At 67.1% G+C, this 53,829-nt stretch carries 60 protein-coding genes, 1 tRNA gene and 1 pseudogene (1 of these 62 only partly in view); 30 read left to right on the top strand and 32 right to left on the bottom strand.

Going from position 1 to position 53,829, the window contains the following annotated elements; genetic code table 11:
• Positions 1-43 precede the first annotated feature (43 nt).
• On the bottom strand, positions 44-709 hold the full coding sequence (locus tag ACFXIV_RS09685; protein ID WP_379397549.1) for a lysophospholipid acyltransferase family protein: 666 nt from the start codon (positions 707-709) through the stop codon (positions 44-46).
• A 98-nt stretch (positions 710-807) separates the two neighbouring features.
• On the opposite strand from ACFXIV_RS09685, the gene ACFXIV_RS09680 reads away from it, so the two are divergent.
• Entirely contained in the window at positions 808-1,377 is a 570-nt protein-coding gene (locus tag ACFXIV_RS09680; RefSeq protein WP_379397551.1) for a TetR/AcrR family transcriptional regulator, read from the top strand.
• 98 nt (positions 1,378-1,475) lie between these two features.
• Complete coding sequence (locus tag ACFXIV_RS09675) at positions 1,476-3,095, top strand: peptide chain release factor 3 (RefSeq protein ID WP_379397553.1); 1,620 nt, start codon at positions 1,476-1,478, stop codon at positions 3,093-3,095.
• A 29-nt stretch (positions 3,096-3,124) separates the two neighbouring features.
• Here the strand turns inward: ACFXIV_RS09675 and ACFXIV_RS09670 are convergent, their stop codons facing one another.
• The 3 genes from ACFXIV_RS09670 to ACFXIV_RS09660 form a co-directional block, all read right to left on the bottom strand.
• Entirely contained in the window at positions 3,125-4,771 is a 1,647-nt protein-coding gene (locus ACFXIV_RS09670; RefSeq protein WP_379397554.1) for a fatty acyl-AMP ligase, read from the bottom strand.
• 87 nt (positions 4,772-4,858) lie between these two features.
• The gene (locus ACFXIV_RS09665; RefSeq protein WP_379397556.1) at positions 4,859-6,046 is read right to left on the bottom strand and encodes an aminotransferase class V-fold PLP-dependent enzyme; all 1,188 of its coding nucleotides are present in this window, start codon (positions 6,044-6,046) and stop codon (positions 4,859-4,861) included.
• 46 nt (positions 6,047-6,092) lie between these two features.
• Entirely contained in the window at positions 6,093-6,641 is a 549-nt protein-coding gene (locus tag ACFXIV_RS09660; protein ID WP_379397558.1) for a TetR-like C-terminal domain-containing protein, read from the bottom strand.
• Here ACFXIV_RS09660 and ACFXIV_RS09655 point away from each other — a divergent pair.
• The 5 genes from ACFXIV_RS09655 (at position 6,552) to egtD (ending at position 11,878) form a co-directional block, all read left to right on the top strand.
• Entirely contained in the window at positions 6,552-7,064 is a 513-nt protein-coding gene (locus ACFXIV_RS09655; protein WP_379421237.1) for a zinc-binding dehydrogenase, read from the top strand. The genes ACFXIV_RS09660 and ACFXIV_RS09655 overlap by 90 nt on opposite strands.
• Before the next feature lie 134 nt (positions 7,065-7,198).
• Entirely contained in the window at positions 7,199-8,491 is a 1,293-nt protein-coding gene (gene egtA, locus ACFXIV_RS09650) for an ergothioneine biosynthesis glutamate--cysteine ligase EgtA (protein WP_379397562.1), read from the top strand.
• On the top strand, positions 8,488-9,831 hold the full coding sequence (gene egtB, locus ACFXIV_RS09645) for an ergothioneine biosynthesis protein EgtB (RefSeq protein WP_379397563.1): 1,344 nt from the start codon (positions 8,488-8,490) through the stop codon (positions 9,829-9,831). The genes egtA and egtB overlap by 4 nt, the downstream gene beginning before the upstream one ends.
• Positions 9,831-10,910, top strand: coding sequence for an ergothioneine biosynthesis protein EgtC (locus ACFXIV_RS09640; protein ID WP_379397564.1), 1,080 nt, complete (start codon positions 9,831-9,833; stop codon positions 10,908-10,910). The genes egtB and ACFXIV_RS09640 overlap by 1 nt, the downstream gene beginning before the upstream one ends.
• Positions 10,907-11,878, top strand: coding sequence for an L-histidine N(alpha)-methyltransferase (gene egtD / locus ACFXIV_RS09635; RefSeq protein WP_379397566.1), 972 nt, complete (start codon positions 10,907-10,909; stop codon positions 11,876-11,878). The genes ACFXIV_RS09640 and egtD overlap by 4 nt, the downstream gene beginning before the upstream one ends.
• 41 nt (positions 11,879-11,919) lie before the next feature.
• On the opposite strand, the gene ACFXIV_RS09630 is transcribed toward egtD, so the two are convergent.
• From ACFXIV_RS09630 to ACFXIV_RS09605, 6 genes are all read right to left on the bottom strand, one after another.
• Positions 11,920-12,558 (bottom strand): DUF2461 domain-containing protein, encoded by a 639-nt coding sequence (locus tag ACFXIV_RS09630; RefSeq protein WP_379397568.1) that lies wholly within the window; start codon positions 12,556-12,558, stop codon positions 11,920-11,922.
• Between the two features lies 1 nt (position 12,559).
• On the bottom strand, positions 12,560-13,297 hold the full coding sequence (locus tag ACFXIV_RS09625; protein WP_379397570.1) for a hypothetical protein: 738 nt from the start codon (positions 13,295-13,297) through the stop codon (positions 12,560-12,562).
• Between the two features lie 68 nt (positions 13,298-13,365).
• Positions 13,366-13,698: a hypothetical protein gene (locus ACFXIV_RS09620; RefSeq protein ID WP_379397572.1), complete on the bottom strand. Its 333-nt coding sequence runs from the start codon at positions 13,696-13,698 to the stop codon at positions 13,366-13,368.
• A gap of 179 nt (positions 13,699-13,877) precedes the next feature.
• Positions 13,878-14,858, bottom strand: coding sequence for a ribose-phosphate diphosphokinase (locus ACFXIV_RS09615; RefSeq protein ID WP_379397574.1), 981 nt, complete (start codon positions 14,856-14,858; stop codon positions 13,878-13,880).
• The gene (glmU, locus tag ACFXIV_RS09610; RefSeq protein WP_379397576.1) at positions 14,855-16,357 is read right to left on the bottom strand and encodes a bifunctional UDP-N-acetylglucosamine diphosphorylase/glucosamine-1-phosphate N-acetyltransferase GlmU; all 1,503 of its coding nucleotides are present in this window, start codon (positions 16,355-16,357) and stop codon (positions 14,855-14,857) included. Before glmU ends, ACFXIV_RS09615 begins: the two co-directional genes overlap by 4 nt.
• 123 nt (positions 16,358-16,480) lie before the next feature.
• Positions 16,481-16,551, bottom strand: a tRNA-Gln gene (locus ACFXIV_RS09605).
• A 206-nt stretch (positions 16,552-16,757) separates the two neighbouring features.
• Here ACFXIV_RS09605 and ACFXIV_RS09600 point away from each other — a divergent pair.
• Both ACFXIV_RS09600 and ACFXIV_RS09595 read left to right on the top strand, forming a co-directional pair.
• Positions 16,758-17,372, top strand: coding sequence for a TetR/AcrR family transcriptional regulator (locus tag ACFXIV_RS09600; RefSeq protein WP_354836545.1), 615 nt, complete (start codon positions 16,758-16,760; stop codon positions 17,370-17,372).
• Positions 17,373-17,601: 229 nt separating this feature from the next.
• Positions 17,602-18,249 carry a TetR family transcriptional regulator gene (locus ACFXIV_RS09595; RefSeq protein WP_379421236.1) on the top strand — a complete coding sequence of 216 codons (648 nt, stop codon included), beginning with the start codon at positions 17,602-17,604 and terminating at the stop codon, positions 18,247-18,249.
• A 90-nt stretch (positions 18,250-18,339) separates the two neighbouring features.
• On the opposite strand, the gene ACFXIV_RS09590 is transcribed toward ACFXIV_RS09595, so the two are convergent.
• Together ACFXIV_RS09590 and ACFXIV_RS09585 are read right to left on the bottom strand one after the other, a co-directional pair.
• Complete coding sequence (locus ACFXIV_RS09590; protein WP_379397578.1) at positions 18,340-19,467, bottom strand: hypothetical protein; 1,128 nt, start codon at positions 19,465-19,467, stop codon at positions 18,340-18,342.
• 131 nt (positions 19,468-19,598) lie between these two features.
• Positions 19,599-19,991: a DUF1801 domain-containing protein gene (locus ACFXIV_RS09585; RefSeq protein WP_379397580.1), complete on the bottom strand. Its 393-nt coding sequence runs from the start codon at positions 19,989-19,991 to the stop codon at positions 19,599-19,601.
• 126 nt (positions 19,992-20,117) lie between these two features.
• Between ACFXIV_RS09585 and mfd the strand changes: the two genes are divergently transcribed.
• The 3 genes from mfd to ACFXIV_RS09570 all read left to right on the top strand — a co-directional run bounded on the left by mfd (position 20,118) and on the right by ACFXIV_RS09570 (position 25,751).
• The gene (gene mfd, locus ACFXIV_RS09580) at positions 20,118-23,735 is read left to right on the top strand and encodes a transcription-repair coupling factor (protein ID WP_379397582.1); all 3,618 of its coding nucleotides are present in this window, start codon (positions 20,118-20,120) and stop codon (positions 23,733-23,735) included.
• Positions 23,736-23,949: 214 nt separating this feature from the next.
• The gene (locus ACFXIV_RS09575; RefSeq protein WP_379397744.1) at positions 23,950-24,669 is read left to right on the top strand and encodes a MazG family protein; all 720 of its coding nucleotides are present in this window, start codon (positions 23,950-23,952) and stop codon (positions 24,667-24,669) included.
• A 98-nt stretch (positions 24,670-24,767) separates the two neighbouring features.
• On the top strand, positions 24,768-25,751 hold the full coding sequence (locus ACFXIV_RS09570; RefSeq protein ID WP_379397584.1) for a hypothetical protein: 984 nt from the start codon (positions 24,768-24,770) through the stop codon (positions 25,749-25,751).
• Positions 25,752-25,764: 13 nt separating this feature from the next.
• Here the strand turns inward: ACFXIV_RS09570 and ACFXIV_RS09565 are convergent, their stop codons facing one another.
• The 5 genes from ACFXIV_RS09565 to ACFXIV_RS09545 all read right to left on the bottom strand — a co-directional run bounded on the left by ACFXIV_RS09565 (position 25,765) and on the right by ACFXIV_RS09545 (position 28,256).
• Positions 25,765-26,079 (bottom strand): antibiotic biosynthesis monooxygenase family protein, encoded by a 315-nt coding sequence (locus ACFXIV_RS09565; protein ID WP_379397585.1) that lies wholly within the window; start codon positions 26,077-26,079, stop codon positions 25,765-25,767.
• Between the two features lie 2 nt (positions 26,080-26,081).
• Positions 26,082-26,663: a TetR/AcrR family transcriptional regulator gene (locus tag ACFXIV_RS09560; protein ID WP_379397587.1), complete on the bottom strand. Its 582-nt coding sequence runs from the start codon at positions 26,661-26,663 to the stop codon at positions 26,082-26,084.
• 188 nt (positions 26,664-26,851) lie between these two features.
• Positions 26,852-27,148, bottom strand: a complete 297-nt coding sequence (locus tag ACFXIV_RS09555; RefSeq protein WP_364623083.1) for an MTH1187 family thiamine-binding protein — start codon at positions 27,146-27,148, stop codon at positions 26,852-26,854.
• On the bottom strand, positions 27,145-27,720 hold the full coding sequence (locus tag ACFXIV_RS09550; protein WP_354833161.1) for a TerD family protein: 576 nt from the start codon (positions 27,718-27,720) through the stop codon (positions 27,145-27,147). Before ACFXIV_RS09550 ends, ACFXIV_RS09555 begins: the two co-directional genes overlap by 4 nt.
• Before the next feature lie 17 nt (positions 27,721-27,737).
• The gene (locus ACFXIV_RS09545) at positions 27,738-28,256 is read right to left on the bottom strand and encodes a hypothetical protein (RefSeq protein ID WP_379421235.1); all 519 of its coding nucleotides are present in this window, start codon (positions 28,254-28,256) and stop codon (positions 27,738-27,740) included.
• Positions 28,257-28,822: 566 nt separating this feature from the next.
• Here ACFXIV_RS09545 and ACFXIV_RS09540 point away from each other — a divergent pair.
• A complete protein-coding gene (locus ACFXIV_RS09540) occupies positions 28,823-30,253 on the top strand; it encodes a stealth family protein (RefSeq protein ID WP_379397746.1) in 1,431 nt (476 codons plus the stop codon).
• Positions 30,254-30,347: 94 nt separating this feature from the next.
• Here ACFXIV_RS09540 and ACFXIV_RS09535 read toward each other — a convergent pair whose 3' ends face one another.
• On the bottom strand, positions 30,348-31,439 hold the full coding sequence (locus tag ACFXIV_RS09535; protein ID WP_379397591.1) for an esterase/lipase family protein: 1,092 nt from the start codon (positions 31,437-31,439) through the stop codon (positions 30,348-30,350).
• 279 nt (positions 31,440-31,718) lie between these two features.
• On the opposite strand from ACFXIV_RS09535, the gene ACFXIV_RS09530 reads away from it, so the two are divergent.
• Positions 31,719-32,099, top strand: coding sequence for a hypothetical protein (locus ACFXIV_RS09530; RefSeq protein ID WP_379397593.1), 381 nt, complete (start codon positions 31,719-31,721; stop codon positions 32,097-32,099).
• Between the two features lie 208 nt (positions 32,100-32,307).
• Here ACFXIV_RS09530 and ACFXIV_RS09525 read toward each other — a convergent pair whose 3' ends face one another.
• Both ACFXIV_RS09525 and ACFXIV_RS09520 read right to left on the bottom strand, forming a co-directional pair.
• Entirely contained in the window at positions 32,308-32,541 is a 234-nt protein-coding gene (locus ACFXIV_RS09525) for a hypothetical protein (protein WP_379397594.1), read from the bottom strand.
• Positions 32,538-32,771, bottom strand: a complete 234-nt coding sequence (locus ACFXIV_RS09520; protein ID WP_379397596.1) for a hypothetical protein — start codon at positions 32,769-32,771, stop codon at positions 32,538-32,540. Before ACFXIV_RS09520 ends, ACFXIV_RS09525 begins: the two co-directional genes overlap by 4 nt.
• A 411-nt stretch (positions 32,772-33,182) precedes the next feature.
• On the opposite strand from ACFXIV_RS09520, the gene ACFXIV_RS09515 reads away from it, so the two are divergent.
• Together ACFXIV_RS09515 and ACFXIV_RS09510 are read left to right on the top strand one after the other, a co-directional pair.
• Complete coding sequence (locus tag ACFXIV_RS09515; protein WP_379397598.1) at positions 33,183-34,046, top strand: helix-turn-helix domain-containing protein; 864 nt, start codon at positions 33,183-33,185, stop codon at positions 34,044-34,046.
• Between the two features lie 10 nt (positions 34,047-34,056).
• Complete coding sequence (locus ACFXIV_RS09510) at positions 34,057-34,392, top strand: DUF397 domain-containing protein (protein WP_379397600.1); 336 nt, start codon at positions 34,057-34,059, stop codon at positions 34,390-34,392.
• Positions 34,393-34,585: 193 nt separating this feature from the next.
• Here the strand turns inward: ACFXIV_RS09510 and ACFXIV_RS09505 are convergent, their stop codons facing one another.
• Positions 34,586-35,308, bottom strand: coding sequence for a MerR family transcriptional regulator (locus ACFXIV_RS09505; protein ID WP_379421244.1), 723 nt, complete (start codon positions 35,306-35,308; stop codon positions 34,586-34,588).
• Between the two features lie 102 nt (positions 35,309-35,410).
• Between ACFXIV_RS09505 and ACFXIV_RS09500 the strand changes: the two genes are divergently transcribed.
• Together ACFXIV_RS09500 and ACFXIV_RS09495 are read left to right on the top strand one after the other, a co-directional pair.
• On the top strand, positions 35,411-35,875 hold the full coding sequence (locus ACFXIV_RS09500) for a DUF6194 family protein (RefSeq protein ID WP_379397602.1): 465 nt from the start codon (positions 35,411-35,413) through the stop codon (positions 35,873-35,875).
• Between the two features lie 184 nt (positions 35,876-36,059).
• On the top strand, positions 36,060-36,911 hold the full coding sequence (locus ACFXIV_RS09495; protein ID WP_379397604.1) for an alpha/beta fold hydrolase: 852 nt from the start codon (positions 36,060-36,062) through the stop codon (positions 36,909-36,911).
• A 362-nt stretch (positions 36,912-37,273) separates the two neighbouring features.
• Here the strand turns inward: ACFXIV_RS09495 and ACFXIV_RS09490 are convergent, their stop codons facing one another.
• Positions 37,274-38,167: an NADP-dependent oxidoreductase gene (locus tag ACFXIV_RS09490; RefSeq protein WP_379397606.1), complete on the bottom strand. Its 894-nt coding sequence runs from the start codon at positions 38,165-38,167 to the stop codon at positions 37,274-37,276.
• A 129-nt stretch (positions 38,168-38,296) separates the two neighbouring features.
• Between ACFXIV_RS09490 and ACFXIV_RS09485 the strand changes: the two genes are divergently transcribed.
• Both ACFXIV_RS09485 and ACFXIV_RS09480 read left to right on the top strand, forming a co-directional pair.
• A complete protein-coding gene (locus ACFXIV_RS09485; RefSeq protein ID WP_379397608.1) occupies positions 38,297-38,875 on the top strand; it encodes a TetR/AcrR family transcriptional regulator in 579 nt (192 codons plus the stop codon).
• Positions 38,876-39,213: 338 nt separating this feature from the next.
• A complete protein-coding gene (locus ACFXIV_RS09480) occupies positions 39,214-39,681 on the top strand; it encodes a hypothetical protein (RefSeq protein WP_379397610.1) in 468 nt (155 codons plus the stop codon).
• Between the two features lie 360 nt (positions 39,682-40,041).
• On the opposite strand, the gene ACFXIV_RS09475 is transcribed toward ACFXIV_RS09480, so the two are convergent.
• Positions 40,042-40,518, bottom strand: coding sequence for a hypothetical protein (locus ACFXIV_RS09475; RefSeq protein WP_379397612.1), 477 nt, complete (start codon positions 40,516-40,518; stop codon positions 40,042-40,044).
• A 363-nt stretch (positions 40,519-40,881) separates the two neighbouring features.
• On the opposite strand from ACFXIV_RS09475, the gene ACFXIV_RS09470 reads away from it, so the two are divergent.
• The 4 genes from ACFXIV_RS09470 to ACFXIV_RS09455 all read left to right on the top strand — a co-directional run bounded on the left by ACFXIV_RS09470 (position 40,882) and on the right by ACFXIV_RS09455 (position 44,587).
• Positions 40,882-41,190 carry a TipAS antibiotic-recognition domain-containing protein gene (locus ACFXIV_RS09470; protein WP_379397614.1) on the top strand — a complete coding sequence of 103 codons (309 nt, stop codon included), beginning with the start codon at positions 40,882-40,884 and terminating at the stop codon, positions 41,188-41,190.
• Positions 41,191-41,670: 480 nt separating this feature from the next.
• A complete protein-coding gene (locus tag ACFXIV_RS09465) occupies positions 41,671-41,913 on the top strand; it encodes a ferredoxin (protein ID WP_379397616.1) in 243 nt (80 codons plus the stop codon).
• Positions 41,910-43,301, top strand: a complete 1,392-nt coding sequence (locus tag ACFXIV_RS09460) for an NAD(P)/FAD-dependent oxidoreductase (protein WP_379397618.1) — start codon at positions 41,910-41,912, stop codon at positions 43,299-43,301. The genes ACFXIV_RS09465 and ACFXIV_RS09460 overlap by 4 nt, the downstream gene beginning before the upstream one ends.
• 14 nt (positions 43,302-43,315) lie before the next feature.
• Complete coding sequence (locus tag ACFXIV_RS09455) at positions 43,316-44,587, top strand: cytochrome P450 (protein WP_379397619.1); 1,272 nt, start codon at positions 43,316-43,318, stop codon at positions 44,585-44,587.
• 204 nt (positions 44,588-44,791) lie between these two features.
• Here the strand turns inward: ACFXIV_RS09455 and ACFXIV_RS09450 are convergent, their stop codons facing one another.
• Both ACFXIV_RS09450 and ACFXIV_RS09445 read right to left on the bottom strand, forming a co-directional pair.
• The gene (locus ACFXIV_RS09450) at positions 44,792-44,995 is read right to left on the bottom strand and encodes a DUF5988 family protein (protein ID WP_379386484.1); all 204 of its coding nucleotides are present in this window, start codon (positions 44,993-44,995) and stop codon (positions 44,792-44,794) included.
• Between the two features lie 416 nt (positions 44,996-45,411).
• Positions 45,412-46,383: a zinc-binding dehydrogenase gene (locus tag ACFXIV_RS09445; RefSeq protein ID WP_379397621.1), complete on the bottom strand. Its 972-nt coding sequence runs from the start codon at positions 46,381-46,383 to the stop codon at positions 45,412-45,414.
• Positions 46,384-46,464: 81 nt separating this feature from the next.
• Here ACFXIV_RS09445 and ACFXIV_RS09440 point away from each other — a divergent pair, with 81 nt between their 5' ends.
• Together ACFXIV_RS09440 and ACFXIV_RS09435 are read left to right on the top strand one after the other, a co-directional pair.
• On the top strand, positions 46,465-47,106 hold the full coding sequence (locus ACFXIV_RS09440) for a TetR/AcrR family transcriptional regulator (protein WP_379397623.1): 642 nt from the start codon (positions 46,465-46,467) through the stop codon (positions 47,104-47,106).
• A gap of 12 nt (positions 47,107-47,118) precedes the next feature.
• A pseudogene (locus ACFXIV_RS09435) lies at positions 47,119-47,259 on the top strand (IS30 family transposase); the annotation flags it as partial.
• Positions 47,260-47,350: 91 nt separating this feature from the next.
• Here the strand turns inward: ACFXIV_RS09435 and ACFXIV_RS09430 are convergent.
• The gene (locus ACFXIV_RS09430; RefSeq protein WP_379397625.1) at positions 47,351-47,704 is read right to left on the bottom strand and encodes a DUF4870 domain-containing protein; all 354 of its coding nucleotides are present in this window, start codon (positions 47,702-47,704) and stop codon (positions 47,351-47,353) included.
• 808 nt (positions 47,705-48,512) lie between these two features.
• Between ACFXIV_RS09430 and ACFXIV_RS09425 the strand changes: the two genes are divergently transcribed.
• Both ACFXIV_RS09425 and ACFXIV_RS09420 read left to right on the top strand, forming a co-directional pair.
• The gene (locus tag ACFXIV_RS09425; protein WP_379397626.1) at positions 48,513-48,899 is read left to right on the top strand and encodes an SLOG family protein; all 387 of its coding nucleotides are present in this window, start codon (positions 48,513-48,515) and stop codon (positions 48,897-48,899) included.
• Between the two features lie 298 nt (positions 48,900-49,197).
• Positions 49,198-49,725, top strand: a complete 528-nt coding sequence (locus ACFXIV_RS09420) for a serine hydrolase domain-containing protein (protein ID WP_379421234.1) — start codon at positions 49,198-49,200, stop codon at positions 49,723-49,725.
• Here ACFXIV_RS09420 and ACFXIV_RS09415 read toward each other — a convergent pair.
• The 4 genes from ACFXIV_RS09415 to ACFXIV_RS09400 all read right to left on the bottom strand — a co-directional run bounded on the left by ACFXIV_RS09415 (position 49,608) and on the right by ACFXIV_RS09400 (position 52,035).
• A complete protein-coding gene (locus ACFXIV_RS09415; RefSeq protein ID WP_379421243.1) occupies positions 49,608-50,003 on the bottom strand; it encodes a DUF4232 domain-containing protein in 396 nt (131 codons plus the stop codon). The genes ACFXIV_RS09420 and ACFXIV_RS09415 overlap by 118 nt on opposite strands.
• Before the next feature lie 2 nt (positions 50,004-50,005).
• Positions 50,006-50,236 carry a hypothetical protein gene (locus ACFXIV_RS09410; RefSeq protein WP_379397759.1) on the bottom strand — a complete coding sequence of 77 codons (231 nt, stop codon included), beginning with the start codon at positions 50,234-50,236 and terminating at the stop codon, positions 50,006-50,008.
• A gap of 162 nt (positions 50,237-50,398) precedes the next feature.
• A complete protein-coding gene (locus ACFXIV_RS09405; protein WP_379397628.1) occupies positions 50,399-50,956 on the bottom strand; it encodes a dihydrofolate reductase family protein in 558 nt (185 codons plus the stop codon).
• Between the two features lie 239 nt (positions 50,957-51,195).
• On the bottom strand, positions 51,196-52,035 hold the full coding sequence (locus ACFXIV_RS09400) for an alpha/beta fold hydrolase (RefSeq protein ID WP_379397754.1): 840 nt from the start codon (positions 52,033-52,035) through the stop codon (positions 51,196-51,198).
• A 305-nt stretch (positions 52,036-52,340) separates the two neighbouring features.
• Between ACFXIV_RS09400 and ACFXIV_RS09395 the strand changes: the two genes are divergently transcribed.
• The gene (locus ACFXIV_RS09395) at positions 52,341-52,724 is read left to right on the top strand and encodes a limonene-1,2-epoxide hydrolase family protein (RefSeq protein WP_379397630.1); all 384 of its coding nucleotides are present in this window, start codon (positions 52,341-52,343) and stop codon (positions 52,722-52,724) included.
• Here ACFXIV_RS09395 and ACFXIV_RS09390 read toward each other — a convergent pair.
• Positions 52,685-53,044 (bottom strand): alpha/beta hydrolase fold domain-containing protein, encoded by a 360-nt coding sequence (locus ACFXIV_RS09390; RefSeq protein ID WP_379397632.1) that lies wholly within the window; start codon positions 53,042-53,044, stop codon positions 52,685-52,687. The genes ACFXIV_RS09395 and ACFXIV_RS09390 overlap by 40 nt on opposite strands.
• On the opposite strand from ACFXIV_RS09390, the gene ACFXIV_RS09385 reads away from it, so the two are divergent.
• Positions 53,038-53,382, top strand: coding sequence for a hypothetical protein (locus ACFXIV_RS09385; RefSeq protein ID WP_379397634.1), 345 nt, complete (start codon positions 53,038-53,040; stop codon positions 53,380-53,382). The genes ACFXIV_RS09390 and ACFXIV_RS09385 overlap by 7 nt on opposite strands.
• A gap of 8 nt (positions 53,383-53,390) precedes the next feature.
• Here ACFXIV_RS09385 and ACFXIV_RS09380 read toward each other — a convergent pair whose 3' ends face one another.
• Positions 53,391-53,829 carry the 3' portion of a hypothetical protein gene (locus tag ACFXIV_RS09380; RefSeq protein ID WP_379421233.1) on the bottom strand. It continues 371 nt past the right edge of the window, so 439 of the gene's 810 nt are visible here — the last part of the coding sequence; the start codon falls outside the window, past its right edge; the stop codon is at positions 53,391-53,393.

Below are 53,829 nucleotides of genomic sequence, written 5' to 3'. Positions count from 1 at the left end.
CGTTCTGTTTACCGGGCCGTCTCGATATACGCGGCCCGATCGATTACGCGGCGTCTGCGGCTTTGAACGTGGCCGCGTAGCAATCGACGTACGGGCGGCCGGAGCGGCGCACGATATCTGCCATGAGCTCGTCGGTGGCCCGGCGCACGGCCGGCTGATCGGCGGGCGGGATATAGCGCGGGTGGCCGAAGGAGATGCCCACCTTGGCCGGGCGCAGGAAACGCCGATTGCGCGGATTGACCCGATCGGTGCCGGACAGCACGACCGGGATGACGGGAGCGCCGGTCTCCATGGCCACCCGGACCGCGCCGGTGCGTCCGCGGTAGACGCGGCCGTCGGGTGAGCGGGTCCCCTCCGGGTGAATGCCCCAGATACCGCCCGATCTGAGAATGCGGACCGCGGCGGCCAGCGAATCCGATCCCGCGGTGCCGCCGCTGCGATCCACCGGCACCTGGCCGGTGGCATTCATGACGAAGCGTTTGATGCGGCCGCGGAAGCCGCTCCCGGTGAAGTACTCCTGCTTGGCGATGAAGGTGACCCTGCGGCGTAGTACCAGGGCCAGGTAGAACGAATCCACCACGGCCAGATGGTTCGCTGCGATGATCACCGGGCCGTCCTTCGGAACATGGTGCAGCCCTTCGATCTTCGGTCGCCCGAGGAGTCGCAGCACCGGCCCCACCAATACCTGCTTCAGTAGCCAGTACCACATGGAAAGCCTCTCGAATCGTGGCGAGTAGACAATGTCTACTCATTGTTCCTACCGGACCGGAGTAGACACTGTCTACCCTTGTCGGCAGAATGTGACGCATGACTTCGCTCGAGCCGCTGCGGGAACGCCTGGTGACCGCGGGTGTCGCCCTGCTCGAGGAGGTCGGCTCCGGCGAGCTCGGCCTCCGTGCCATCGCCCGCGAGGCGGGAGTCTCGCACGGCGCCCCCCGGCGATATTTCCCCACCCACAGTGCCCTGCTGGCCGCGATCGCCGCGCGTGGCTACACCGACCTGCGCACCGAAATCGATGCGGTGCAGGGTGATACGGCGCCGGCGCGGGTGCGGCGCACCTGCCTGGCCTACATCGGTTTCGCGGCCGCGCGGCCGGAGATGTTCACCCTCATGTTCCGCCACGACCTGCTGGAGGGCGCGGGCGAGAACCTGCGGGCGAACACGACACTGCCCATGTTCGCAAGCTGGCGGGCACTGGTCGCCGAGTGCGTGCGCGACGGCGCGGACGAGCGGGCCCTGAGCCTGTGGACCCAGTTGCACGGCATCGCGGTGGTGGTCGCGAATCGCAGTATCGAGGCGATCGCGCCGGGGACCGATATCGAAGCGCTGGTCGCGCAGGCTGTCGCCCGGCACCTCGCAGGGCAAACCGGCGGATAGCGTGCCGGACCCGGACGCCGCTGGACCGGCCGGTCGGGCAGAGGGGCCGGTCACGTACCCTGGGGCGGTTGCCTCGTCTGCACAAAAAGGAGTCCCCCGTGAGTTCCCCGACTGCCCCCTCAGCTACCGCCGGTCGGCTGGCCGACGAGGCGGCGCGGCGGCGCACCTTCGCGGTGATCTCCCACCCGGACGCGGGTAAATCGACGCTCACCGAGGCGCTGGCGCTGCACGCCAAGATGATCTCCGAGGCGGGCGCGATCCACGGCAAGGCCGGCCGCCGGTCCACCGTCTCCGACTGGATGGAGATGGAGAAGGCGCGCGGTATCTCCGTCAGCTCCACGGCCCTGCAGTTCGAGTACGGCGACTGCGTCATCAACCTGGTGGACACCCCCGGCCACTCCGACTTCTCGGAGGACACCTACCGCGTGCTCACCGCGGTGGACGCGGCGGTCATGCTCATCGATGCCGCCAAGGGCCTGGAACCGCAGACGCTCAAGCTCTTTCAGGTCGCGCGCGATCGCGGCATCCCGGTCATCACCGTCATCAACAAGTGGGACCGCCCGGGCCAGGCGCCGCTGGAACTGCTGGACGAGATCGTCGAGCGCATCGGCCTGACCCCCACCCCGCTGTTCCTCCCCGTCGGCATCGCCGGCGACTTCCGCGGCCTGCTGCGCCGCGGCGAGGAGGGCACGCCCACCGAGTACATCCACTTCACCCGCACCGCGGGCGGCGCGACCATCGCCCCCGAGGAGCACTTCACGCCCGAGCAGGCCGCCGAGCGCGAGGGCGATGTGTGGGCCACCGCCGCCGAGGAGAGCGAACTGCTCTCGGCCGCCGGGCAGGACCACGATCAGGAACTGTTCCTGGCCGGGCACACCTCGCCCGTCATCTATGCCTCCGCCATGCTGAACTTCGGTGTGCGCCAGCTGCTCGACACGCTCGTCGAGCTCGCGCCGCCGCCGCGCGGCCGCAAGGACGTCAAGGGCAATCCGCGCGATACCACCGCGCCGTTCAGCGCCGTCATCTTCAAGGTGCAGGCGGGCATGGACACCGCGCACCGCGACCGGCTGGCGTTCATGCGCATCGTCTCCGGTGAGTTCGAGCGCGGCATGGTGGTGACCCACGCGCAGACCGGGCGGCCCTTCGCCACCAAGTACGCGCTGACGGTGTTCGGCCGCGAGCGCACTACCGTCGACACCGCCTACCCGGGTGACGTGGTCGGTCTGGTCAACGCCACCGCCCTCGCTCCTGGGCACACCCTGTTCGTGGACAAGAAGGTGGAGTTCCCGCGGATCCCGTCCTTCGCGCCGGAGCACTTCGCGACACTGCGCGCTCAGACCGCGGGCAAGTACAAGCAGTTCCGCAAGGCCATCGACCAGCTCGACTCCGAGGGCGTGGTGCAGGTGCTGCGCAATGACGCCCGCGGTGAGCAGTCGCCGGTGCTGGCCGCGGTCGGTCCCATGCAGTTCGAAGTCGTCACGGCCCGAATGCAATCCGAGTTCAATGTCGAGACCCAGCTCGACCACCTGCCGTACCAGCTGGCCCGGCGTACCGACGCGGAATCGGCGGAGGAACTGAACCGGCAGCGCGGTGTCGAGGTCTTCACCCGCACCGACGGCGTGCTGCTCGCGCTGTTCAGCGACAAGTGGCGGTTGCAGTACATCACCAAGGAGATGCCGAAGCTGACCCTCGAACTCCTGGTCGCTGGAACGGAATAGCCGGTGCCGCGACCCACCCCGGGGCCGGTTCAGCCGAGGTGGGTGGCGGTGGCCGAGCGCCGGAGCTTGCCGGAGGAGGTCTTGGGCAACGCGCCCGGGCCGAGAACGGTCACGCTGCGGGGACGGACCCCGACCTCGAAGAAGACCGCGTGCACGATGTCGTGCTCGATGCGGTGGACCTCCTCGGGATTCTGGTGATCGTTGGATTCGACCACGACGGCGAAGCTTTCGCGTTTCTGCCCGGCGTCGAGGCGTACGGCCACCGCATTGCCGGGGCGAACTCCCTTGACGCGCAGGGCCGCTCGCTCGACGTCGGTGGGGAAGATATTGCGGCCCGCCATGATGATGACGTCCTTGATGCGGCCGCACACCACCACCAGCCCGTCGTCGGTGAAGTAGCCGAGGTCGCCGGTGTCGAGCCAGCCCTGCGGGTCCTGCGCGCCGCGAAAGCCGTCCACCGTGAGGTAGCCGGATGTGACTGCGGGGCCGCGTAATTCGATGACGCCGACGCTGCGCACCGGGAGGGCCCGGCGCTCGGCGTCCACGATCCGGCCCTCGAGGTTGTCGACCAGGTAGCCGAGGGTCGGCAGCCGGCGCACGCCGCCGTGATGGTGTTCCGGATCGCGGATGGGGACGGCCTTGCCGAGGGCCTCCAGCAGGTCGGCGTCGACGACGTCGAGGACCTGGCCGAGGCCCGGATCGGGGATGGAGACCGCGAGGGTGGTCTCGGCCATGCCGTAGACGGGGGTGAGGGCCATGGGGTTGAGGCCGAAGCGTTTTCCGGCCTCGGCGAGGGCGTCCATGGTGTCGGCCTCGACGGGTTCCGCGCCGTTCCACATGTAGCGGACACTGCTCAGATCGACCGACCCGTCGGCCGCGTTGCGCAGTCGGCGGGCCAGCAGCGAATACGCGAAATTCGGTGCGGCGGTGACGGTTCCGCGATATTTCGAGATCAACTCGGCCCACAGGATGGGGCGGGTCAGGAAGTCCAGCGGGGTCACGCACACCACTTCCGCACCGAATTGCATGGGCACGCTGAGGAATCCGACCATGCCCATGTCGTGGAACAGCGGCAGCCAGCTGATCATCACGTCGTCGTCGAGCTGGAACTTCACCCGATCGAACATGGCGTGGGCATTGACGAAGAAGTTGCCGTGCGTGATCTGCACCGCCTTGGGCGACCCGGTGGATCCGGATGTCAACTGCTGCAGGGCGATATCGTCCTCGCCGGTCGGCACCGGCTCGATCGGCTCGCCCGTGCGCATGGCCGCGATGGTCACCACCGCGATACCGCGTTCGCGCAGCAGCGGTTCCGCGATCTCGAACGGCGCGCCCAGAATGACCGCCCGCGCCTGGATCATGCCCAGCACGGTCTCGGTATCGTGCACCCAGACCTGCAGATCGGTGCGCGGGGTCGGCTGGTGCAGCATGGTGATCGAGGCGCCGCGCATCCACACCGCCTGGCAGGCGGGCGCGATGTCCACCGGCATGCCGGCCAGCACGCCCACCGCGTCGCCCGGGCCGATCCCGGCGGCGGCCAGGCCGCCGGCCATCCGGCGGGCGATGTCATGGATCCGGCCCCAGTCGTGCCGTACCGGCGCATCCGGTTCGCCGGTCACCAGCCCTCTCCGGGAAACGCGGGCGGTGGCATACATTTCGTCGGTGAATCGGCTCACGATCGACTCCTCAAACGCCGAACCAGCACCTCAAATAATCCCGCGCCCGGTGCGGGCTGTTAAGCGTTTCGGAGTTTTGGGCGGCGGTCAGGCGAAGGTCCTGACCGCCCCGACGAAGCGATCCAGGTCCTGGTAGTCGACGAAGCAGTGCGGGGAGGCACGGACCACCGAGTTCAGTTCTCTGGCGGTCATATCGAGCAGTGTGGAGCCGCGGTGGCTGACCGTCACCGTGATGGCCTCGGCGGCCAGCCGATCGCGCACCTGGACCGGTTCCAGGCCGTCGACGGTGAAGGACACGATGCCCGCGTGCTGGATGCCCCGGTCGCGCACCTCGACGCCGGGAATCTCCTGCAGGGCCTTGCGCAGGTACTCGGCGCGTTCGGCTATCGCCGCGTACACCTGCGCCGGACCCAGGTCGAGCAGGTAGCGCACGGCCGCGCCCAGCGCGAGGCGGCTCGCGACCGAGCATTCCCAGAATTCGAAGCGGCCGGCGTCCGGGGAGAGCACGTAGTCGTCGGGGGCGATCCACTCGGCGCTGTGCAGGTCGAGCCGGCCGGGCTCGAGACTCAGCGCCAGGTCCGGCCGTACATATAGAAATCCGGTGCCACGCGGGCCGCGCAGCCACTTGCGGCCGGTGGCGGACAGCGCGTCCACGTCGAGTTCGGCGACATCGAGCGGCAGCTGACCGGCCGACTGACACGCGTCCAGCAGCGCCAGCGCACCCACCCGGTGCGCGATGCGGGCGGCCTCGGCGACCGGGTTCACCAGGCCGCCATTGGTCGGAACATGTACCAGCGACACCAGTTTCACGCGCTCGTCGATCATGGCGTCCAGGGCGTCGAGGTCGAGCTGCCCGCTACCGTCGCTGGGAATGGCCTCCACGACCGCGCCGGTCTGCCGGGCGCGCTGCAGGGCCGCGATGGCATTGCTGCCGTAATCCACGCCGGAGATCAGGATGCGGTCGCCGGGGCTCAGCGGGACCGAGTAGAAGAAGTCGCTCCAGGAGCGGCTGGCGCTGTCGCTGAGGGCCAGCGCGGCCGGGTCGGCATTGATCAGTTCGGCAATGGCCGTCTTGACGCCGTGCAGCTCGTCGATGCGCTCGTTGGCGGCGCGGTAGCCACCGATCTCGGCCTCGCGCCGCAGGTGGTCGATAGCGGTGTCGACGACGATCCGCGGGGGGAGCGAGGACCCGGCGCTGTCGAGAAAGACCTGATTCCGGCACCCCGGCGTGTCGGCGCGCAGACGGGCGATGTCCAGTGTGGCGTTGTCTCTCACACGTTCGACCCTATCCACCGCGTCGAGCGCCCACCGGGGAGCCGCGCTACCCCGTTGCGCCGCCTGCGGTTTCGAGCACCGCGCCGATCAGCGGCGCCGAGCGCTCGGCGAGCTCCGCGGGTGGGTACGGCCGGTCGTCGTCGAGCCACCACACGATGGATTGCATGAACATCGCCGACACGACGGCCGGCGCCAGGGCGTCACCGCCCTGCCCTGGCAGATGCTCGCTGACCATGGCCGCCACCGCCGCGCGCATGCGGTCGGCGAACCACGGGCTGCCGCGACGGCCCAGCAGCGCGCCGTACAACCGGTGATAGGCCTCGATGTGGGCGAGGAATTCCTGCCAGCGCTGCCCGGGCGGCCGATCGCTGCCGGCCGCGGTCAGCTCGGCGAACGCCTCGTCGAAGATCTGCTCGACCAGCTGGCCCGCGGGCTGCTGTCCGCCATGGGGGTACGCGCGGGTGAGACGGTGCTCGTCACCGCGGCGGCGGGCCGGATCGGATCGGTGCTGGTGCAGTCGGCACGGGCGGCCGGAGCCGTGATCGGTGCGGTGAGCGGCGAGAAGGTGCCCGCGGCAGCGGATTTCGGTGCGCACACGGTGGTCGATTACACGGTCGCGGACTGGCCGGAGCGGGTCCGGGAGCTGACCGGCGGGCGCGGTGCCGACGTCGTGCTGGACGCGGTCGGCGGCGCGGTCGGCGAGGCGGCGTTGACGGTGGCTGCGGACGGTGGCGGGCGAATCGGTCTGTACGGATTCGCCTCCGGCGCCTGGCCGCGGCTGGACGCGCTCACCCTGGGCACGCGTGGGCTGACCGTCAGCGGGCCGCTCAGGATCGTCTTCCGCAGATCCGACGCCGAGCAGCGCGGCGATGCCGAATGGGCATTGGCCGCGGCGGGCCGTGGTGAGCTGAGGCCCCGGATCCATGCCCGCCATCCGCTGGGACGGGCCGCGGATGCCCACCGTGAGCTGGAGGAACGCCGCAATGTCGGGGCCATCCTGCTCTCGGTGCGGCCCTGATCGCAGGATGGGGAATCGGCTGTTCCTCTGCAGGCGTTCTCCTTTTCGTCAGATTTGTTGTCACAGTCGCTCGCTACTCTTGTTTGGGTCGCCGTGCGATCCCCGGCGGCGACCGCATCAGACGGAGGTTGGCAATGGCTGTCACGGCGTCACCGACCGATGTGCTGCACAGTGGCCTGGCCGAATCGGACCCGGGCGGCGAATTCACGTCACGCGCCGCCGCCGAGGCTTATGTCGGAAAAGTCTGTTTCAAACAGGGCCCACCGCTGCTCATCGGCGCCGAACTGGAGTGGCTCACCGCGCAGGGTGAACTTTCGGCGACCAACTCGCGTCCGGACCTCAGGGTCCTCGCGGACGCTCTCGGACCACATGCGCCACGGTCCATTTCCCCCGATTCCCCGGCCGTTCCATTGCCGGGAGGCAGCCGGGTCACCCTCGAACCCGGCGGTCAGATCGAACTGTCCAGCGCCCCGTTCGGCACCGCCGCCGAACTGTGCGAGCGCTTGCGGGCAGACACGATACGCCTGCGGGAGCTGCTCGAATCCCGCGAAATCCGAACTATTTCCGCTGCCGCCGATACAACTCGGCGGCCGCTTCGTGTGCTGCAGCTGCCGCGCTACCGGGCCATGGAGCGGTCCTTCGCCGGCATCGGCCCGTTCGGCGCGCTCATGATGTGCAATACCGCCGCCACCCAGGTGAGCGTCGACGCGGGCGCGAATCCCGCCGAGATCGCCGCCCGCTGGCAGGTCCTGTATGCCGTCGGTCCCGCCCTGCTGGCCGCTTTCGCCTGCTCACCGGGGCTGCACACCGCCCCGCCCGGCGACTGGGCCTCCCAGCGCATGCGGGCCTGGCAGCGGCTCGACCCGCTCCGCACCCGGCCGCCCGTGCACGACTGGGCCGACCCTATCACCGGGTACGCGCGCTGGGCGCTGGACGTGCCGCTGCTGTGCGTGCGGTCGATGGACCCGCAGGCCGATGACTGGTCGGCCCCGCCCGGTGCCACCTTCGCCGACTGGCTGTGCGGGGCGCTGGACGAGGAGATCGGCCGCCGCCCGGACCGGGCGGATCTGGACTATCACCTCACCACCCTGTTCCCGCCGGTCCGCGCGGCCGGGCACCTCGAGGTCCGCTACCTCGACACGCAGCCGGGCGACGGGTGGTCGGTGCCGGTGCATGCCATCGACGCGCTGCTGTCCGATCCCGGAACCATCACGGAGGCAACGGCTCTGGCCGCCTCCACCGCGGATCTCTGGTCCGAATCCGCCCGCCGCGGGCTGGCCGACGCGGAGCTGCGGGCAGCCGCGGTCGCCCTGCTCGACCTGGCCACCGCGCATGCCGGCACTCCCGAGGCGGCCAAGGAATTGGCTGCCGCCGCCGACCGATGTCGCAGCGGCCGCACCCCGACAGAATCGGAAGTTCTCTCATGACTGTTCAGCATCTGCCGGGATCGGATCGGGCGGAGACCGAGGCGTTGCGCGGACGAATCGCGGACGCGCTCGAGCGGGCGCGCCGGCGGACCATCGGACTGACCGAGTGCGTCGACGAGGCCGAACTGGTCGCGCAGCACTCGCGACTGATGAGCCCGCTGGTCTGGGATCTCGCACACATCGGCAACCAGGAGGAACTCTGGTTGGTGCGCGATGTGGGCGGGCGGGAGCCCGTGCGGCAGGACATCGATCACCTCTACGACGCCTTCCGGCACGCCCGGGCGGACCGGCCCGCGCTGCCGCTGCTGGATCCGGCGCAGGCCCGCGACTATGTCGGCACCGTGCGGGACAAGGTGTGGGATGTGCTGGACCGCAGCCCCTTACGCGGCAATGACCTGGTCCACGACGGCTTCGCCTTCGGCATGATCGCCCAGCACGAGCAGCAGCACGACGAAACCATGCTCGCCACCCACCAGTTGCGGACCGGTGAAGCGGTGCTGTCCGCCCCGCCCACCCCCGCCGCGCGGGTGGCGGTCACCGGTGAAGTCGTCCTTCCCGCAGGCGAATTCATCATGGGCACCGACTCCGATCCCTGGGCCCTGGACAACGAGCGGCCCGCGCACCCGGTGCACGTCGACGCCTTCGCCATCGACGCCGCGCCCATCACCAACGAGCAGTATCTGGCCTTCGTCGACGACGGCGGCTACGAGCGGCCCGAGCTGTGGTCCGAGCGCGGCTGGGCGCACCGCGTGGAGGCCGGGCTGACGGCGCCCCAGTTCTGGGAGCAGGACGCCGGAGGGCGTTGGTGGCGTAGGGTTTTCGGCACCATGCAGCCGCTGCGCGCCCACCAGCCGGTGGTGCACGTCTGCTGGTTCGAGGCCGAGGCCTACGCGAACTGGGCGGGCAAGCGCCTGCCCACCGAGGCGGAATGGGAGAAGGCCGCCCGCTTCGATCCGGCCACCGGCCGGTCCCGCCGATACCCCTGGGGCGACATCGATCCCACCGAGGCCCTGGCGAATCTCGGCCAGCACCACCTGGAACCGGCCGATGTCGGGGCCTACCCCGCGGGGGCGTCCCCGGCCGGTGTCCATCAGCTGATCGGCGACGTCTGGGAGTGGACCGCTTCGGGTTTCGAGGCCTACCCGGGCTTCCGCGCCTTCCCGTACCGGGAATACTCCGAGGTCTTCTTCGGCGGCGACTACCGCGTCCTGCGCGGTGGTTCCTTCGGCGCCGACCAGGTCGCCTCCCGCGGCACCTTCCGCAACTGGGATCACCCGATCCGCCGTCAGATCTTCGCCGGCTTCCGCCTCGCCCGGGACCTGGGATCGGACGAGCGCTGATGTGCCGTCACCTCGCCTACCTGGGCCCACCCACCCCGGTAGGGGTTCTCCTGACCCGGGGCCCGAATTCCCTGCGCACCCAATCCTGGGCCCCGCGCGACATGCGCGGCGGCGGCACCATCAACGCCGACGGTTTCGGCGTCGCCTGGTGGCACCACCCCGATGCCGCCGCTCCCGACCACGGACCCGGCGTCATCTGGCACGGCGGCACGGCGGCGGATATCCGGGCTGCGGCGGAAACCGTCGGCGCTCAGACGGATCAGGCCGGATCCGGTGCCGCGGGGGCGGATCCGGTGGTCAGCCGGTATCGCAATGCGGCACCGATCTGGACGGATCCGGCGGTCGACGAGGTGTTGCCGCAGATCCGGTCCGGAGCAGTACTGGCCGCAATCCGTTCCGCCACAGTGGGAATGCCGGTGGAGCGAGCAGCCTGCGCCCCGTTCACCCACGGCCGCTGGGCCTTCAGCCACAACGGCGCGATCCCCGACTGGCGGCGGGCGCTGAGTGCGGTTGCCGCCGAGTTCGGTTCGCCACCGCTCCTGGAGGCAGAGTCCCTGACCGACTCCGCCGCCCTATGGGTGATCGTGCGCGGACTGCTCGAAGGTGGTGGCGACACCACTGCGCGCGTCGAGCATTCGGGCATCGGCGAATCGCGGAGTTTCGGCGCGACGGTGGCGTCCCGGTCGTCGATCAGTGTCACCTCGGCTTCCGGTGCAGCGCCGGAGGTTCGGACCTGGGGATCGGCCACGGCCTCGGACGGCTCGGCCGGCGCGGCGTTCCATGGTGCGGGGGCGAGAGATCCGGGGGAGGTATTGCGGCTGGTGATGGCGGCGGTGCTGGCGCGGTCGCCCCGCGCGCGGTTGAACTTGCTGATGGGGGATGGGGCGGGGATTTGGGGGACGACGTGGCATCACTCTTTGTCGGTGTTGGAGACCGACGGGTTCGTGTTGGTGGCCTCGGAACCGTTCGATGACGATCCGCGGTGGCGGCTGATTGCCGATCGGCAGCTGCTGAGCGTGCGGGACGGGCGGGTGTCGGTGGAACCACTGGATATCGAGATCGGAAGGGCTGGCTCATGACTGCAGCTACGCTGGAAATTCATCTGACCGAAGAGGATTTGACGACCGCGCTGCGCGCGGACGTGCGACAGGGGCTGAACGCGGAACCGAAGTGGTTGCCGCCCAAGTGGTTCTACGACGCACGCGGCAGCGAGCTGTTCGAGAAGATCACCGAACTGCCCGAGTACTACCCGACCCGCACCGAGCGGGCCCTGCTGGAACGGGTGGTCGGCGAGATCGCGCGGACCGCGCAGGCCGAGGTGCTGGTCGAGCTCGGCGCCGGATCGGCGGCGAAGACCCGGCTGTTGCTCAACGCGCTGCAGGCCGAGGGTCCGCTGAAGAGCTATGTGCCGCAGGATGTCTCGGTCTCGGCGCTGCGGATGGCGGCGGACGAGGTGGCCGCGGAGTTCCCCGGCCTGGGCGTCCACGGCGTGGTCAGCGATTTCACCGCCACCCTCGACAACCTGCCCGGCGGCGGCCGCCGCATGGTCGCCTTCCTGGGCGGCACCATCGGCAACCTGATCCCCGCCGAGCGCGCCGAATTCCTCGGCGGCATCCGGGATGTCCTGGAACCGGGCGAGCAGCTGCTGCTCGGCGCGGGCCTGGTCATCGACCCGGCGGTCCTGGTCCCCGCCTATGACGACGCCGCGGGTGTCACCGCGGAATTCAATCGCAATGTGCTGCATGTCCTGAACACCCGGCTGGGCGCGAATTTCGAACCGGAGAAGTTCAGGCACGTCGCGATCTGGGACGCCGAGCGGGAGTGGATCGAAATGCGCCTCGAGGCCACCGAGGCCATGTCCGTCCACATCCCGGAGCTCGACCTGACCGTCGATTTCGCGGTGGGCGAGCAGCTGCGCACCGAGATCTCCGCCAAGTTCCGCCGCGAGGTCCTCGAAAGCGAGCTGGACGCAGCCGGTTTCACCACCGAGCGGGTGTGGACCGATCCTGCCGAGCGGTTCGCCCTGGTGCTCGCGGAGCGCAGGTAGGCACAGTGCTCGCGGAACGCAGGTAGGTGTGCGGGCGGTGGCTACTTCTGCGCCGTCACCGCCGCCAGCCACTCGATGAGCGGTCGCATATCCTCCCACGCCGCCCGGACCTCCCGGGCGGCGCGCGGGGTGCTCAGCCACTTGGGTGCGCCGAAATCTCTGCCGGCGGTGAGGGATTTGTGCCGCAGCAGCTCGATGCGGGGGTGATCGATGTCGTAGCCCTTGGGTTTGGTCGCCAGCTTGTCCCCGCCGATCTGGTATCCGGCCGAGACGAGCTGTGCGATCAGCCCTTCCAGTTCCGCCCCGCGCACCTCGTCGTCGATGGCGACCCGCAGCGCGGTGAGCTGGGCGCTCTCGGCGGCGTACATGCCGCCCCCTACCCGCAGTCCGGCCGCGCTGATCTGGACGTACCAGCCGGAGTACTGCGCGCTGTACACCACCGCGCCCTGATGGTTCTTGTAGGGCGACTTGTCCTTGGCGAAGCGCACATCCCGGTACGGCCGGAAGATCTTGGCCTCGCCGAAGTCCGGTTCCAGCTCGGTGACAAGGGCTTTCATCGGATCCCGGACGGACTTCTCCCATACCTGCTTGTGGGCGTTCCAGAAGGTCCTGCTGTTGTCGGCTTCCAGATCCTCGTAGAAGTCGAGTCCGGCGAGCGGGAATCCGGTGAATGCGGTCATGTCAATTAGTGTTCGGCATGACCCCGGAGCCGTAGATCGCGACCCCGATGATGATGCCCAGCACCAGCGCCACCCCGGAGGCGACCGCGGCCCACTTGCCCAGCGGCTCGCCCTTGCCGTGCCCGATCACGCCGAGCACGATGCCCGCGATGCCGAACAGCGGCGGACAGAAGATGAGCGCGATGACCGCGCAGACGAATCCGATGATCGAGAAGGTCTGCGGCCCGCTGCGCGGCGGCGGCGCACCGAAATTCGCGCCACCGGGATACGGCTGATACGGCTGCCCGTAGGGCTGCTGACCGTACGGCTGCTGACCGGGTCCGAACTGCTGCGGGTACGGCGGCTGCGCACCCTGGGGGTAAGAAGGCTGCGAACCCTGAGGGGAGGGAGCGTTCGGGTAGGGCGGAAACCCGCCGCCCGGGTAGGCGGCCGGTGGCTGATCGCCCTGTGGCGGGTATCCGTACACCCCGCCCGCCGGGTACTGCGGCTGGGCCGGTGGCGGCTCGAACTGCGCGGCCGGATCGAACTGCGTGGGGTCGGGCTGACCGGGAGGCGGGGGAGTGCCCGGGATGTACCGGAAGGTGATGTCGTCCTCGGGAGGTTCGTCGGTGGGCCGAGCGCCCGAGGCGTCCTCCGGCGTGTCCGACGCTGGCGTGTCGGATTCCTTCTTGAACATATCGGCCGGTCCGGTGCCGGATTCGTCTGACGGCTTGCCGGGCTCGTGCGGCGGCGTGCTCATCGCGCCCTCCTCGATCGTGGTGTGCGTCTTCAGGGATATCCCTCTGCGGGACGTGCTACGCAACAGTCCTAATCGCCGAGTTCCTCCACGATGTCCATGGCGGCGACCTCCGCGGGCCGGTCGTCCTCGGCCACGAACTCCTCGCGCTGCCGCCGGCGGCTCCACTCCTGGTCCAGTTCGGCTCCGATGCCGAGCCTGCCGGTGTCGTCGTTCTCGCGATTGCGGATGATGAGGTCCTCGGGCGGATCGGTGATGAACCGCGTGTACTCGCGGATCTCGTCTTCCTGATCGTCGTCGCCGAGGTCGTAGTCGAGGTTGTCGACATCGCTGTCGAAGACCTGATCGGTGTCGAAGATCTCGTCCATGACGCGGGCATCGTCCTCGTCGGGCCGGCCGGCCATTCGGCACCACCTCTCCGCGCAGTCAGCGCACCAGTAGCAACCCTGAGTTCGATCCAACGCTACCGCTTGCCTTCAGAAACGGACATCCATTGCCATCCCCATTTCACGCAAGAGCACCCCTCCCGTGCAGCGGGAGGGGTGCTCTTGCGTGTGTTCTTCGGGCTGAGCTACGAAGCCGGTTATGCGTTCCCGTTGAAAAGGCCGGTGACGGAACCGTTTTCGAAGACCTCGCGGATGGTCTGTGCCAGCAGCGGGGCGATCGACAGCACGGTCAGCGTCGGGAACTTCTTGGCCTCGTCGATCGGCAGGGTGTTGGTCACCACGACCTCCTTGGCCCCGCAGCTGGCGAGACGCTCGGCGGCCGGGTCGGACAGGATGCCGTGGGTGGCGGCGATGACCACGTCGCCCGCGCCGGCCTGCTTCAGCACCTTGACCGCGCCGGCGATGGTGCCACCGGTGTCGATCATGTCGTCGATCAGGATGCAGGTGCGGCCCTCGACCTCACCGACCACGCGGTTGGAGACGGTCTGGTTGGGGACCAGCGGGTCGCGGGTCTTGTGGATGAACGCCATCGGCGCGTCCGCCAGCGAGTTGGCCCACTTCTCGGCGACCTTCACGCGGCCGGCGTCGGGGGAGACGACCGTGATGTTGGACAGGTCGTAGTTGTTGCGGATGTGCTCGGCCAGCTGCACCTGCGCGTGCATGTGATCGACCGGGCCGTCGAAGAAGCCCTGGATCTGATCGGTGTGCAGGTCGATGGTGATGATGCGGTCCGCGCCCGCGGTCTTGAGCAGGTCCGCGATCAGGCGGGCCGAGATGGGCTCGCGGCCGCGGTGCTTCTTGTCCTGACGGGCGTAGGGGTAGAAGGGCAGCACCGAGGTGATGCGCTTGGCCGAACCGCGCTTGAGTGCGTCGATCATGATCAGGTGCTCCATGACCCACTGGTTCAGCGGGGCCGGGAAGCTCTGCAGCACGAAAGCGTCGGAGCCGCGCACCGATTCCTCGAACCGGACGAAGGTCTCACCGTTAGCGAAGTCGCGCGCGGTCTGGGGAGTGACGTGAACGTTGAGTTCTTTGGCCACCGCCTCGGCGAGCTCAGGATGAGCGCGCCCCGAGAACAGCATCAGATTCTTCTGGTTATCGGTAGAGAACGCGGTCACTGACGTTCGCCATCCTTTTGCTCGTTGGATATCTCGGTGGTTCCCGGCGGATCCGGGAGAGCCGCGAGCGCCGCTTCGGCCGCGCGGGCTGCGTCGGTGCCGGGGCGATTGCGCTGCACCCAGCCTTCAATGTTGCGTTGTGCTCCACCCGACACCGCGAGCGCTCCCGGGGGAACGCTTCTGCGCAGTACAGTACCCGCCGCCGAATACGCGCCGTCACCCACGGTGACCGGCGCGACGAACATGGTGTCGCTGCCCGTGCGCACGTGCGAGCCGACCGTGGTGTGGTGCTTCTTGACCCCGTCGTAATTGACGAAAACGCTGGAGGCGCCGATATTGCTGTATTCGCCGATGGTGGCGTCGCCGACATAGGTCAGGTGCGGGACCTTGGAGTGCGCGCCGATGGTGGCGTTCTTGGTCTCGACGAAGCCGCCGATCTTGCCCTCCGCGCCGAGCGAGGTGCCGGGCCGCAGATAGGCGAAGGGGCCGACGCTCGCGCCCGGGCCGATGCTCGACTTCTCGCCGTGCGTGCGCACCACCTTGGCGCCGTCGCCGACGGTCACGTCGGTGAGCGTGCAGTCCGGTCCGACCTCGGCGTCCTCGCCGATCACGGTGTCGCCCAACAGTTGTACGCCCGGCCGGATGACGGCGTCGCGGCCGATGACCACGTTCCCGTCGATCCAGGTGCTGCCCGGATCGATGATGGTGACCCCGGCGCGCATGTGCCGTTCCAGGATGTAGCGGTTGAGGGTGCGGGCCGCGCCGGCCAGCTGCACCCGATCGTTCACGCCGGTGACCTTGGCGGAATCGATCAGCCGCGCGCCGTGCACCGGATGTCCGGCCTCACGGGCCAGCTTGAGAACGTCGGTGAGGTACAGCTCGTGGCGGGCGTTAGCGGTATCGATGCGCGAGATCATGATTCGCAGCACGGCCGCGTCGAAGACGTAGACGCCGGAGTTGACCTCGGTGATGGCCGCCTGCGCCGGGCTGGCGTCGGCGTGCTCGACGATCTCCAGCACGTGACCCTGGGCGTCGCGCACGATGCGGCCGTAGCCGTTCGGGTCCTCGGGCTCGAAAGTCAGTACGGTGACTGCGGATCCGTCGGAGTAGCTGCGGTGCTCGTCGAGCAGCGCGTGCAGGGTGTGCCCGTCCAGCAGTGGCACGTCGGCGTAGGTGACGAGGACGTCTCCGTCGAAGTTCTCCGGCAGCGAGGTGAGCGCGCACTGCACGGCGTGCCCGGTACCGCGTTGTTCCTCCTGCACCGCCAGGGTGATCTGGCGGCCCAGTTCGGCTCCCACCTTGCCGACCGCGTCGCCGACCTGTTCGCGATCGTGACCGATCACGGTGATGAGCGCCGTCGGGTCGATCTCGTGCGCGGCATGCAGCGCGTGGGCGAGCATGCTCCGACCGGCGAGCGGGTGCAACACCTTGGGTGTCTTGGACCGCATTCGGGTTCCGGCTCCGGCGGCGAGAACGACGACGGCGGTCTGCTGTGGCATGGATCTCCCTCGGCTGCCGGTCATCGTGTGCTGAGTCAGGTTGTGCTGGGCCACAGTGGGTCAGCACCCACAGCGTGGTCAGCGATTTTGCGCGGGGCCCACCATATCGACCCTGCTCGTGAGCTCCGCCGCCAGGACTCGAACCTGGACAAACTGAACCAAAATCAGTTGTGCTGCCATTACACCACGGCGGATTGGCGCTTCATGCGGGTCTGATCCTCGCATGAAGTACGCCTCTACGTCGAACCGCTTACATAGATTCGAACGTGTCTGTCGATAGGCTACGTACGAATGCGCGGCGGCCCATGGCCCCGCACCCCCTGCAAAGGTGCTCGGGGGCAGGGTGAAAGGGCAGGTGGCGATGACGACGGGCGAGGGCTCCAAGCCGGCGCGGCCGCGCATGACCGGCACCCAGCGCCGCCAGCAGCTCATCGAGATCGGCCGGGCGCTGTTCGCCGAGCGGGGGTACGACGCCACCTCGATCGAGGAGATCGCGGCGCGGGCCCAGGTGTCGAAACCGGTGGTGTACGAGCACTTCGGCGGCAAGGAGGGGCTCTACGCCGTGGTGGTCGACCGGGAGATGTCGACGCTGCTGGAGATGATCACCTCCTCGCTCACCCAGAACCGTTCGCGGGTGCGGCTGGAGCAGGTGGCGCTGGCGTTGCTCACCTATATGGAGGAGCGCACCGACGGCTTCCGGATCCTCATGCGGGATCAGCCGGTGTCGGCCGCGGAGGGCACCTACTCGAGTCTGCTGAACGAGGCCGTGAATCAGGTGGCGCACATTCTGGCCGGGGATTTCGAGCGCCGCGGGCTGGACCCGACGCTGGCGACACTGTACGGGCAGGCGCTGGTGGGAATGGTTGCGACGGCGGCGACCTGGTGGCTGGACGAGCGCCAGCCATCCAAGGAAGTGGTGGCCGCGCACCTGGTGAACCTGTGCTGGAACGGCCTCACTCATTTGGAGGCGGAACCCCAGCTGGCGTCGGAATGGCCGAGCGGCAAGGGGTTATAGAACCCGGCGGTTTGAATTCAGGTCTGATATGTCTGTCCTAGCGGGGCAGAACTGGACAGTTAACCAGCGAATTGCGAAGGAGGACGGGTCGAATGCTCGAATCGACTGGCAGCACGCAGCCGGGTGGTACGGTTCACCCATCCTTCGAGTGCTGTTCGAACTGTGATGTCGGTCAACTTCGGGATATCGGTCTACTTCAGGATGGCTGGTTTGATGACAGGCGGCTCTGATGGCTAGGCAGGCGCGTGCGGAGATCACTCGCGATTCCGTGCTCGCGGGCGCGGCCGATGTCTTTCTGCGACTGGGCTACGCGAACGCGTCCCTGTCCGAGATCATCGCGCAGTCGAATGTGACCAAGGGCGCGTTGTACTTTCACTTCGGATCCAAGGAAGAACTGGCGCGCGCGGTCGTCGATCAGGGCAACGAGCGACTGGTCAGCGCATGCCAGGGATTCTTCGATCCGCGGGTGCCGGCGCTGGAGGCGTGCATCGGGATCACCTATGTGGTCGCCGACCTCACCATGAACGACCCGATGGTGGGCGCGATGCTCAAACTGACCCACCAGATCGGCGACTACCGCGGCGCGACCGGCGACAATATCGCCAAGACCTGGGGTGAGACGCACCGTTTGCTCGCCGAACGCGCGATCACCCAGGGGGATCTCAAACCCGACCTGGATCCCGACACCATCGGCATGCTGCTGCAGGAGATGACCACCGGCGTCCATATCGTCGCGGTCAGCACCGAGTCCATCGATCAGATGGCGACCCGCATGGAGCGGGCCTGTTACTTCCTGCTGCCGAGCATCGTGCCCGAGGAGAAGGTCGCCTACTTCCGCGAATTCGCGGCTCGGCGCCTGCGCCGCTACGTGCAGTGAGACTGTGCACGGTGCAGTGATGTGAGCACCGTGCGGTGCCGGTGAGCACGTAGCGAGCAGTGCTGTGGCGCAGCGGGTTTCGCGAATCGGCTACTTGAGCCCCGCCTGCCACTTGGTGAGCGCCTTGGTGAACAGGCGGTTGGCCTCGTCGGCGTGGTAGTCGTTGACGTTGGCGTTGTAGTCGAAGTACCAGATCTTGCCGCCCGACCGGCAGACATAGTGCAGGCCGCGGGCCTGGCCACCGCCGGCCGCCGTGGCGTCCATCTGGTAGCCGATGATCTCGTCGCCCACCGCCGGAATGTTCGAGATCTTCGTGTACACGATCTGCATGCCGTCGTAGATCACCGTCGGGCAATTGTCGGAGGCGTCCTTCTCCTCGTCGAATTCGCTCTGGATCTCGGTGGGGGTGCGGAACGCGACCGTCGTCGCCACCGAGGCGCCGCCGTAGCCGCCCTTCTGGGCGAACGCTGAGGTGGCCTTCGCCGCCGGTTTGGTCGCGGGCGGGGCGGCCTCCTTCTTCAGCTTCGCGGTGCAGTCCGGAGTCTCACCCGAGACCCGGGCCTCATCGGTGCCGTCGTTGGTCTGCTGCTCCTTCTTGGTGTCCTCGGTCCACCCGACCGGCAGGTCGTCGACCGCCAGCACCATCGCGGCCGGATCGCTCGTGCCGGCCCCGGTTTTGGTAGTGGCGGCCGCGCTCGATGTCTCCGCGGACTGGGCCTGTGTGCCGCCCGCATCATCCGGCCGCGTCGCCACCACAGCGATCACCGCACCCGCGACCACCACCGCGACCCCGGCCAGCGCCACCAGGATCATCCGATTCTTGTTGCGCCCCACCGGTTGTGTGACCACCGGCGGTTGTGCGCCGAACTGACCCGGTGCGCCGAAGGGCTGCTGCTGCGCGAATTGTCCTTGCGGCATACCGAACTGGCCCTGAGGGGAGCTGAACTGGCTCTGCGGCGAACCGAACCCCGGCGGCGGGAACCCGTGCTGCGGAACATCATGACCCGGTCCCGGGGCGAAGTGCTGGGGCTGTTCGAACTGCTGCTGAGGTTGCCCGAATTGCTGCTGCGACGGGAACCGGCCCTGCGGCGGAAACTGCGTCTGAGCCGGTTGCCCGTGCCACTGCTGGGTGGCTGCCCACTGGCCGTCCGGCTGCGGTGGATTGCTGTGGTGATCCGGTTGCCCGCCGGAGGGTGGCGCGGGTGGTGGTGTGGTCATGCAGTCCCCTGGATCCGGGCGTTCTGGTCACAGCGGGTCGAGCCCCGGACCTCCTCCCCGCGGGGACCATTGTTATCACAGGGCCCCGACGCCGGTAGGTCGGCGAAATCGGCGGCAGAGCCCGGGACGGGCTACTCGCCCTCGAGTTTTCGCCGGCCGCCTGCGCGGTTGTTGGCGATGATCTGCCGGAACATGGTGAGAAGGGCTGGAGCATTGAGGGTTTCGCCCTCCGCCACGGCGATCATGCGGGCGGTCTTGTTGTCGTGACCACCGGTGATGATGCCCTCGGGATCGGGCGCGATGGCCCCGTCGTAGAGGAAGATGTCGACGGCCTTCTTGGTGGCGAGCAGCGCGCAGATATTGCCGTCGAGCACGAAGTAGGGCCGGACCGTGCGTTTGATGGTCTCCTCGACCGCCGGGTCGGCCGCGTGCACGAGGTCGCGGACCTGGCCGCAGATGGCCTGTTGCCAGCCGGGCAGGGTGTCGATGTAGGCGTCCACTCGCGGATCGCTCGCATAGGACATTCCGCCATCCAAGCACGGCCGGGGCGCCCGGGGGCCAAGAAGCGTCTGCGTGCTGAAGCTGTCACAGCGGGTGACTAGACTCAGTTGGCTGTCTGAAACGCTGATCCGCGCCGAGGAGTCTGCCCCATGACCACCCAACGTCCACCTCTGGCGGGACTGGCTGCGGTGGCCGGTGCCGATGCCGCGCTGGAGCAGGTCGCGAGTCTGATCGGCCGGGAGTCGGCGATGCTGGTCGCGCCGTCGGCGGTGCGGCCGTTCGTGGCGTCGACCATTGCCGGGCACCGCCCGCTGCTGGTGGTGACGGCCACCGGGCGGGAGGCCGACGATCTGGCCGTCGAGCTGACGGAGATGCTGGGCGACACGGTCGCACTGTTCCCGTCCTGGGAGACGCTGCCGCACGAGCGGCTCTCGCCGGGCGCGGACACCGTGGGCCGGCGGCTGCAGTTGCTGCGCCGGCTGGCGCATCCGGAGGACCCGGGGTTCGCGGGTCCGCTGCGGGTGGTTGTCACCACGGTGCGCTCGCTCATGCAGCCGATGGCGGCGGGGCTGGGGGAGATCGAACCCATCGTACTGCGCCGCGGCGCCGAGTTCGACTTCGACCAATTGCTCACGCGGCTGGTGGAATTCGCCTACGAGCGGGTCGACATGGTCGGCAAGCGCGGCGAGTTCGCGGTGCGCGGCGGCATTCTGGACGTCTTCCCGCCGACCGCGGATCATCCGGTGCGCGTGGAGTTCTGGGGCGACGAGGTCTCCGAGGTGCGCGCCTTCTCGGTGCAGGACCAGCGCTCGATCCACGAGGTGCCGATCGACCTGGTGGTCGCGCCGCCGTGCCGGGAACTGCTGCTCACCGACGCCCTGCGGGAACGTGCCGCCCATGTGGCCGCCGAGAATCCGGCCGATGCCGCGCTGGTGGAGATGCTGGAGAAGATCTCCCAGGGTGTCCCGGTGGAGGGCATGGAGGCGCTGCTGCCGGTGCTGCAGCCCGGTGAGCTGCAACTGCTGGTGGACGCGCTGCCCGCGGAAACCCATGTGCTGCTGTGCGATCCGGAGAAGGTCCGTACCCGCGCCGCCGACCTGGTGCGCACCGGGCAGGAATTCCTGGAGGCGTCGTGGACGGCGGCCTCCTTCGGCGGGGCCGCCCCGCTGGGCGCGCACGGGCTGGATCTGGCCGCCTCGAGTTACCGGGGGCTGGACGTGGTGCACGCCGATGCCGAGCGGCGCGGCCTGCCCTGGTGGACGCTGAGCCCGCTGGCCGCCGACGATCCGAAGGAGATCGCGCTGCCGGTGCTGGCCGCCGCCTCGGCGCGCGGTTCGGAGGAGCTGGTCGCCACCATCTTCGCCTCGCTGCGCGCGCATGTCGCGACCGGTGGCCGCGCGGTCATCGTGGTGGCCGGACATGGTACGGCGCAACGCATTCTGGAACGGCTCGCCGATGCCGAGGTGCCCGCGGCGGCGCTGGAGGCCGGTGCCGAGCCGGTGCGCGGACTGGTCGGCGTGCTGTGCGGGTCGCTGCACGACGGCGTCGTGTTCGACGCCGCCAAGCTTGTGGTGATCGCGGAGTCCGACCTCACCGGCAACCGGGTCACCGCGCCCGGCGAGGGCAAGAAGCTGCCCGCACGGCGGCGCAACCAGGTCGATCCGCTGGCGCTGACCGCCGGCGACATGGTGGTGCACGACCAGCACGGCATCGGCCGCTTCGTGGAGATGATCGAGCGGACCGTCGGCGGCGCGCGCCGCGAGTACCTGGTCATCGAGTACGCGCCCAGCAAGCGCGGCCAGCCGGGGGACCGGTTGTTCGTGCCGATGGACTCGCTGGATCAGCTGTCGCGCTATGTCGGCGGCGAGATGCCGTCGCTGTCCAAACTGGGCGGTTCCGACTGGGCCAATACGAAGCGCAAGGCGCGCAAGGCGGTTCGCGAGATCGCCACCGAGCTGGTGCAGCTCTATGCCGCCCGGCAGGCCGCGCCCGGCCACGCCTTCGGCGCGGACACGCCATGGCAGCAGGAGATGGAGGACGCCTTCGCGTTCACCGAGACCGTCGATCAGCTCTCGGCCATCGCCGAGGTGAAGACCGATATGGAGAAGGCGGTCCCGATGGACCGCGTCATCTGTGGTGACGTCGGCTACGGCAAGACCGAGATCGCGGTGCGCGCGGCCTTCAAGGCGGTGCAGGACGGTAAGCAGGTGGCCGTGCTGGTGCCGACCACGCTGCTGGCGCAACAGCATCTGCAGACCTTCACCGAGCGGATGGCCGGTTTCCCGGTGGTGGTGAAGGGCCTGTCCCGCTTCACCGATGCGACCGAATCGCGGGAAATCCTGGAGGGCATGACCACCAAGGATGTCGACATCGTGGTGGGCACCCATCGTCTGCTGCAGACCGGGGTGCGCTGGAAGGACCTGGGCCTGGTCGTCATCGACGAGGAGCAGCGGTTCGGCGTCGAGCACAAGGAGCACATCAAGGCGCTGCGCACCCACGTGGACGTCCTGACCATGTCCGCCACGCCGATTCCGCGCACGCTGGAGATGTCCCTCGCCGGCATTCGCGAGATGTCGACCATCCTCACCCCGCCGGAGGAGCGGCATCCGGTGCTCACCTATGTGGGTGCCTACAACGACAAGCAGGTGGCCGCGGCCATCCGCCGTGAGCTGCTGCGCGACGGCCAGGTGTTCTACGTGCACAACCGGGTGTCGTCGATCGACAAGGCGGCCAAGCGGATTCGCGACCTGGTGCCGGAGGCGCGAGTGGCGGTCGCGCACGGGCAGATGAACGAGGACATGCTCGAGAAGACCGTGCAGGGCTTCTGGGAGCGGGAATTCGATGTGCTGGTGTGCACCACCATCATCGAGACCGGTCTGGACATCTCCAATGCCAATACCCTGATCGTGGAACGCGCCGACGCCCTGGGCCTTTCGCAGCTGCACCAGCTGCGCGGGCGGGTCGGCCGCTCGCGGGAACGCGGCTATGCCTACTTCCTGTACCCGCCGGAGAAGCCGCTCACCGAGACCGCTTACGACCGGCTCGCGACCATCTCGCAGAACTCGGATCTGGGCGCGGGCATGGCGGTGGCCATGAAGGACCTCGAGATTCGCGGCGCGGGCAATGTGCTGGGCGCCGAGCAGTCCGGCCATGTCGCGGGTGTCGGCTTCGACCTGTACGTGCGCCTGGTCGGCGAGGCGGTGGAGGCCTACCGGGCCGCCGCCGACGGCCGCCCGATCTCGGTGGACGAGGAGGTCAAGGAGGTCCGCATCGACCTGCCGGTGGACGCCCACATCCCGCCCGACTACATCGCCTCCGACCGCCTGCGCCTCGAGGCATACCGCAAACTCGCCGCCGCCCAGGACGATTCGGCGCTCTCGGCCGTGGTCGAGGAACTGGTGGACCGCTACGGCCCGCTCCCCGTGGAGGTCGGCCGCCTGGTCTCGGTCGCCAAGCTGCGCCTGCTGGCCCGCGAGTACGCCATCGCCGAGATCGGTGTCACCGGAACCACTCTGAAGGTGTCGCCGCTGCAGCTCCCGGATTCCAAGCAGCTGCGGCTGAAGCGGCTGTACCCCAGCGCCACCTACCGCCCGGCGACCGGCATCGTCCAGCTGCCGTTGCCGCGCGTCGAGGACAGCGTCGGTGCGGCCCGCGTCCGCGACGTGCAGGTGCTCCAGTTCGTCGCGGACCTGCTGCTCGCCCTGGACGGAAAGGCCCCGGGCGCAGTGGATGTCAAGGTCGCAGCGGAGGTGCTGGCTCCCCGATGAGTTGTCCGACCAACGCAAGCCCGCAACGGGCGTTCGTAGGGCGGGCCGTCGTGCCGACGGCGTCGGGCGTCCTGCCCGCGGCTGCGGTGGCGTGATGAGTACCGGGAACGGCGCGGGAGCGGAGTCGGTCCGGCGGGGCGAGTCGGTCCGGCGGGCCTCGGAACAGCCCAGCGCGGGTGGCGGTTTCGGGCGTGGCGAGGCGGGGCGCGAGGCGATGGCGGCCGAATCCGCGGCGGATGCCGCGCGCATGATCGCGGCGCTGGGCGAGGCGGTCGAGGTGATGGACCGGCTGTGGAACTTCGGCGGGTGGGAGGTGACGCAGACGCATGATTCGCTGCGGCCGTACCTGCTGGAGGAGACGTACGAACTCCTGGACGCCATTCAGGCCGAAGACGCGGAGACCATCAAGGAGGAGCTGGGGGATCTGCTGCTGCAGGTGCTGTTCCACTCCCGGATCGCCGAGGCCGCAGGGGAATTCACCGTCGCCGACGTGGCCGCGGCGCTGGTGTCCAAGCTGGTGCACCGCAGTCCGCATCTGATCGGTGAGCACGGTCCCGGCGAATACGGCATCGATCCGGCCGCGGCGGTCGCCGACAAGATCGCGGCGCAGGAAAAGGCTTGGGAGGAGCGCAAATCCGCCGAGAAGGCGCGGCGCTCCTGCCTGGACGGCATTGCCATGGCGCAGCCCGCGCTGGCGCTGGCGGAGAAGGTTCGCTCGCGAGGTATCAAGGCGGGTTTACCCGAGGAGCTGATTCCCGGCGCTCTGCGTGTCGTGGAGCTCGGCGGGCCGGACAGTGCCGAAGAGCGGTTGCGCAAGGCCACTCTCGCGTTCGCCGAAGCCATCCGCGCCGCCGAGGATGCCGCGGAAATCGATCGGGGTGAGCGGCGCGCGCTGGCCGCCGCGGACTGGCATCGGTACTGGCCGCGCGGCTGAACGGGATCCGGCGTCGCGGACGGATCGGGCGTCGCGGTCGCGATGCCGGGCGATAACGGCGGTGTTGCCTTCGGCTCGTTTCGGCTAGCGTCAGAGGGGTGCATGCTTCGGGGCGCGAATCGATTACCGAGTACTACCCGTCACGAACGGGTGCGATCATCGCGCTGGTCTTCTTCCTATTGATGACCGCGCTACCCGGTTTCGTGGTGTTCGACGGCAATCAGCAGCTGGTCATGCGGGTGCTCGGCGGATTGGCCATGGCGTTGTTCGGTTTCGGGGTGTACGCCATGCTCGAGGATCTGCTTCGCCCGCAGCCGACGCTGCTGGTCACCGACCAGGGCTTCACCTATCGCGGATTTCCGCATGTGGCGTGGGCGGAGGTGGAGCGGGTGCGGCTGGGCATCGGGCGGCTGCGCAAGGGCGGTCGCGCGGAGATGTTCGCCGAGGTGGTGCTGCGCGATCCGGCCGAATTCCGTGACCGCGTACAGGCACTCGGCGATGTGACGACGCGCCGCAATCCGGACCGCCGGCTGTTCATCGTGGCCGAGCGGCTGCCGGTGCCGGTGCCGATGGTGGTGGACGTGATGCGGGAGCATCATCCCGGTCTGTCGGTGCGTGCCGTCGAGGACGCGCCCGCCGACGCGCCGCCGGCCGCGCCCCGCTCACCCGATCGCGACATGGTGGAGAGCGCGCTCGTGAGCGCCCTCACCGACGCGCTCCCCGTCGGCTGGAATCTCGCGGTCCTGTGGTTCTCCCGGGTCGGCGACGACGGCCACGCCGGCATCCAGCTCGAGCTGACCGACCCCGACGCCGATCACACCGACGAGTTCCAGCCCTCCGAGGAGATCCTCACCCTCCTCAACCGGCTCAAGGAAGTCTGCTACGACCAGATGACCGGCACCTGGCTCAGCGGCCAGGTCGTCCTCCGGGCCGCCTCCACCAAGGCCGAATTCACCCTGTCCTTCAAGGAAATCCCCGACTGGCTCCCCATCCCCGAGCCCGACGAATGCCGCCGCGAACTCGCCACCTACCCCCGGGCCGGCGACGAAATCCCCACCTGGCTCCGCCAACGCATCTCCTGACCGCGCAGACCGCTCAGGGCCGGACGTTCTCGACTACGTCGGTGATCACCGAATAGGTGCTCAATACGTTGCTCTCGATCGGCGCGTGGTCGGGCCAGTCGTGTGCAGCCCGAAACGCATCCGACTCCAGATACCCGATATACGCGGCCTCATCGGCGAATTCGAGCATCGACACATAGCCGCGCCCGACCTCCCGGGCGCGCATCAGCCGCGCCCCCACCAGTCCCGGCACCGCCGACAGCGTCCCCCGCATGCTCGCCCCGAAGTTCCGTTCGAACACCTCCCGATCCGCGTCCGCTACGAACAACTCATTGACGACGACAAACATGACTACTCCTCGAGATTCAGCGCGCGACCGATGAATCGCACGGTGGTGGACAGCACCCGATCGAAACCATCCCCGGCGTCGATCCGATCGATGGCCTGTCCCAACGCCCCATCGACCAGCTCCGCGGTCAACTCCGGTTCCGGATCTCCCCGCTCGGCGAGCGCCTGCCGCAGCGGTTCGGCCATTTCATGATGTGTACGTGAAATCCGCTCCCGTGCACTCGCATCCGTGAGCCCAGCCCCGCCGAGGACGGCGATCCGATGCGCCCCCGCCCCCGCCAACTCCATCGTGGCCCGCACATAGGCGATGACGCGCGCATCCGCCCCTTCGGCGGCCGCGACGGCCTCGCCCACGATCCGCCCCCAGCTGGCGAACGAGTCCACCACGATCCGCGCGAGAATCTCCTCCCCCGACGGGAAGTACTTGTACACACTGCTCCTGGCCAGCCCCGCCGCCGCCCCCACCGCCGCCGGCGTCACCGCCCCAACCCCCTTGCTCAGCAACAACTCCCGAGCCGCCGCGAGCAGCACCTGCTCCTGATTGGCCCGATGCTCCGCCACAGTAGGCGCGTCGATCCTCGGCACCCGAACCTCCCATCTTGGCGACACCGTGTCCCCAAGATGGCAGTCATGGCGACACGCTGTCGCCAAGATCGCTATTCGGATTCGAGTGGTTCGGCGCGCATCCGGGGGATAGGGATCGACAATGGTGCGGGGAACATCATCGCGCAGAGATGCTGCAGAAGACCTGACTCGGCCAGGCCGCCGCGGGTTCAGTCTTCGGCGAGGTACCGTTCGACGGTTTCGACCTTGGCCTTCATGGCGTCGGTGACGCCCGGGCGGATGTCGGCTTTGAGGACGAGGCTGCAGCGTGGGGCGACTGCCATGACGGCGTCGGTGGCTTGCTTGACGACGGCCATGACCTCGTCCCATTCACCTTCGATGGTGGTGAACATGGCATTGGTCTCATTGGGGAGGCCGCTGGCGCGGACGATCCGGACCGCTTCGGCGACGGCGCGGCCGACGTTCTCGCCGACGCCGAGCGGGGTCACGGAGAAGGCGATGATCAAACGTTCACGCCATAGTCGCGGGCGATGCCGGCCAGGCCGGAGGCGTAGCCCTGGCCGATGGCGCGGAATTTCCACTCGGGGCCGTGGCGGTAGAGCTCGCCGAAGACCATGGCGGTTTCGGTGGAGGCGTCCTCGGTGAGGTCGAAGCGCGCCAGTTCGGAACTGGTCACAGCGTCGATCACGCGGATGTAGGCGTTGCGGACCTGGCCGAAGGACTGGCGGCGGACGTCGGCCTCGTGGATGGAGACCGGGAAGAAGATATTGGTGATGGTCGGCGGCATGGCGGCCAGGTCGACATTGATCACCTCGTCGTCACCGTCGCCCGCGCCGGTGAGGTTGTCGCCGGTGTGCTCGATGGTGCCCTCGGGGGAGCGCAGGTTGTTGTAGAAGATGAAGTGCGCGTCGGAGAGCACGCGCTGGTTGGATCCGCAGGCCAGTGCGCTGGCGTCCAGGTCGTAATCGGCGCCGGTGGTGGTGCGCACGTCCCAGCCCAGCGCCACCGCGACCTTGGTCAGGTTGGGGGCCTGTTTGGACAGCGAAACGTTTCCGCCCTTGGCCAAGCTGACAGACACACGGACTCCTTCGATACTCAGTTGCGGTTGGCCGCCATCGCTTTGAGCGTCGCGACTCGTTTCTCCAGATAGCGTAGTTCGCTGTCGTCGAGGACGGTGCGCTGAATTCCCGTGGCGACCGAGAATGCTGATTGCCGGTGGTCGTCGATCACCTCGACGGTCAATTCCACCGCCACATAGTCGTCCGCGTCCGGCATGGGATCGGCGATCACCTTGGCGGTGCCGCGGGCACACAGCGCCACATCGCCGCCGCCCAGAATCAGCAGCGCGATATCGGGACGTTCCCGCAGCCGCGCCAGCGAGCCGCGATCGAACTTGAGGCTGAGCAGGATTCGGCGATCACCCGCGCGCACCGGCCAGGAGACCGGGATGGCGTGCGGTGCGGGATCGGTGGTGACGAGGACCGCGATGGTGTCCTGCGGCCATTCGGGGAGGGCGTCCAGTTCGGGGTGGTCGGTCGGATGTGCTGTCGTCTCGGTGTCGTCCGGTTCCGTCACTGTCGAGGGCTCCTGACGTTCCCGCGCTTCGGCTACCATCCGCGTCACCTCACCATCGGCTCCGCACAGCGGGCTGGACTGTGCTGCCGCAAGTGTATGCCGTTGCCGCGCTGGCCCGCTGGCGTCCGATCGGGGCCCGCGGCGTGCCGGTTCCGCGAGGTTCGTCCGTTACGACTGTGAAAACACCGCCGGACCTGCGGGGAAACAGATTGACGAGAAGCGATAACGGTTGCATCATTCGTTACAGTCCCTCGACTGAACGAGGTCATGCGAGTAGCCGGCCGATGACCGCCCGGTGAATATCGTCCGCCCATCCGGGTGTCGACGAACGCAGCAGCTTTTCCCAACCGGCGCGGCAGGCGCTATGTGAACGAGTGAGGTGAGTGCGAATGGGATTCCGGCCGTATCAGCGACGACCGTGGAATACACCTCGCACCGCCCTGTCCGCTCCGTTCTTCTGACTGCCCAACAGGTTTCACGACGCTGCCGGTACCGGGTCCGCCCGGCGTCCGGTCGCGCCGGTCCGGGGCTGCAGATATGAGGTGAACAGCGCAAAGAGAGCGGAGATGGTGATGGCGGATCTGGGTTCGGGGCAGCAGCCGGAAATGGTGGAGATGGTGGGGCGCGCGACCGCGGCGAATCTGGTGGTATCGGATGCGGTCATCGACGATCTGCGTTACCTGCGTGGCGAACTGGCAGCCGCGGACGTGCCGTTCGTGCTGGTGCGCGATGCCGACCATCGGCTGGTACTGGCCGTGGACAGCGGTCACCGGTCGGCCCTGAGACGGGTGCTGGGGGCTGCGATGGTCGCGGGCTTCTCCTGCAACGAGAAGCCGCACAATGTCTTCCGCCTCGGCCGCGACCTGGACCCGGCCCATCACGTGGAGCTCGAGCTGTGGGAGTACCACGGCGACACCGTCGAGTGCCCGCGCCCGAATGCCCTGACCCGCATGGTCTTCGACGTCGCCGACGTGGAACCCGCCACCGTGCTGCTCTACGACGCCAGCTGGCCCACCCTGGCGGGGATGTTCACCCCCAACCCGACCGACGTCGGCTTCGACATCGACCTGGTCTTCTCGTGGGTGGATGGCACCGACCCCGAATTCCGCGCCCGCCGTGCCGGAATGATGGCGCAGGTGGTGGTCGGCGAGGGCGACGAGGCGGACGCCCGCATCCGCCAGATCGACGAACTGCGCTACGCCCTGCGCTCGGTGCACAAGAACGCGCCGTGGATCCGCCGCATCTTCATCGCCACCGATTCCCGGATTCCGGACTGGCTGGCCGACGACCCGAAGGTCACCATTGTCCGTGCGGTGGACCACTTCTCGGACATCAGCGGCTTGCCGGTGTTCAATTCCCATGCGATCGAATGCCAACTGCAGCACATCGAGGGCTTGTCGGAGCACTTCCTCTACTCCAACGACGACATGTTCTTCGCCCGCCCCGTGCGCCCGTCCATGTTCTTCACTCCCGCGGGCATCAGCCGCTATATCGAAGCGGGCACCCGAATCGGCCCGGGCGCCAACAACGAACGCCGCAGCGGTTTCGAGAACGCGGCCCGCGTCAACCGCGACCTGCTGACCCAGCGTTTCGGCCACGTCATCACCCGCCACCTCGAGCACACGCCGGTGCCCTTGCGCCGCAGTGTGCTCCTGGAAATGGAGCAGGTCTTCGCCGAGGATTTCGCGCGTACCCGGGCCAGCCGCTTCCGCGCCGCCACCGATATCTCGGTGACGAATTCCCTGTACCACTACTACGCCCTGCTGACGGGCCGCGCGGTCCCGCAGGAGGCCGCCAAGATGCGCTATGTGGACACCACCATGTACACGGGCCTGGCCCTGCTCGATGGCCTGGCCAAACGCCGCAACGTAGATTTCTTCTGCCTCAATGACGGCAGCTTCCCGGAGGTCCCGGAGGCCGAACGGGTCCGCGCCGTCTCGGAATTCCTGGAAACCTACTTCCCGGATCCGGCCCCCTGGGAAAAGCCGGATACGACCGTCGGCACCATGACGGCCTTCGAGTCCGGCGCGGCCTGACCCGTCCGGGGCAACGACTGTCAACCGTCCGGTGGGCGCTGCCGGACCGGGCCCGGGTTCGGCGCGCACCCACGCGGCGAACCCGGACGGTCGCTCAGAGTGCGTACGGATTGAAGGTGCAGACCAGGTTCGGGTGGCCGGCCGGGTCCAGGGCGTGCAGGGCGATGGACGCGGCCCGTGGGGAGTACATCATCGACAGGTGGTCGGACAGGTCGATACCGCAGTTGTCCTGCAGGGTCACGTTGTTCACCGTCGCGCCGGGTCCGGCGGTCAGGAAGGTGGCGTTGTACGGGGTCGAGATCTCGTCGTGGGTGGTGGCGACGCTGGTGTAGTGCACGCCGGGGACGGTGTCGCCGGTGGCGTCGAGGGCCGAGTAGAAGCTGGATCCGGTGACCTGCTCGATCAAGCCCTGACCGACCAGCAGCTGACTGAATCCCAGTGCGTTGAAACCCATGTCCGTCAGATGCCGGCCCAGGGTGGCGATGCCGTCGAGGGTGGTGCCGTGGTGGGTGGCGCCGAAGGTGATCAACTGGTCGACCTTCCCGGCGCCGCCGTCGAACTTCAGGTATTGGTCTGCGACGGTGCCGCCCTGGGAGTGCCCGACGATGTCGACCTGGTGTGCGCCGGTCGACGTGAGCACCTTGTCGACGAAGGTGGCGACCTCCTTGGCCGACTCCTCCATGGGCGCAATGCCATTGACGCCCGGCACCAGCGCGCCCAGACCACCCTGCTGCAGCAGACCCTCCTGGCCGAAATTCAGTGCGTACACGCAGAATCCGGCCGCTTTGATCTTGGGCGACAGGTAGGCGAAGCCGTCATAGGCGTTCATCCAGGATCCGTGCAGCAGCACCACCGGCTCGGGATGTGTCGCAGTGGGTTTGCAGTTCCAGTCGTTGGCGCCGGCGGGGGCCATGTTCTCGTTGGCGAGTGAGAAGGTGAACGCCGCGACGGCGTCGGTCATTTCGGGACCGTTGCCGGTCGGGATGGTGGAGTGCGGCGCACTGGAGATGCCGGTGTCCGCGAGTGCCTTGCCGGCGGTGGTCACGCCGGTGTTGATGGCGTCGACGAGGTCCTGGATCGTGGGTTGGGTAGCGGCCTGGGCGTTGACGCTGTGCGTACCGGCCATCACGGCCGCGCCCATGATCGCGGCGGCGATGCGCACGCGCATCCGGTTGCTCGTGGTCATCTGGATGTCCTTCCTGCAGGTGGCGGGCTTCACTGCCCGAACCTGGATGCCGAAGGTAGAGCTGCGGCTGCGTCCGTTCGTCCCGGTTGCAGGGGGATTCCACGTTCCAACAACGGCGCGAGTACGTCGGTGTGAGGACCTCCAACCCCGAGGTGGGTGTGTCGTCGCTCCCATGCGAGTCCGCTACCGCGAGAGCGCCGGCCGTCGAGCGGTGGCGCTGATATGCGCCAATAGTGTTCGGTTGGAATCTGATTGGTGCCGCCGCCCACCCTCGGCAGCATGAAGAAGAAATTCCTCGCCGCCACCGTCCTCGCCGCCGCCTCGACCGCCACCATCCTCGGCGCAGGCCCCGCCTCCGCAGACGACGTGCACCAGATCTACTTCGCCTACGGCACCGACAACGGCTACGTCAGCGGCCGCCTGACCGGCTTCAGCCACGACACCTACCAGGTCGACGCCCACGGCGGCCAGGTCATGGTGGTCGACGCCACCCCCTACTGGTCGGACGCGACGGTCACCATCACCGGCCCCACCGGCACCCTGTCCTGCCAGCACCAGTGGACCTCGGTTACCCTGCCGGTCAACGGTTCCTACCGGCTCACGGTGTCCTCGCCCAGCCACAGCACCGTCGACTACGGCCTCAGCGTCAAGATCGACTGAACTCCCACACCATGATCCTGTGGAGCGCGCTGTCAGTGCGCTCCACATCGGCGTGTGATGACCTCGGAACGAAGCGCGCATCGGTAGCGGGGAGCCATGGTCGACGACCTTCTCCCGATCGGACTCGCGGCCTCGGGGCGGCGCACGGCGAGTGGGCTGCAAGTACCGCGACGGCCTTCGAGTCCAGTGCGGCCACCGGCACCTCGAGTCAGGCTTTGCGCACCGATTTCGTCACTCTCGACAAGCGGTTGAGCTTCTCGAAATATCTTGCGGCATCGTGACTTCCGGACGTCAGGTGGGTCGGGTCGAAGCACTCGCCATTGCAGAGAGTGACTCGCCCGGCCGATGTGATCGCGGTGATGATGCAGTCCGCGTCATCCCTTCCGGTCATCCGGAACCGCACGGGCGCACCTACTTTCACCCAATCGGGCAGCCTGATCATGGTCGCTGCCCCTCCTGTTCACGCTCGTCGCGCAACCGCATGAGGTGTCGGCGCAGCGCGCAGCCGGCCTTCTCGCACGCCTCACTATGGGCGCGCAAGAGGGCTTCGACCTCTCGATCGGAGAACACCGTGCCGCGCGAGGGCTCGGCGTGCCACGCGGGGTGGTCGCGCAGAGAGGCCGCCCGGTCGGACACGGGTGGATCAGCGGGCGCGATATAGGGATTGGTCATCATCGACTCCGAGTCGTCTGACGGGAAGAGGGCACGTCCTTACCGCGCGCGATGCCTGCCATGCACGCGGTGGCGGTTGTGTAGCGGCACGCGGGCAAATCGGCCGGCAACCAGCGCCGTGTGACCCGGTGCAGCGGTGCGGGCGTCGCTGAATCCCCACCGTGCGACAGCCAGAAGTGCGGTTCCTGTAGCAGTAATCAGAAGTAAAAACCAAATGTCCCAAAGCATTACGCCAGCTCCTCGCTGAATGCGCTTGCAGATCTTGGGTTTCGATAGTTGGCGGCGCCTCGCCGCATCTGTCCACTGAACAATACGCTGGTTTAGTAAACCTGACAATGAATCTGTAGCTGGCTTCGTGCTCGTTTCGGCTACGGTGGGGTCAGCTCCTTTGCAGGGAAGGATCGAGGTCAGATGGCGCCGGTGTCTCCGACGATCGCTCGCTGGGAACTGATGCTGCGCATCAGCTCTCGTGCCGAGGAACGCGGCGAGAAGGGACACACCCTCGCCCGGGCGGTCGACGTGACCCCGCAGTACTGGTCGAAGCTCGTGAAGGGGCGTGGCGTGCTGACCGAGGAGAAGCTAACGATCCTGGTCAAACTGCTCGAGTTCGATCCAGACGAGCGGGACGAACTACTCGAGTTACGCGAGGTCGCCAAGGGCGGCCATCCATTTGCCGAGTTTTCTGCCCTGTTCAACGAGCAGCTCATGCGCTTCTACGGCTTGGAAGCCGGTGCGCAGAACATCCGCAGCTTCGAGAACATCGTCATACCAGGTCTTCTCCAGACCGAGGACTACATGCGGGTCCTCATGAAGTCACGAGTAACCACCTATAGGCCGACCGAGGTCGAGCAACGTGTCAGCGCTCGGCTGCGGCGGCAGCGACGGCTCGAAGGTCCCGACCCTCTCGAACTATCGGTGGTAATGGGGCAGGCGGCCCTGATGTACAAGGTCGGCGACGAAGGCATTCGCAGCAGGCAGCTACAGCACCTGATCTCGATGGCTGAGGGAAATCCGGACACCCTCGATATCCGCATCATTCCGTACGAAGCGGGCAGCGCCATCGCGAGTCTCAACTCCGCGACGTTCCATCTCTTGGACTTCGAGAGTGCCCGCGTCCCTATGTTGGGCTGGGCTGAATCCGCCGCTTACTTCGAGGTCGTCGAGGATCCCAAGCGAGTCACCGCGCTCGACTACCTCTTCAACCAGATCCAGTCGATCGCCCTGGACCGCAAGCGATCACTCGAGCTGATCAAGCGGCTTACCGGCCGGAGTTAGGGTGACTGCTGTGAGCGCCGAGTTCTTCAGATCTACCTTCAGTGGTTCGGAGGGTACCTGCGTCGAGATCGCCCACCGCGCTGATCGTGTACTCATCCGAGACAGCAAGTACATGGGCCCGTCCGACGATCAACCGACGCTCGCGCTCGTACCCGAACTCTGGTCCGCCTTCCTGGATCTCGTGCTGAGCGGCAACTCCGGCCGAATCGGTGACCACCTGTCCGTCACCATCTCCGCTGCGGGCGGTGCGACGCTCACCAACCCCCACGGCACCACCCTCGACTACAGCCCCGCCGAATGGTCGGCCTTCACCAAGGGCGTCGCAAGCGCCGAATTCGATCGCTGACAACACTTTTCGTTGATATGCCGGGTCCGGATGTGCTCTGATCGCCGGAGGGCTCGCAGGTTCGTATCGCGGCGGCGGCTCACGTAGTCAATTACTGATACGACGAAAATCCGTGCTGCGCAGGGAATCCGGGATCATAGGTCGTGCGAAACAGCGCACTGTGCAGCGGTAGCGCGGCGAGCGCAGTCTTCTGTCAGTCCGAAACCGGCGGTACTTCAGGAGAAGTCGATCTTTTTTCACCGGCCGCCGCCGAAATGGCCGTGCTGAGTGCCGCCGTGCCCTCGAACAGGGCCCGGGACCGGTTCTCGATGCTCTTGTCCCGCGCGGCCAGCCCGGCCATCACCGCGTCCCACCGCCGCGCACCCCGGAACTGCGGCATCAACTCCTGCAACTGCGGAATCCGGTACCCCGCGGCCCGCAGCTGATGCACGATCCGGGCATCCCGCACCTCGGCCGGCGCGTATCTGCGCACACCCCGGTTGTCCCCACGTCCGGGCACAACCAGCCCCATCGCGTCCCAGTGCCGCAGCGTGGAGGCCCGCACTCCCAGTGCCTCCGCCAACTCGGTCACGCCCATCTCGTCCGACGGCCGCGCATCCGTGATGGGTTCTTCGGCGATCAACCTGGCTGCGGCCCTTACGATTTCGAGTTCCCGCCGCTCGCCGTCGAGCCGCCCGTGCACCGCATCCAGTAACGCGAGCATCTCGGGGCCGGCTCCGGCCTGCGCGGCCCGCATGATCTGCTTGGCCGCCCCCGGCCCCGCGCCCGCCGCGAGACTCCGGTACGCCCGCACGGACCACAAATGGGCTTCGCCATACATTCGGTAACCGGCGTCCGTGCGGATCGCCGGCGGTAGCACCCCCTCGTTTTCCAGGTTGCGAACCTGCTGCACCGAGCACCCCGCAAGCCGCGCCACATCCACCGTCCGTAATCGCCCCGAGTTGCGACTTCGCAACTCCCCACCTCCCTATATCCAGGGAAAAGTCCACACAAGCACTTCAATGTAACGCTGTAACTCATGACCATCGAAGACCTGGCCACATACATCGAATCCCTCGGCGGCGTCCTCACCCTCCACCCGGCCCCCGGCGACGGCACCCCCGAAATCGCCTGGGGCGACTACTTCTTCTACTACGCCCCCGACGGCATCACCCCCACCGCAGTCCAGCCCTTCGCCACCCTCATCACGAAGGACTACCCCGACGACACCACCTCCCGTCTCGACCGCCCCGACACCTTCCGCCTGAACATCAACACATCGCGGGACGAGTTCATCGAGTGGACAGGCCACACTCCCCGCGAACCGGGCTCCCTCGACCCGAGCACCACCGACACCCTGATCCCCCACCCGATCTACGCCTCAGCCGCCTGGCTAGCCGTCGTCAACCCCGGCCCCCGAACCGAGGCCCCAATCCGAAACCTCCTCCGAACCGCCCACAATCGAGCCCGCACCCGCTACGACCGCCACACCGAACCCAACTGACAGCTGCGCATCGGCACCCTCCTACGGCGGCAACGCCCGACCGAGTCGGGCTTTACGCTGCTGCTGCTTGCGAGCAGCGCCAACCGAGGAGAGCCCACCGATCAATGGGTTAGGGCAACGAAATCCTTTGTATCCCTTATTGATTACACATGCTGATCTTAGGAACACGTTCTAGTTTCGAGTCATGGACACAGCCTTTGAAACCACGAAACGTGAAGTGGTCACGGACACGGGCGTTCTGCGCTACCACGAGGCCGGCGACGGGCCGCCGCTGTTGATGCTGCACGGTTCCGGGATCGGCGTGAGCGGTTGGCGGAACTACCGCGGCAGCTTGGCGGCGTTCGCGCAGCAGTATCACTGCTACGTTCTGGAATTCCCCGGATTCGGGGTCAGTGACCCGGTTCCGGGCAATCCGGTGTGGACCGCGATGGATTCGGTGCTCCGCTTCATGGACGCGCTGGGTATCGAATCCGCCGCCGTCATCGGGAATTCGCTGGGCGGGGTGGTCGGGCTGAACCTGGCGATCCGCCACCCGGGCCGCGTCGACAAGCTCGTCTGCATCGGCGGGGTGGGGCCGAACCTGTTCACCCAGCCCCTCAGCGAAGGGTCGCAGATCCTGCAGGATTTCACGGAGCAGCCGACGCGAGAGAACCTGATCCGCTGGATACGGTGCATGTCCTACAGTCCGGAGCTCGTCACCGAAGCGTTGATCGAGGAGCGCTGGCAGACCGCGCTGGATCCGAATGCGCTGGCGTCGATCGAATCCATGTACGGCGCAGCGGCTTTCGAAGCGCGTCGGCGAGCGCTGGCCGACGCTGAGACGCCACCGTACTGGGCGATGATGCACAAGGTCGTGTGCCCGACCCTGCTTGCCTGGGGACGCGATGATCGCCAGACTCCACTCGATATGGCCTTGCTGCCGATGCGCAGCATCCCGAACGCCGAACTGCACGTGTTCCCGAACTGCGGCCACTGGGTGATGCTCGAGGCAAAGGATGCGTTCGAACGCACCACCCTGGAGTTCCTGCAGCGCTAGATGATTGATTCCAAGATTCGGTCTTGCGCGACTGCGCCGCGCAACACCGAACCGCGGATTCGTGCGCACCAACACCGACCCACCGCAACGATGCGCACCGAACCAACCACACATCACATAATCGGCATGAGCGCGCTCTGCCGACGGTCGTACGGCGCTCTGCCCGTTGGTCTTCCGATGCCGGTTCGGTCAGCGCGCCATGCGACAGTTCCGGATGTTCTCCTCGCCGCGGTGCAGGGTCGCGATCATGACCGATGGCCGACCGACCGTCTGGTCGATCGCGATGGGGCACGACGCGCGCGGCGACCTGACCAGAGGGAGCGTAGGTGCCGAAATGGGTCCATGGCTCGGGGACGATCGGTTCAGACGAGTAGGACCCGGCGTCCGCGGGTGTGTCCGGCCTGGCTGTCGGCGTGCGCGGATGCGGCTTCGGTGAGGGGATATGACCGGTCGACCGGGATGTGGAGCTTCCCGCGGGCGATGAGGTCGAGGGTCGCGGCGAGAGCTTCGGGCATGCTGCCGCCGACACCGGCGAATCGGATACCGAGCATCGGCGCCTCGAGGTCGGCGATGGTGATCACTTTGTCCGGGTCTCCGGTCAGGTCGAGGAGTCCGCGGATGACGCCGGCACCGTTGAGGTCGAGGGCGGCGTCGACGGTGCCGAGCCGGCGTGCTCGCTCCTCCCAACCCGCGTCGTAGGTGATGGCGACGGCGCCCAGGCTTCGTACGTAGTCCTGGTTCGCGGCCCCGGCGGTGCCGATCACGTTGATTCCCCGCTCGCGGGCGATCTGCAACACCGCCGACCCGACTCCGCCCGCTGCGCCGCTGACCAGCAGTGTCTGTCCCGGCTGGACGCCGACCAGACGGATGATCCGTATCGCGGTCTCGACCACCGACGGGTACCCCGCCGCTTCGGCGAAGCTCAATCCCTCGGGTATGCGCGCCCAGGAGGACAGGACGGCGAATTCGGCGTAGGTGTTCGAACCCCGGCCGAATACGGGCTCACCGACCTCGATGCCGACTACGCCGTCGCCGATCTCGTCCACCACGCCCGACGCGTCCTGTCCGACGCCGGCGGGCAGCGGGATCGGGTGGATCCGCCGGAACTGTCCCTCGCGGACCCGCCAATCATGCGGGTTCACTCCCGCCGCGCGCACGGCGATGCGTATCTGGCCGGGGCCGGCGTGGGGCTCGGCCACCTCTACCGGTTTCAGGACTTCCGGGCCGCCGTACTCGGCGAAGCGCATCGCTTTCATGTCTTCACGTTAGGACTAACGGTTAGTCTTTTGCAACGGTTGTTATTTCGTAGCGGGTGGCGCTATAGTCGCCTACCAACCGTTAGGAGTTCGAAACCGATGCATTTTTGCAGCTGATAGCATCAAGTGATGACCGTGCCGACCGGGCGTCGGGAGCGCAAGAAGGCCGCGACCCGCCAGAAGATCGCCGACACCGCGCTCGCACTGTTTCTGGAACGTGGATACGACGCGGTGGGCATCCGCGACGTGGCTGCCGAGGCCGACGTGGCCGTCACTACCGTCTTCTCCCACTTCGTCTCGAAAGAGGCCCTGGTCTTCGAGCAGGACGAGAACTTTGAGCAGCGCCTTACCCAGGCGGTCACCGGCAGGTCGGCGGACGAGCCACTGATCCCCGCGCTGCGGCACGAGATCCACGCGATGGTGCGGCACTGCGCGGCCGAGGGCGCCGCGCCGATCTGGCATCTGATCGACCGGACACCCGCCCTGCGCGAGTACGAGGAGTCGATGCGGCTGCGCCACGCGAAGTCGCTGGCGGCGGCCATCGCCGCGGATCTCGGCCAGCCGTCCACCAGCACGGCAAGCCAGGCGATCGCGCGGTTCGTGATCGACGCCTACTCCCTGGCCCGTGAGGCAGCCGATCCGCAGGCCGCGGTGGACGAAATCTTCCGGATGATCGAAGCGGCCTGGGAGGCCGCCCGACCCACCTGAGGTTCGCAACGCTGTTGCCATTGCAGCACTTGCCGCTGGGCCCCAACGGGCCCTACGCGGACCAGGCCGCCCTCGGCGCCATCGATCTTCGGCGGTATTGCGGCAGATCAGTGCATAGCAACCGCAACGTGGTCGGCCGGCCAAGCTGGCTGGAACCCGCACTTTGCCACGGGAATTGGCCAAACGTGACGTCCGCGCTGTACTCCGCGGCGGACTGACCCCCGTTTCGGTGCCCCTGCAAGTCGGGGGTCACTCATTTTGTGAAGCGAGAACATTTCACTGCGAGTGAAGGCAGGATTCCGCTCGACCAGAAATCTGGACGAAGCAAGGAGTCGTCAATGCCCGCCACAAACCGCCGCGCACGCCACATCGCCTGGGCCGCAACCCTTGTCAGCGTTGCCGGAACCCTCACCGCACTGTCCTCGGCCCTCGCCACCGCCGGCATCCACGGCCCCGAGGTGCAGGACTGTTCGAGCGGAACCTGCACGACACCCGCGTCTTTCATTGTCGGACAAAGCTATTCGTTCATCGCGGGCTACGATGGCGTGAGCATCGTCAATCCCGTCAGCAGTTTCTACGACAACGGCGCCTGCATCGGAAGCGACAGGCAGTCCGTCACCTGGGTTCCACTCACCGCGGGAACCCACACCCTGTCCACCCACACCGGCAGTAACACGGAATCGTTGACGGTGGTCGTGGTCGCCGCACCCCCCGGAACACCGACGGCGCAGCAGCCCCAGCAGGGCGGCTGCGGTGGCGGCGGCAGCATCGGATCCGGCAGTTCGAACCTGCAGCCCGGCAGCTAGCACTCCGCCCCGGCAACTCTGACATCCGAGCTCGCCACAGGGAGCGAGATCCTCTCATGTCCACCACCCCGCTCCTGCGCCATACGCGGCAATAGAGTGCGGTACTGAGCCTTAAGGGTGATGTCGTGGGGACATGGCCGAGGTGGTGTGGTTTCGGGGTAAACCTGTCGGGTGAGGTATGCCCAGGGCGCTGGGTTGACCGGGCGGGAAGGCAGGCGCGGGCCCATGCTGGAGGGCGGGCTGTTCGGGTGGGTCGAAGCGACAGAGGCGGGATTGGCATTGCCGAGGTGTGGGAAACGTTGGAGGCGGGCGGCCGCGCATCACATTTCGCGACGTGCATGCGCGGCCCGTGCAGCAGTGCTAGGAGCCGAAACTGCCGGTGTTGCTGTTCGCGCCGCAGCCGCTCTGCGGAGTCGGGGCCGGGCTACCGGGCGGGGCGGGTGCGACAGTGACCGTCAGGGTCTTCTGCCACCAGCCTTCCCTGACCTGCAATGTGTGCGTGCCAGCGGTCATCGGGGTCCAGCTCAGCCCCTTGAGGGTGGTGCCGCCACTCCCCATCCAGTCGTAGACGACGCATTGGCCGTTGTCGTAGAGGAAGATGTCTCTGCCGTCGGACATGTTCGACGAACCGGTGATGATCATGGTTTGCCCCGAAGTGCTCGCAACATCTTCCACCACCTGGTAGCTGCCGCCCACCTGAATGGGCATCGGACTTCCCTCGATCGTCAGGCTCGCGTCTGCCGCGGCCGATCCCGCCGTCCCGATGACCGTCGCGCTCGCGACCGCCAATCCACCTGCAGCCCAGCCGATTCGCTTCAATACCTGGTTCATGGTCAAGGGTCCCTCCCGCTGCTCCCCTCGCACCGTCGCGAGGACACCGAACACTAACGCCCCAAGCATGTGAATTGGTGGGATTTCAGATATCGCCATCGACTGGACGATCACCCGGCCAACGGGGGTGTTGACACTGTCGATGGGTGGTGTCGAGGACCCGGCCGCCGGGGGTTCTTCGTGCGGCAGCTGATCCCCGGACGAGGAGCCGACAACGTCGTATCAGCTCGGACACTGGCAATCTGAAATCCCGCCCACGATCGACGCGCTCATCGGCATTACCGTGCGTTCCGTCGACGTCGGATCCGCATGGCCAGTTGATCTTTCGATGCCCGGCGCTGGCCGGTTCGGTCAGCGCGGTATGCGGCAATGCAGGACGTTCGGCGTCGAGCTGAAGGCAAGCCCGGGAACGCCGGCCTGATCGTCTTGTGCTCCTTCGTAAGTACCAACGCGCCGAGCCCCGAGGTCCAGGCCATCGTCGCCCGCCACGCGGAATGGGTGCGTGAAGGGTGGCAAGGCCGCTCCTGGGGCGGCAAGCCGTTCGAAGAGGCATTCGCCTATCTCGGCGAGATGTACGTTTCCGACGAACGGTTCCGGGCCGGTTACGACATCCATGGGGCTGGCACAACGGAATTCGCCCGCGACGCCATGGCTGTCTATGGAAGAGCGCACAGCTAGCCTGCAGTTCAGCAAGTACTCGGCGGTCCGCGATGGACATCGTGGACCGCCGAAACATCCTCAACTCGGCCTCTAGCTAGCGGATGTTCCTGCGCTGCGGTTGGTCTCGCTTCCGGCCGCTCCGCGCAGGCCGGTTCGGTCAGCGCGGACCGAGGTCATCTCGGCGCCGTTGATCTTCGAGTCGCGGCGGTTGGCGGCTTCGAACCGTGCGGGCAGCGGCGCTAGAAGCGGACGTTTCGGCCGGCATGAGCGTGTACCGCCGGCGAATGACCGGATCGTCGACGTTGGGCCTACGAATCCTTTGTGCTGGGTGCTACGAATCCTTTGTGAGGTGCCCGCCCGGCACCGGTGCTTCGGGGCGTGATCGTCTTCCGGGAGTTCACGTCGGCCCTTGCGGGCGGGCGCGCGTTTCCGGCCCGCAGCGGTTTCACAGGGGGTGACCACATCGGGACATGGTTCGGATGAGGAGGAGCTGAGGGAATGCGCATCGTGGTTGATCTGAATCGGTGTCAGGGGTATGCGCAGTGCGTTCCGCTGGCACCGGATGTGCTCGAAATGCTGGGTGAGGAGGCGCTGGCGTATGACCCCAACCCTGATGACACGCAGCGCCAGCGCGTCTCGAGAGCGGCGGCGGCGTGCCCGGTCCAGGCGATCGTCGTGGAGACCTATACACCCGACGGGCCGGAGCCTGTTACTCCAGACGCGCCGGAGCCGGTGGCATGAGCACCGCGTCGCTGGCCGCGGACCTGGTCAGGGCGTTTCGGGCCGAGGGGCGGATCGTGATCGTGGGGGCGTCGCTGGCCGGGCTTCGCGCCGCGGAGGCTTTGCGGGACAAGGGCTTCCACGGGTCTTTGACCCTGGTCGGTGACGAGACGCACGAACCGTACGACCGCCCGCCGTTGTCCAAGCAAGTCCTCGAGGGCTGGGTTCGCGCCGATCACACCAAACTTCCCCGTATGCGGGCCATCGACGCGCAGTGGCGGCTGGGTGTGGCCGCGACCGGTTTGGACCGGGTGAACAAACAGGTCTTGCTGGCCACCGGAGACACGGTGCCCTATGACCGGCTGCTCATCGCCACCGGCGTTCGGGCACGGCCGTGGTTCAACCCGGCCGAGGGGGCCCTGCAGGGGGTGTTCACGGTGCGCACCTGCGATGACGCGGCCCGGCTGCAGGCGGCACTGCATTCGAGCCCGAAGCGGGTTCTCGTCGTCGGCTCGGGGTTTGTCGGCTCCGAGATGGCTTCGGTGTGCTGCAAGCTGGGGCTGCCGGTGACCGTCGCCGAGCGCGGAGGCGGGCCGCTGGTGGGGCCGCTGGGCGGGGTGATCGGCGACATCGCCGCCCGGATGCAGCGCGGCGCCGGCGTGGACCTGCGCACCGGCGTGTCCGTGGAAGCCCTCGACGGCGATGCCGGCGGGCATGTGCGCCGGGCCCGGCTGTCGGATGGGACCACGCTCGATGTCGATGTGGTGGTGGCGTCGTTGGGGTCGATCCGCAATGTCGAGTGGCTGGCAGGTGCCGGGTTGGCCGCTGGTTTCTGGGGAGTCGGCTGCGATGCGGGCTGTCGCGCGTTCGACATCAACGGGGTGGTGACCGACAACATCTTCGTGGCCGGGGATGTCGCGCGTCAGCCACACGTGCTGTACGGGTATCAGTTCATTTCGATGGAGCACTGGGACAACGCGGTGTGCGGGGCGCAGGTCGCCGCGAACAACATGATCAACCTGGAGACCGAGCGGCGGCCGCACTTGCCGCTGCCCTCGTTCTGGTCGGGCCAATTCGGGGTGAACATCAAGGGTGTGGGGGTGTGCTCGTTCGGCGATGAGATCGTGTTCACCCAGGGGTCTCCCGAGGACTATCGCTTCGCCGCGGCCTACGGCCACCGCGGCCGCATCGTCGGGGCGGTGACGTTCAACCATGGCAAGTGGCTGCCGTACTACGCGGCGATGATCGAGCGCTCGGCACCGTTCCCACCGCCGCCACCGGGCTACGACCAAGCGCCTGACCCAGCACCGATGCCGGCCCGCTTCCCCGATCCACGAGTACTGACCGAGATTCCCGATGTGGTGCTGACCGGTCACGACCCCACCTCACGAGGCGCCGAGTTCCACTGACCAAGGGAGCCAGCATGACCGCAGCGAGCGCCTGGGCGGAGGCGATGAAATACGAACACCGCGCCGACCCGTACCCGTTCTTCGACCAACTGCGCCAGACCCCCGTGGCGCGAGTTGCCGACAACCTGTATGTGGTGACCGGGTATGAGGAACTACTGACGCTGGCGCACGACCCCCGGGTCAGCTCCGATATCAGCCGCAGCCCGCTGGGAGCCACCCTGACGTCAGGCGCCGACTCGGAGCCCGGGGTCGAGGACATGCAGGCCTACGGTCACCGGCCGAGCATCATCGTCTCCGATCCCCCCGAGCACGATCGGGCGCGCCGGCAGGTGATGCGCCACTTCATCTCACCGCATTCACCCGATGTCATCCCCGGCATGGAGCCCGACATCGTGCGACTGTGCAACCAACTGCTCGACGGCATCGAGGCCAGCGGCAGGACCAGGCTGGATGTGGTCGACGATTACGCCTACCCGGTGCCGGTGATGGTGATCTGCAAGATCCTCGGGGTCCCGCTCGCAGACGAACCCATGTTCCATGCCTGGATCCGCGACATGTTGACCGGCATCGATCTGGGCCCGGATGCGACCACCGAGCAGGGCAGGGCCCGCGCCGAGAAGTCCCGTGCAAGCCGTGACGCGCTCATGGACTATCTGGCCGGCCTGATCGAGCAGCTCCAACGCGAGCCCGGGCAGGGATTGTTGTCCAAACTGATTCACGACCAGGGCCCCGATGGTCCGATGCCTGCCGAACAGGTCTTGTCCAATGCGGTGCTGCTGCTGGTCGCCGGTCATGACTCGACGGTCAACACCATCACCAACTGTGTGATGACGCTGCTGCGCAACCCCGGGTCCTACGACCAGGTCCGCAGCCGACCGAAGCTGCTCCCACGCGCGATCGAAGAGGTCCAGCGGCTGCAGGCGGCGGTGCAGTTCTTCCCCAGCCGCAGCGCCACCGCCGATATCGACATCGCAGGCACCGTCATCCCCAAAGGGGCCGCGGTGCACCTGGTCTACGCCGCCGCCAACCGCGACCCGAACCGCTTTGCCAACCCGAACCGCTTCGACCTCCACCGCCCCGACAACGAACACTTCGGCTGGGGCAGCGGTATCCACACCTGCCTGGGCGGCCCGCTCGCACGACTGGAAGTCAACCTTGCGCTGGAAACCTTCCTACGCCGCGTCGCCACACCCCGCCTGGTCGTCGACCCGCCACCCTATCGGCGAAGCCAAATCTTCCGCGGCCCCCAGCACCTGCTCATCGACTTCGACCACATCACCGACTGAGCAGCCAAATGACCGCACCACGTTCAGCGATGCCATAGACGGCATCGGCATGTTGGCATCACTGCTTGCAGTGGCGGACTTTACTGCGCCGCAGCCCCTCTCGCCGCCAGCCGCCCTTCGCTGGCCGGTTCGCTCAGCGCGGTATGCGGCACGACCGACCGTTTGCTCACGCCTCGAGTGAGCAAACGGTCGCGACGGTTATATCTACTCGGCAATCTCGGTTCGTTCGAACCACTCGTACACAGGCAGCCGCCCCTCGACGGTATCTGTGAACCTTGGGGTGCTTTTGTAATGTTCGTAGCCAGCACGACGCTCGATCTTCACCTCGAAACCGGGCGGCGTGATCGGGACGATTCGCGTGGGCATGTCATCTGGTCCGCCTTCGATGAAACACTTCGTCGACATCATGCGCTCCTTTCGTTGATTGACCAGCTCAGCGGCATTCTATCGATCAATTAACGGCAGAAGTGGGGCAACGGAATACTGCCTATGCACATCCTCCATTCGGCATGAGCGCGCACTGCCGGCGCCGAGAATTCATCGGAGCCCGGCAGGAGCGAGAGTGGTTGCAGGCCAACCACTCTGGATTGAACTCGGACCGGGTTCTGTTCTGTGTCAAGGAAACGACATATAACGCGTGGTTTCCGCTAACGAAGCGCTGGCTCGGATTCGAGGATGCGCACATCACCTTCACTGTCGATGCGGTGGGCAGCGGCCGTGCCTGCGGATCATCCGGAAACTCTTTGCGTCCTACCAAACCACGTGACACAAAACGACTTACGCTGATGTGCGTGCGTTGATATTGCGGTGAGAGGCGGTGTCGCCTATCTCGCCGATGGTGTGAGCACGATTCTCCCGAACACCTCGCCAGCTTCCATTTTCTGGTGCGCCAGCACAGCCTGTTCCAGTGAAAGCGTCTCGTGCACAACCGCTTCCAGCTCGCCGCGGGCCGCGGCGGCGAACAGTTCGGCGGTCGCGGCGCGTCGGGCGGGTGCGGGCACGGTGTCGGCGCTGAAGGTCGCGAACGACATCGACTTCCTGAAGGCCGCGACCATCTCCGCGCCGAAATCCGCCGGTGGCATGCCCGCCATCACGCCGACGGCCACCATGCGACCGTTCGGCTCGAGCCTGGCGAAGAACGACGGCAGATCCGCGCCGGCGACGATGTCGATGATGACGTCGTAGCCTGCGGGAGCGTCCTCCGCACCCTGGCCGGCGCGGTCGAGTACGTGGGTCGCGCCGAGCTTGCGCAGGCGCTCGCCGCGCTCGGCCGATGAGGTCGTGACCGCGACCGCACCGGCGCCGCCACGAGCCGCGAGCTGGACCGCCATGACTCCGATACCGCCGGCCGCGCCACGTACCAGCACCGACTCGCCGCGCGCGAAATGCGCATGGCGCAAAGCGAAGTGGGCCACCGTTGCCGAGCTGCCGAGTGTCACCGCCTCGACAGCCGACATGGTCTCCGGGAGGGGGACGAGCGTCTCGGCCGAGGCGACGGCGCGCTCGGTGTAGCCGCCGTCCTCACCGGTGAACGCCCACACGCGCTGACCGATCCACGCCGTGTCGACACCCTCGCCGACCTCGGTCACGGTGCCCGCGACCTCTTGGCCAGGGATGCGGCCGGGCGTGGCTCCGTAGGCGGCCAGCGCGCCACTTCGGATCAGGGCGTCGACACCGCCGACGCCGATCGCCTCGGTCGTGATCGACACCTGCCCGGCGGCCGGATTCGGGTCGGGGAGCTCGACCACCGCGAGGACTTCGGGACCTCCGAACGCTGGGACCATCACTGCATGCATTGGTTTCTCCGTGCTCTGTTCGATCGGACAGACCAACGGACCGTAACGGACGCCCCTGTCCGTTTAGCTAAAGTGAGAGTGGTGACCGCTCGTTTGCCTCACACCCTGCGCTCCGACGCCCGCGCCAACCGCGAACGCATCCTCGACGCGGCTCGCGCGGTATTCGTCACCGACGGCCTGGAGGTGCCGATGCGGACCATCGCCCGCCGCGCCGAGGTCGGCCCCGCCACCCTCTACCGCCATTTCCCGACCAAACAGATGCTGGTCGCCGAGGCGTTCACCGATCAGATGCTCGCCTGCCGGACCCTCGTGGACGAAGGGCTCGCCGACCCCGATCCCTGGCACGGCTTCTGCCTCACCCTCGAGAAACTCTGTGAGCTACAAGCACGCGACCACGGCTTCACCGCAGCCTTCATGTCCACCTACCCACACGCCATGGACTTCACCGCGATCCGCACCGCCGCGCTCACCGGCGCCGCCGAACTGATCCGCCGCGCCAAGGACACCGGCCGCCTACGCCCCGACATCGTCCTGGACGACCTCGTCCTCATGATCATGGCCAACAACGGCATCCAGGCCAGCACACCGGCAGCACGAATCGCGGCCTCCCGCCGCTTCGCCACCCTCATGATCCAAGCGTTCCGAACTTCGCCCACGTCTGCATCGCTGCCACCAGCGCCACGATTGATGCCCGCGATGCCCAGACCCAAATCCGACAGGTGAATCACAGGACGACCGAAGGGCGACGCCCACCTGGATTTGCGCATCTACAGCCAAGCCGATCTGGATGCGATCGCTGACGAGCTCAACGGACGCCCTCGACAAACCCTCGGATTCCGCACACCATCACAAGCACTCGATGAGGTATTGCGATGACCGCCCGAACCGGCAGGCAGTTCCGGACGTTCCGCGCGGACGCTAACGGCCCGAGATAGCCTCGGGCCGTTGATCTTCGGACTGTCGTCCGCTACTTGACCGAGCTGGCCAACTGATCGGCATAGGGGGCAGTGAATTTTCCGACAATGGGAAGCTCCGCGCGGACACCGCCGGTGTTGTTCGCCTGGACCATGGCCATGATCCAGACGACGACCGCGAAGACCGCGACTGCGAGTCCGGCGAGGCTGAAGATGATCCCCACGACTCCGAGGAGCGAGCCGACGATGCTCAGCACGATATTGACCACCGAGACCGCCCCGAAGAAGACGATCGATTGCGAGGCATGGAATTTCACATCGGGATCGTTCTTTCCCACAAATAGGAAGATGATTCCGGTGAGCCACCCCAGCGCGTACGACAGGATCGCACTGGTCTTTTTGTCCAAGCCGGCGGACTGCGGTTGGTTCGCGGGAGGTTGAGAAGATGTCATGGGGGTAAGTAGACGCCGCGCGCGCCTCCTACCGATCCCAACTTTCTGCACGAACCCACAGGTCGCGGGCCAGCCGACGGCTGGGATCCCGGACGTGGTTCTCTTGAGGGTCTACAGCACACGGCCATGCATCGCGCCGCTGCGGACGCTCTGCGTGCTGTTGAAAGCCTTGACACGCAGGGACTTTCAACAGGACGCGTTGCTACTACTTCTGAGCCGACAGGCTGCTGAGAAGGCCGCCGATCACCGGAATGCAGCTTGCGCTACCCGTTCCGTCGGAGGTGTGGGTGCAGCTCGCGCCCGACGGAGCACTCTGGACGACGGTAATGCCAGTGAGTTTGCTGGATGCGGACCACGTATAACCATTCGCGGTACTGCCGGGAGTTGCCCAGAGATCCACTGTTTCCGCTGTAGTCGGTGTCCACTGCACGGTGACATCCTTGCCGGCCGTGTAGGGGCTGGACGTGAACAGGTCGGGTGCACCACCACCCTGAGATGCCGTACGCACCCAACTGAAGCCGACGACATCGCCGCCCGGGACCTGGGCAATCAACGCCGAGGCGTCGGTGGCTGGCAGGGAATCCGGTGCTACTCTCCAAATATGCTGTAGGGCACTGTGATTCGAGTTGACCGGAACATCTGCCCGGGATTCGGGTGTCAGGCGCTGTCGGTGAGGGGTGTCGGGACCTGCTGGCAGAGTGGGCGGCGAGGTGGCAGCGGCTGATTCGAGGGAGGTCTGCGCGGCGTGGGAAGACGGGTTCTGGTGACCGGCTCGCGGTCGTGGGAGGACCGGCGCATCATTCGGGATGCGTTGGCCGAGGTGTGGGATCCGGATGCCGTTCTCGTGTCGGGGGCTTGTCCGACCGGTGCCGACGCGCTGTGTGAGGCGTGCTGGACTCATTGGGGTGGGCAGGTTGAACGGCATCCGGCGGATTGGAAGCAGTTCGGTCGGAGCGCGGGCTTTCAGCGGAACGCAGAGTTGGTGCAGTTGGGCGCCGATGTGTGCCTGGCCTTCATTCGCGACGGTTCGGCCGGTGCCAGCCATACTGCCGATTTGGCGCAACGAGCTGGCATCCCGACGCGCATCTTCCGGTCCGGGATCGTGCCCGAGGTGTTGGGCGCTGACGGTGGCGGCGGGTCCACTCGATGATGGTTACGGGGTTTCCAAACCCTGGGCCGCTGGATCGATGTCAACGGCTACCGCTCGACCGGCTACCCCAGGGAAACCAACCTGGAATGCCCCGTGAACCTCGACGACTGGGTTAGCGAGTTTCAGGAACCGGTCGTCAAGATCCAGAGCACCACCTGACCAACCCAAAACTCCGGCCCCGGTCGGCCTAGGTGCCATGCGGGCGCCCGGTGCCGCTCTGCCGAACACGGTTTCCCGCAGGGGATTTCGGTGGTTTGCCGCATGGTCAGGGGGTGCGGCCCGGCCGTAGCTTCGGCCGATGCGAATGCTTCGACGGGTATTGATGATTGTGTTGTCGGTGGTAGTGGGGCTGCCGGTGGGAGCGGCCCTGCTACTGGTAGCCGACCGGGGAGCGGCGATCGGTTTCATCGTCGATCGAAGCGCCGGTGGGCCGGTGACGGCCGCGGCGCTGCAGGTATCGGACCGGCACGGGACACAGATCTGGCATGCGGGCGAGATGGTAACCCCGCGAACGCATTTCCGGATCGGGAGCGTGACCAAGACGTTCGTCGCGACGGTTGTACTGCAACTGGCCGACCAGGGAATCCTGGATGCACCTCGCCAAAGATCCCGCCCACAGCCAACGTGTCCGGGCAATCCTGATCTACCTGGAAGAACGAACCACCACCGGTATCCCAAGGGAATGACCCAGCCGTCTATAACTGGAGGTCAGTTCCCGGTCTCGCCCGGTACGAGCGACGAGATCTCCAGCAGGTGGACATCGGTGTTGGTACAGGCGCTTATCTCCCAGGTCAGGAAGAACGACTCCGTGTTGTCCGGCGGGTAGATTCGCAGGCCGGCGGCAGTGACCTGGTGGCATTTGTCGCCGTAATTCCCGGCATCGGTGATGCGGAGTACGGCGGAGGCCTTCTCGTTGATCCCCAGGGTGACCGTCGGCTTCGGCTTGTCTCGATCGGCAGGGGCTCCGATCGGGTCGCCGGTGCGGCTGTTGGCGAACGAGACGCCGGGAAATCCGGTCAGGGTGCAGGGATGCATTCCGGCGTTCGTGAAGATGAGCGGGGTGTACGCGCTACCCGCTGCTCCGTCGGACCGGCCCTTGGACAGTTTCAGATCGGCGGCGCGGCACAGCGCGGTCCGGTCGGCGTACCGCCGGTGTCTGCGGAAGTGGTGGTGCCCGGGGCAGGTGTGCCGCCGTCGGATGCGGTGGCTGTCGCAGTTGCGGTTTCGGACACGGTGACAGTCGACGGGGAGGCACCGGTGTTGTCGGGCCCACATCCCGCCAGTGCCAGTGTGCCGACCGCGAGCAGCGCTGCGGTGGTGGTCTTCAGGGCTGTCATCGGTCCCTCCACATCTGATCACAACCACCACAACGTGATTCGGATCGCCTGTACCGTCAGCACCGCGAATGACGTTGCTGTACCTGGCTATCGGATGATGCGCCCGCGAACGTAACACCGTGTCAGCGAAATAGGGACGCAAGCCGGCTCAATTGCTGGGTCCTACTTGTCGGCTGGCGCGTACACCAGTTCGAGGATTCCGGACGGGAAGGCCGTGCTTTTCACCAAGCGCAAATTCACGGGCTGATCCAGCTCGGGGAACAGTGGCGCGCCCTTGCCCGTGGCGGCGGGCAGCACCCACAGCCGGTACTCGTCGACCACGCCGAGCTTGATCAGGGAGTGCATGAACTCGGTGCCGCCGACGGCGACGAGGTCCTTGCCGGGCTCGGCCTTGAGCTTGGCGATCTCCTCGGTCGTGTCACCGCTGGCGATCCGGGTCTCGGGCCAGTCGTCGGCGGATTTCAGGGTGCGGGAGAACACGACCTTGGGGATCTCGTTCATGGCCTCGGCGGACGGGTGGTCGGAGGTGGGCCAGTATCCGGCCATGATCTCGTAGCTGTTGCGGCCCATGAGGAAGGCCCCAGCCTCCCACAGCTGATTGACAAAGTACTGCTCCTGCTCGGGGTCGTCGACGCTCATCATGACGTCCCGGATTCCGTTGTCCGCGTCAGCGCTTTTACCGTCGAGCGAGACGTAAAAACCCAGAATCAACTTCCGCATGCCAGTGCCTCCATGTGTTTTCGGTATGTCCAGAGGTATCGACGATGGATCCACCCGATATTCATCGGTGCAGCCAAGATCGTGTACACGCCCGTGCAAACGCCCCGAACTCCGCAGCAGGGGATGCCCTGGGCCGCAGCCGGTCTCGCTGCCGGCCCTGCCCTCGCCGGCCGATTCCAACAGCGCGGGAAGCGGTATAGAGCGATTCCGCAGGCTCAGGATGCCTCCCAGCCGGGCGGTTACAGGGCGAGCATGGCGGCAGCGACCTGGTCGGCCGCGGCGTGGCGCAGGGCGGTGCCCATGTCGTCGAGGACGAGCAGTCGCGCCCCAGGGATTTCGGCGGCGAGGACCTCGCCGTTGCCGACCGGGAAGAACGGATCGGCGCGACCGTGCACCACGAGCGTGGGCACGTCGAGCTCACCGAGCCGCTCCCGCCAGCGCGGGGCGCAGTCGATCCGGGAGAACACCATTCCGAGCTGGTTCGCCTGATGCACCGCGGGATCGCTCGACGCCGTTCGATCCCAGATTCGGGCCGCCGTCGCCTGCGCTTCCTCCGGATCGTTGCCCAGCGGCTCGGCCCCCGAGGCGGCGAACGCCGCGACAGCGTCCCGGTCGGTCCAGTCCGGCAGCGGGCGGGAGAACAGCGCGCCCATGACCGCGAGGTCGTGTTCCGGCAGGTCCTCGTCCACCGGGCCCGGCGCCACCGGCCGAGTGCCGGCGAGGGTCAGTGCGGAGAACACGTCCGGGTGGTGCAGCGCGGCGACCTGAGCGACCATCCCACCGACGCCGACTCCACCGAGATGGGCGGTCCCGGCACCGAGCACCTCGACCAGCGCGGCCGCGTCGGCCACGAGATCCCGTAGGTCGTATGCCGGATTCTCCGGGTCGAGGGTCGTCGACGCGCCGGAGTCGCGCAGGTCGTAGCGGACCACGCGCCGCCCGCCCGACGCGAGCCGCTCGCACAGCGCGTCGGGCCAGGACAACATCGTTGTGCCGCCGGCCAGCAGGACCAGCGGATCGTCCTCGCGCCCGAAGCTCTCGATGCCCAGATCCACACCATTCGCCCGCACCGACGTCATGCCATCCCGAAACGGTCTCGTCATGCCTGGACTCCTCTCTGTCGGTATATCCAGAGGTATCGACGACGCATTCACCCGAAAGTCATCGGTGCAGCCGAAATCGTGTACACCGCTGCGGATGCCCTGTAATCCGCAGTTGCGGACGTTCGGTCGACGTCAGATGGGCATGGCCAGTTGATCTTCCGCCGCCCACGCTGGCCGGTTCGGTCAGCGCGGTATGCGGCATTCAGTGCGTTCGGAGGTTGGGGCCATGGAGGCGGGGAGGGCGTGACATATGATCTGATCATTGCGCAGGAGGGAGCCCGATGGAGAGCCCGATCGAGGTGGTGCGCAGGTTCTGCGCGGCGTGGTCCGACGATGCCGGGGTCAGTGACCTCGCCGCATTCTTCACAGACGACGCGGTCTACCACAACATCCCGATGGCACCGGTCACTGGCAGGGAAGCGATCGCCGACAACATCGCCTCGTTCATCCGCCCTGGCCCGCCAGGCATCGTGGGCATCGACTTCCGCATCGTCAACATCGCAGCCAGTGGTCCGGTCGTGATGACCGAGCGGGTGGACGTCTTCACGCTTCCCGACAGGTCTTTCGAGCTCCCGGTCATGGGGACCTTCGAGGTCAGGGACAGCAGGATCAGCGCCTGGCGAGACTATTTCGACCTGAACCAGTTCACCAGCCGGATGGGATGACTCCGGTCGGCTGCCCGAACTTCGTCGGCTTTTCGGCGATTACTACCGAGACCCCGAAGCACCGCGTGTAGCAAAGGATTACTGCGGACAAACGTCCCGTATTCGGCTAGCTGGAGACTGGTGTCAGGGTCGGGTCCCGGCCAGGATTTGATCCAGCAACGACGCGAATCAGCAGGCCCGGGAGGGCAATCGGGGACGACTCCTGCGGCGCTCAGGGTGTCGTCGATCGCGGCCGGGAAGGGGTGCTCGGGCGCCAGCCGGTAGTCCACCGAAAAGGCACGGAAACCGGTGCGGGTCACCAGGTTCGCGGTCAGTGACATCGCCGTCCGGGGTGGCGGTAGACGAAGCCGCCACCATGGAAGTACAGGATCATCCTGGGGCGCGCGGGCTCGGTCGGTTCGACGAGCACGGCAGGCTGGGTGCCGAGTGCCATTGTTCGGGTATGTATCTCGGTCGGCATGTTCATCTGGGCCATCAGCGCTCGGAATCCCGCGCTGATTTCCTCGACCGATTCTCCCAGCGGCTGACCGAGTTGTTCGGCAGCACCATCACGGGTTCGTCGTTATCGGCTGTCGCGCAAGCCCTTTCGCAGCTTCATGACAGGCTCGAGCGCGAACAGGTCGGTCTGCCCGGCCGCCGCTCGACGGCCGGCCGGTGAGGTGCAGGTCAGTTCTGCGGGGCGGGTTGAGGCTGCGGATCGGCCCACTTGGAGGTGCCCGGTGCGGTCTGCCAGGTATTCAGCAGGTCGATGCCCGCGGCGATCAACGTCGGGCCGCCCGCCACCAGGCCACCGATGATTCCGCCTGCCGGTACCCCGGCAACACCGCCGGGGATGCAGCCGATCGCGATGCTGGCGACGCAACCGACGACGAAACCGATTATCCCGCCGACCAATGCGCCGACTTGACCGGCGACCGACAGCTTGCTGCTGAATTCGTTCAACGCTCGCTGGTCCTCTGTGGGCGAGGCAATTGGTTCGAGGGCGAGCTGCTGGTTGGAGATCTGCACTCCTTCAGGACTTTTCGGTGTGATCTCCAGAACGGTGTCATTGTTCTTCGTGACCGCTTTGACCGGAACCCGAACGTCCCCGATTCGGTAGTCGAGC

Source organism: Nocardia sp. NPDC059236, from assembly GCF_042754085.1.
In the GTDB taxonomy this organism is placed as follows: domain Bacteria; phylum Actinomycetota; class Actinomycetes; order Mycobacteriales; family Mycobacteriaceae; genus Nocardia.
Note: the sequence above shows the minus strand (reverse complement) of the source record. Positions and strands in the feature narration are given on the sequence as shown.

Excerpts from the sequence above, each read along its gene's own strand:
- ACFXIV_RS09470 (WP_379397614.1), top strand. The coding sequence starts at position 40,882 with ATGCAGGACGTTCGGCGTCGAGCTGAAGGCAAGCCCGGGAACGCCGGC.
- ACFXIV_RS09515 (WP_379397598.1), top strand. The coding sequence starts at position 33,183 with ATGGCGCCGGTGTCTCCGACGATCGCTCGCTGGGAACTGATGCTGCGC.
- ACFXIV_RS09395 (WP_379397630.1), top strand. The coding sequence starts at position 52,341 with ATGGAGAGCCCGATCGAGGTGGTGCGCAGGTTCTGCGCGGCGTGGTCC.
- ACFXIV_RS09525 (WP_379397594.1), bottom strand. The coding sequence starts at position 32,541 with ATGATCAGGCTGCCCGATTGGGTGAAAGTAGGTGCGCCCGTGCGGTTC.
- ACFXIV_RS09465 (WP_379397616.1), top strand. The coding sequence starts at position 41,671 with ATGCGCATCGTGGTTGATCTGAATCGGTGTCAGGGGTATGCGCAGTGC.
- ACFXIV_RS09530 (WP_379397593.1), top strand. The coding sequence starts at position 31,719 with ATGAAGAAGAAATTCCTCGCCGCCACCGTCCTCGCCGCCGCCTCGACC.
- ACFXIV_RS09545 (WP_379421235.1), bottom strand. The coding sequence starts at position 28,256 with ATGGTAGCCGAAGCGCGGGAACGTCAGGAGCCCTCGACAGTGACGGAA.
- ACFXIV_RS09450 (WP_379386484.1), bottom strand. The coding sequence starts at position 44,995 with ATGATGTCGACGAAGTGTTTCATCGAAGGCGGACCAGATGACATGCCC.
- ACFXIV_RS09620 (WP_379397572.1), bottom strand. The coding sequence starts at position 13,698 with ATGGCCGGCCGGCCCGACGAGGACGATGCCCGCGTCATGGACGAGATC.
- ACFXIV_RS09540 (WP_379397746.1), top strand. The coding sequence starts at position 28,823 with ATGGTGGAGATGGTGGGGCGCGCGACCGCGGCGAATCTGGTGGTATCG.
- egtB (WP_379397563.1), top strand. The coding sequence starts at position 8,488 with ATGACTGTTCAGCATCTGCCGGGATCGGATCGGGCGGAGACCGAGGCG.
- ACFXIV_RS09400 (WP_379397754.1), bottom strand. The coding sequence starts at position 52,035 with ATGACGTCGGTGCGGGCGAATGGTGTGGATCTGGGCATCGAGAGCTTC.
- ACFXIV_RS09405 (WP_379397628.1), bottom strand. The coding sequence starts at position 50,956 with ATGCGGAAGTTGATTCTGGGTTTTTACGTCTCGCTCGACGGTAAAAGC.
- ACFXIV_RS09410 (WP_379397759.1), bottom strand. The coding sequence starts at position 50,236 with ATGACAGCCCTGAAGACCACCACCGCAGCGCTGCTCGCGGTCGGCACA.
- ACFXIV_RS09590 (WP_379397578.1), bottom strand. The coding sequence starts at position 19,467 with ATGACCACACCACCACCCGCGCCACCCTCCGGCGGGCAACCGGATCAC.
- ACFXIV_RS09630 (WP_379397568.1), bottom strand. The coding sequence starts at position 12,558 with ATGACCGCATTCACCGGATTCCCGCTCGCCGGACTCGACTTCTACGAG.
- ACFXIV_RS09455 (WP_379397619.1), top strand. The coding sequence starts at position 43,316 with ATGACCGCAGCGAGCGCCTGGGCGGAGGCGATGAAATACGAACACCGC.
- ACFXIV_RS09625 (WP_379397570.1), bottom strand. The coding sequence starts at position 13,297 with ATGAGCACGCCGCCGCACGAGCCCGGCAAGCCGTCAGACGAATCCGGC.
- ACFXIV_RS09490 (WP_379397606.1), bottom strand. The coding sequence starts at position 38,167 with ATGAAAGCGATGCGCTTCGCCGAGTACGGCGGCCCGGAAGTCCTGAAA.
- ACFXIV_RS09595 (WP_379421236.1), top strand. The coding sequence starts at position 17,602 with ATGGCTAGGCAGGCGCGTGCGGAGATCACTCGCGATTCCGTGCTCGCG.
- ACFXIV_RS09585 (WP_379397580.1), bottom strand. The coding sequence starts at position 19,991 with ATGTCCTATGCGAGCGATCCGCGAGTGGACGCCTACATCGACACCCTG.
- ACFXIV_RS09500 (WP_379397602.1), top strand. The coding sequence starts at position 35,411 with ATGACCATCGAAGACCTGGCCACATACATCGAATCCCTCGGCGGCGTC.
- ACFXIV_RS09640 (WP_379397564.1), top strand. The coding sequence starts at position 9,831 with ATGTGCCGTCACCTCGCCTACCTGGGCCCACCCACCCCGGTAGGGGTT.
- ACFXIV_RS09480 (WP_379397610.1), top strand. The coding sequence starts at position 39,214 with ATGCCCGCCACAAACCGCCGCGCACGCCACATCGCCTGGGCCGCAACC.
- ACFXIV_RS09420 (WP_379421234.1), top strand. The coding sequence starts at position 49,198 with ATGCGAATGCTTCGACGGGTATTGATGATTGTGTTGTCGGTGGTAGTG.
- glmU (WP_379397576.1), bottom strand. The coding sequence starts at position 16,357 with ATGCCACAGCAGACCGCCGTCGTCGTTCTCGCCGCCGGAGCCGGAACC.
- mfd (WP_379397582.1), top strand. The coding sequence starts at position 20,118 with ATGACCACCCAACGTCCACCTCTGGCGGGACTGGCTGCGGTGGCCGGT.
- ACFXIV_RS09485 (WP_379397608.1), top strand. The coding sequence starts at position 38,297 with ATGACCGTGCCGACCGGGCGTCGGGAGCGCAAGAAGGCCGCGACCCGC.
- egtA (WP_379397562.1), top strand. The coding sequence starts at position 7,199 with ATGGCTGTCACGGCGTCACCGACCGATGTGCTGCACAGTGGCCTGGCC.
- ACFXIV_RS09600 (WP_354836545.1), top strand. The coding sequence starts at position 16,758 with ATGACCGGCACCCAGCGCCGCCAGCAGCTCATCGAGATCGGCCGGGCG.
- ACFXIV_RS09460 (WP_379397618.1), top strand. The coding sequence starts at position 41,910 with ATGAGCACCGCGTCGCTGGCCGCGGACCTGGTCAGGGCGTTTCGGGCC.
- egtD (WP_379397566.1), top strand. The coding sequence starts at position 10,907 with ATGACTGCAGCTACGCTGGAAATTCATCTGACCGAAGAGGATTTGACG.
- ACFXIV_RS09390 (WP_379397632.1), bottom strand. The coding sequence starts at position 53,044 with ATGTCACTGACCGCGAACCTGGTGACCCGCACCGGTTTCCGTGCCTTT.
- ACFXIV_RS09535 (WP_379397591.1), bottom strand. The coding sequence starts at position 31,439 with ATGACCACGAGCAACCGGATGCGCGTGCGCATCGCCGCCGCGATCATG.
- ACFXIV_RS09575 (WP_379397744.1), top strand. The coding sequence starts at position 23,950 with ATGGCGGCCGAATCCGCGGCGGATGCCGCGCGCATGATCGCGGCGCTG.
- ACFXIV_RS09685 (WP_379397549.1), bottom strand. The coding sequence starts at position 709 with ATGTGGTACTGGCTACTGAAGCAGGTATTGGTGGGGCCGGTGCTGCGA.
- ACFXIV_RS09495 (WP_379397604.1), top strand. The coding sequence starts at position 36,060 with ATGGACACAGCCTTTGAAACCACGAAACGTGAAGTGGTCACGGACACG.
- ACFXIV_RS09565 (WP_379397585.1), bottom strand. The coding sequence starts at position 26,079 with ATGTTTGTCGTCGTCAATGAGTTGTTCGTAGCGGACGCGGATCGGGAG.
- ACFXIV_RS09680 (WP_379397551.1), top strand. The coding sequence starts at position 808 with ATGACTTCGCTCGAGCCGCTGCGGGAACGCCTGGTGACCGCGGGTGTC.
- ACFXIV_RS09520 (WP_379397596.1), bottom strand. The coding sequence starts at position 32,771 with ATGACCAATCCCTATATCGCGCCCGCTGATCCACCCGTGTCCGACCGG.
- ACFXIV_RS09445 (WP_379397621.1), bottom strand. The coding sequence starts at position 46,383 with ATGCATGCAGTGATGGTCCCAGCGTTCGGAGGTCCCGAAGTCCTCGCG.